At 39.7% G+C, this 57,671-nt stretch carries 40 protein-coding genes and 1 riboswitch (2 of these 41 cut by a window edge); of the genes, 10 read left to right on the top strand and 30 right to left on the bottom strand.

Annotated features, from left to right (window positions below; translation table 11 throughout):
- The 8 genes from cobA to ACYVM0_RS15755 form a co-directional block, all read right to left on the bottom strand.
- Positions 1-794, bottom strand: partial view of a uroporphyrinogen-III C-methyltransferase gene (cobA, locus tag ACYVM0_RS15790; RefSeq protein ID WP_460558396.1) — the 5' portion only. 7 nt of this gene lie to the left of the window's left edge; 794 of the gene's 801 nt are visible here — the first part of the coding sequence; the start codon lies at positions 792-794; its stop codon lies beyond the left edge, outside the window.
- Between the two features lie 18 nt (positions 795-812).
- A complete protein-coding gene (cysK, locus tag ACYVM0_RS15785; protein WP_460558394.1) occupies positions 813-1,724 on the bottom strand; it encodes a PLP-dependent cysteine synthase family protein in 912 nt (303 codons plus the stop codon).
- 9 nt (positions 1,725-1,733) lie between these two features.
- Positions 1,734-2,564: a serine O-acetyltransferase gene (locus tag ACYVM0_RS15780; RefSeq protein WP_460558392.1), complete on the bottom strand. Its 831-nt coding sequence runs from the start codon at positions 2,562-2,564 to the stop codon at positions 1,734-1,736.
- Between the two features lie 8 nt (positions 2,565-2,572).
- Positions 2,573-3,814, bottom strand: a complete 1,242-nt coding sequence (locus ACYVM0_RS15775; protein ID WP_460558390.1) for a sulfate adenylyltransferase subunit 1 — start codon at positions 3,812-3,814, stop codon at positions 2,573-2,575.
- A gap of 154 nt (positions 3,815-3,968) precedes the next feature.
- Positions 3,969-4,877, bottom strand: a complete 909-nt coding sequence (gene cysD / locus ACYVM0_RS15770; protein WP_460558388.1) for a sulfate adenylyltransferase subunit CysD — start codon at positions 4,875-4,877, stop codon at positions 3,969-3,971.
- A gap of 45 nt (positions 4,878-4,922) precedes the next feature.
- Positions 4,923-5,657 carry a phosphoadenosine phosphosulfate reductase family protein gene (locus tag ACYVM0_RS15765; RefSeq protein ID WP_460558386.1) on the bottom strand — a complete coding sequence of 245 codons (735 nt, stop codon included), beginning with the start codon at positions 5,655-5,657 and terminating at the stop codon, positions 4,923-4,925.
- 370 nt (positions 5,658-6,027) lie between these two features.
- On the bottom strand, positions 6,028-7,281 hold the full coding sequence (locus tag ACYVM0_RS15760) for a homoserine dehydrogenase (protein WP_460558384.1): 1,254 nt from the start codon (positions 7,279-7,281) through the stop codon (positions 6,028-6,030).
- A gap of 192 nt (positions 7,282-7,473) precedes the next feature.
- Positions 7,474-7,586: riboswitch (SAM riboswitch) on the bottom strand.
- 108 nt (positions 7,587-7,694) lie between these two features.
- Complete coding sequence (locus ACYVM0_RS15755; RefSeq protein WP_460558382.1) at positions 7,695-8,252, bottom strand: hypothetical protein; 558 nt, start codon at positions 8,250-8,252, stop codon at positions 7,695-7,697.
- Between the two features lie 125 nt (positions 8,253-8,377).
- Here ACYVM0_RS15755 and uvrA point away from each other — a divergent pair, with 125 nt between their 5' ends.
- Together uvrA and ACYVM0_RS15745 are read left to right on the top strand one after the other, a co-directional pair.
- Complete coding sequence (gene uvrA, locus ACYVM0_RS15750) at positions 8,378-11,248, top strand: excinuclease ABC subunit UvrA (protein WP_460558380.1); 2,871 nt, start codon at positions 8,378-8,380, stop codon at positions 11,246-11,248.
- 111 nt (positions 11,249-11,359) lie between these two features.
- Positions 11,360-11,917 (top strand): hypothetical protein, encoded by a 558-nt coding sequence (locus ACYVM0_RS15745; protein WP_460558378.1) that lies wholly within the window; start codon positions 11,360-11,362, stop codon positions 11,915-11,917.
- A 547-nt stretch (positions 11,918-12,464) separates the two neighbouring features.
- Here the strand turns inward: ACYVM0_RS15745 and ACYVM0_RS15740 are convergent.
- The 9 genes from ACYVM0_RS15740 to aspS form a co-directional block, all read right to left on the bottom strand.
- A complete protein-coding gene (locus ACYVM0_RS15740) occupies positions 12,465-13,463 on the bottom strand; it encodes a hypothetical protein (RefSeq protein WP_460558376.1) in 999 nt (332 codons plus the stop codon).
- A gap of 145 nt (positions 13,464-13,608) precedes the next feature.
- The gene (locus tag ACYVM0_RS15735) at positions 13,609-14,058 is read right to left on the bottom strand and encodes a GNAT family N-acetyltransferase (RefSeq protein WP_460558373.1); all 450 of its coding nucleotides are present in this window, start codon (positions 14,056-14,058) and stop codon (positions 13,609-13,611) included.
- Positions 14,059-14,127: 69 nt separating this feature from the next.
- Complete coding sequence (locus ACYVM0_RS15730; RefSeq protein WP_460558371.1) at positions 14,128-14,523, bottom strand: group III truncated hemoglobin; 396 nt, start codon at positions 14,521-14,523, stop codon at positions 14,128-14,130.
- A 66-nt stretch (positions 14,524-14,589) separates the two neighbouring features.
- Positions 14,590-15,939, bottom strand: coding sequence for a hypothetical protein (locus ACYVM0_RS15725; protein WP_460558369.1), 1,350 nt, complete (start codon positions 15,937-15,939; stop codon positions 14,590-14,592).
- Complete coding sequence (locus ACYVM0_RS15720; protein ID WP_460558367.1) at positions 15,915-17,174, bottom strand: replication-associated recombination protein A; 1,260 nt, start codon at positions 17,172-17,174, stop codon at positions 15,915-15,917. Before ACYVM0_RS15720 ends, ACYVM0_RS15725 begins: the two co-directional genes overlap by 25 nt.
- A 90-nt stretch (positions 17,175-17,264) precedes the next feature.
- Entirely contained in the window at positions 17,265-17,810 is a 546-nt protein-coding gene (locus ACYVM0_RS15715; protein ID WP_460558365.1) for a hypothetical protein, read from the bottom strand.
- A 10-nt stretch (positions 17,811-17,820) separates the two neighbouring features.
- A complete protein-coding gene (locus ACYVM0_RS15710; protein ID WP_460558363.1) occupies positions 17,821-18,726 on the bottom strand; it encodes an alpha/beta hydrolase fold domain-containing protein in 906 nt (301 codons plus the stop codon).
- A gap of 682 nt (positions 18,727-19,408) precedes the next feature.
- A complete protein-coding gene (locus ACYVM0_RS15705) occupies positions 19,409-19,813 on the bottom strand; it encodes a hypothetical protein (RefSeq protein WP_460558361.1) in 405 nt (134 codons plus the stop codon).
- Between the two features lie 222 nt (positions 19,814-20,035).
- A complete protein-coding gene (gene aspS, locus ACYVM0_RS15700; protein WP_460558359.1) occupies positions 20,036-21,865 on the bottom strand; it encodes an aspartate--tRNA ligase family protein in 1,830 nt (609 codons plus the stop codon).
- Positions 21,866-22,129: 264 nt separating this feature from the next.
- Between aspS and ACYVM0_RS15695 the strand changes: the two genes are divergently transcribed.
- From ACYVM0_RS15695 to ACYVM0_RS15675, 5 genes are all read left to right on the top strand, one after another.
- Complete coding sequence (locus tag ACYVM0_RS15695; RefSeq protein WP_460558357.1) at positions 22,130-24,358, top strand: tetratricopeptide repeat-containing sensor histidine kinase; 2,229 nt, start codon at positions 22,130-22,132, stop codon at positions 24,356-24,358.
- 48 nt (positions 24,359-24,406) lie between these two features.
- Complete coding sequence (locus ACYVM0_RS15690; protein WP_460558355.1) at positions 24,407-25,054, top strand: response regulator; 648 nt, start codon at positions 24,407-24,409, stop codon at positions 25,052-25,054.
- A gap of 71 nt (positions 25,055-25,125) precedes the next feature.
- Positions 25,126-25,641, top strand: coding sequence for a CARDB domain-containing protein (locus tag ACYVM0_RS15685; protein ID WP_460558353.1), 516 nt, complete (start codon positions 25,126-25,128; stop codon positions 25,639-25,641).
- A gap of 55 nt (positions 25,642-25,696) precedes the next feature.
- A complete protein-coding gene (locus tag ACYVM0_RS15680; protein WP_460558351.1) occupies positions 25,697-27,031 on the top strand; it encodes an OmpA family protein in 1,335 nt (444 codons plus the stop codon).
- A 33-nt stretch (positions 27,032-27,064) separates the two neighbouring features.
- A complete protein-coding gene (locus ACYVM0_RS15675) occupies positions 27,065-28,333 on the top strand; it encodes a hypothetical protein (protein WP_460558349.1) in 1,269 nt (422 codons plus the stop codon).
- 25 nt (positions 28,334-28,358) lie between these two features.
- Here the strand turns inward: ACYVM0_RS15675 and ACYVM0_RS15670 are convergent, their stop codons facing one another.
- Both ACYVM0_RS15670 and ACYVM0_RS15665 read right to left on the bottom strand, forming a co-directional pair.
- Positions 28,359-28,757, bottom strand: a complete 399-nt coding sequence (locus ACYVM0_RS15670) for a hypothetical protein (RefSeq protein ID WP_460558347.1) — start codon at positions 28,755-28,757, stop codon at positions 28,359-28,361.
- Between the two features lie 107 nt (positions 28,758-28,864).
- Positions 28,865-35,038, bottom strand: coding sequence for an alpha-2-macroglobulin family protein (locus ACYVM0_RS15665; protein ID WP_460558345.1), 6,174 nt, complete (start codon positions 35,036-35,038; stop codon positions 28,865-28,867).
- 387 nt (positions 35,039-35,425) lie between these two features.
- On the opposite strand from ACYVM0_RS15665, the gene ACYVM0_RS15660 reads away from it, so the two are divergent.
- The gene (locus tag ACYVM0_RS15660; RefSeq protein WP_460558343.1) at positions 35,426-35,923 is read left to right on the top strand and encodes a hypothetical protein; all 498 of its coding nucleotides are present in this window, start codon (positions 35,426-35,428) and stop codon (positions 35,921-35,923) included.
- A gap of 112 nt (positions 35,924-36,035) precedes the next feature.
- Here ACYVM0_RS15660 and sucD read toward each other — a convergent pair whose 3' ends face one another.
- Positions 36,036-36,911, bottom strand: coding sequence for a succinate--CoA ligase subunit alpha (sucD, locus tag ACYVM0_RS15655; protein WP_460558341.1), 876 nt, complete (start codon positions 36,909-36,911; stop codon positions 36,036-36,038).
- A gap of 248 nt (positions 36,912-37,159) precedes the next feature.
- Between sucD and ACYVM0_RS15650 the strand changes: the two genes are divergently transcribed.
- A complete protein-coding gene (locus ACYVM0_RS15650) occupies positions 37,160-37,708 on the top strand; it encodes a hypothetical protein (RefSeq protein WP_460558339.1) in 549 nt (182 codons plus the stop codon).
- 45 nt (positions 37,709-37,753) lie between these two features.
- Here ACYVM0_RS15650 and ACYVM0_RS15645 read toward each other — a convergent pair whose 3' ends face one another.
- From ACYVM0_RS15645 to ACYVM0_RS15635, 3 genes are all read right to left on the bottom strand, one after another.
- Positions 37,754-38,563 carry an ABC transporter ATP-binding protein gene (locus ACYVM0_RS15645; protein ID WP_460558338.1) on the bottom strand — a complete coding sequence of 270 codons (810 nt, stop codon included), beginning with the start codon at positions 38,561-38,563 and terminating at the stop codon, positions 37,754-37,756.
- A 218-nt stretch (positions 38,564-38,781) separates the two neighbouring features.
- Positions 38,782-39,519, bottom strand: coding sequence for an MlaE family ABC transporter permease (locus ACYVM0_RS15640; protein WP_460558336.1), 738 nt, complete (start codon positions 39,517-39,519; stop codon positions 38,782-38,784).
- Between the two features lie 89 nt (positions 39,520-39,608).
- Positions 39,609-41,954: an NADP-dependent malic enzyme gene (locus tag ACYVM0_RS15635; protein WP_460558335.1), complete on the bottom strand. Its 2,346-nt coding sequence runs from the start codon at positions 41,952-41,954 to the stop codon at positions 39,609-39,611.
- 303 nt (positions 41,955-42,257) lie between these two features.
- Here ACYVM0_RS15635 and ACYVM0_RS15630 point away from each other — a divergent pair, with 303 nt between their 5' ends.
- The gene (locus tag ACYVM0_RS15630) at positions 42,258-45,530 is read left to right on the top strand and encodes a S41 family peptidase (protein WP_460558333.1); all 3,273 of its coding nucleotides are present in this window, start codon (positions 42,258-42,260) and stop codon (positions 45,528-45,530) included.
- 107 nt (positions 45,531-45,637) lie between these two features.
- Here the strand turns inward: ACYVM0_RS15630 and ACYVM0_RS15625 are convergent, their stop codons facing one another.
- From ACYVM0_RS15625 to ACYVM0_RS15595, 7 genes are all read right to left on the bottom strand, one after another.
- Positions 45,638-46,129 carry a PaaI family thioesterase gene (locus tag ACYVM0_RS15625; RefSeq protein WP_460558331.1) on the bottom strand — a complete coding sequence of 164 codons (492 nt, stop codon included), beginning with the start codon at positions 46,127-46,129 and terminating at the stop codon, positions 45,638-45,640.
- Positions 46,130-46,156: 27 nt separating this feature from the next.
- On the bottom strand, positions 46,157-46,651 hold the full coding sequence (locus ACYVM0_RS15620) for a hypothetical protein (RefSeq protein WP_460558330.1): 495 nt from the start codon (positions 46,649-46,651) through the stop codon (positions 46,157-46,159).
- Between the two features lie 83 nt (positions 46,652-46,734).
- Entirely contained in the window at positions 46,735-47,223 is a 489-nt protein-coding gene (locus ACYVM0_RS15615; RefSeq protein ID WP_460558328.1) for a thioredoxin family protein, read from the bottom strand.
- 13 nt (positions 47,224-47,236) lie between these two features.
- On the bottom strand, positions 47,237-48,325 hold the full coding sequence (locus ACYVM0_RS15610) for a PDDEXK nuclease domain-containing protein (RefSeq protein ID WP_460558327.1): 1,089 nt from the start codon (positions 48,323-48,325) through the stop codon (positions 47,237-47,239).
- Positions 48,326-48,359: 34 nt separating this feature from the next.
- The gene (locus ACYVM0_RS15605) at positions 48,360-49,946 is read right to left on the bottom strand and encodes a C1 family peptidase (RefSeq protein WP_460558325.1); all 1,587 of its coding nucleotides are present in this window, start codon (positions 49,944-49,946) and stop codon (positions 48,360-48,362) included.
- Between the two features lie 109 nt (positions 49,947-50,055).
- Positions 50,056-52,473, bottom strand: a complete 2,418-nt coding sequence (gene pbpC, locus ACYVM0_RS15600) for a penicillin-binding protein 1C (protein ID WP_460558324.1) — start codon at positions 52,471-52,473, stop codon at positions 50,056-50,058.
- Positions 52,474-52,660: 187 nt separating this feature from the next.
- Positions 52,661-57,671: the 3' portion of an alpha-2-macroglobulin family protein gene (locus tag ACYVM0_RS15595; RefSeq protein ID WP_460558322.1), read on the bottom strand. The gene runs 599 nt beyond the window's last position; 5,011 of the gene's 5,610 nt are visible here — the last part of the coding sequence; the start codon falls outside the window, past its right edge; it ends in the stop codon at positions 52,661-52,663.

The following is a 57,671-nucleotide window of genomic DNA, read 5'->3' as shown; positions in this document are numbered from 1 at the left end:
ACAGGTTTAAAGTAAAGTTCATCAGTATGATTGCTTTTATGCCAGGCAAATTGCCGGTGCAATGCCACCACTTTTCCTATGACCACCAATGCAGGAGATGCAAATGTTTTCCCTTTTAAAGTGTTATCATAGTTATATAAATTACAAACAGAAACATTTTGCATAGGCGTAGTGCCTTGTTCAATTACCGCCAGTAGTTTAGCTGCATCAATTTTATGCGCTGTTAAATGGTGCACCACGTTATCAAGTGTTTCGCTACTCATATAAAAAACCAGGGTGTCTTTTGTCTCAGCCAGTTCTTTCCAGTATGCATCGGTTACAATTTCTTTTCTGTAAGAAGTAAGAAAGCGCACTGATGTAGCATAGCCTCTTGCCGTTAATGGTATACCTGCGTAAGATGCAGCACCTGATGCTGCAGTTACGCCGGGTATAATTTCAAAGGGAATATTATTCTCTGCTAAAATCTGCAGCTCATCCAGGATATTACTGAAGAAAGAAACATCGCCGCCTTTTAACCTTACCACAAATTTATTTTGCAAAGCATATTTTAAAAGCAGCTGGTTAATTTCCTGCTGCTGCACAGAAGCATCTTTATTATATTGCTTACCTACATAAATAATTTCTATACCGGGCTTAACGTATGTTTTTAAAATTTCTTCACTCACCAACCTGTCTGTTAAAACAATATCTGCCTGCTGTAAGTAGCGGGCTGCTTTTACAGTTATTAATTCAGGATCGCCGCAACCTGCAGCAGCTAAAATTACTTTGCCGGTATGGTGGTTAGTTTCTGTCATTTTTTAAGCGAAATATAATTAGTATAGTCCCTCAATACTCAAATATCTTTCCCCGGTATCATAATTAAACGTCAGCACTTTTGAGCCGGCAGGGATATCTTTTAGTTTTTTTGCAACAGCAGCTAAAGAAGCTCCGGTTGATACACCTACAAAAATCCCCTCTTCTTTTGCAATGCGTTGCGCATAGCTGTACGCTTCATCTTTGCCTACCTGTATAATACCATCTAAAATTTTAGTGTTTAATATAGAAGGCACAAATCCTGCACCAATACCTTGCAATGGATGCGGTGATGGTGCTCCGCCACTTAATACAGGCGATAATTCCGGTTCTACTGCAAACACTTTCAGGTTTGGCCATTTTGCTTTTAATACTTCTGCCACGCCGGTGATATGCCCGCCGGTACCAACTCCGGTGATGATATAATCCAAACCTCCGGGAAAATCATTTAATATTTCCAGGGCTGTTGTCTTGCGGTGTATCTCGCTGTTAGCCGGGTTATCAAATTGTTGTGGTACCCAGGCATTTTTATTTTCAGCCGCTAATTCATTGGCTTTTTCAATGGCACCTTTCATACCTTTTTCCCTTGGTGTTAAAACAAATTCAGCACCATACAAACTCATCAGTCGCCGCCTTTCGATACTCATGCTTTCGGGCATTACTAAAATTATTTTGTAACCTTTTACTGCTGCCACTAATGCCAGTCCAATTCCGGTATTGCCGCTGGTAGGTTCAATGATCACACTGTCTTTATTTAATAAGCCTTTTTGTTCTGCATCTTCAATCATGGCCAATGCAATACGGTCTTTAATGCTGGCACCGGGATTGTTTTTTTCTAATTTGATCCATACTTCGTGATTGTTGCCAAACAAGCGGTTGATCTTTACATGCGGTGTATTACCTATCGTTTCTAAAATACTATTTGCTTTCATGTGTTATGTTTAAATAAAATAATTATATGGTTCTGTAAATGTTTTTTTATCTCTTATGGTAATTTCCGATTGTTGAAAAACAATAGAGAAGGGTTGCACAGGTTCTGTTAACCAAACGTTTCCTCCAATCACACTATCATGACCCACAATTGTTTCGCCACCTAGTATGGTAGCATTGGAATAGATGACCACATTATCCTGTATAGTGGGATGCCTTTTTTCGCTGGCCTTTTCTTTTTGTACCGTTAATGCACCCAATGTAACACCCTGGAATATTTTTACGTGATTGCCGATTGTGGTGGTTTCGCCAATTACAATACCGGTACCATGATCAATAGAAAAAGATTCGCCAATGGTGGCCGCAGGATGAATATCGATGCCTGTTTTACTATGTGCATATTCACTGATGATACGTGGCAGCAAAGGAATTTTCTGCTGGTGCAACTGGTGGGCAATGCGATGTGCTGCTATGGCAAAAAAACCGGGATAGGCGATCAGTACTTCATCAATATTTTTTGCGGCCGGGTCAGCTTCAAAAATAGCTGTAGCATCCAGCAATAATTTTTGATAGAGCTGCGGTATGGTGGAAAAAAAAGTAGCGGTTTGCGTTTCGCTATTACTGCTGCTGTGCAATACCGGGAACAATAAGAATTGCAACTGGCTTTCCAGTTTTTTTAATTGCGACTGAATTTCAAATTCATTATTATCGGCTTCACTTTTACAGATGAATAAGGCCTCAAATAATTTATTTACAAAGATCTTTGCGCCTGAAGCATCAGGAAAAGAACAACCTTGTTGTTTTTTAAAATTGACTATCGATGTATAAAATTGTTGTTCCATAAAAATCATTATTGAAATAAAACCGCCGCTACAGTGGCATTGCTGGTTTCGTCAATTAATATGGCAGCGCCGTTGCTGCGGTTCTTTTTGTAACTGTCAAACACCAGTGGTGCTGCCGTTTTTATTGATGCTTTCACTATTTCATTCAGTTTTACCTGTTGTACATCTTCGATATGGTTTAAACTGTTCACATCTATTTTGTATTCCAGGTTTTTAATTACCGCTCTCACGCTGCGGTTGTTGTGCTGCAATAAATATTTATTGCCGTTTTGTAAAGGTTTATCGCCTAACCAGCAAAACAATACTTCTGCTTCGTTAGTTGCTTCAATGGCTTCAGATGTTTTAATGATGGCATCACCACGGCTGATGTCAATATCATCAGTTAATAAAAGTGTTACACTTTGCGGTGCAAATGCTTCTTCCACTTCTACGCCGGCAATTTCAATTTTATCGATGGTGGTTTCAATACCTGCAGGCAATACTTTTACTTTATCGCCTTTTTTATAAATACCACTCGTGATCTTTCCTGCATAACCCCTGTAATCATGCAATGCTTCTGTTTGCGGACGAATAACATATTGCACCTGGAACCTTGTATCGGTATGGTTCACCGCATTCTTTATTTCCACTTCTTCTAAAAATTCCAATAAGGGTTTGCCTTCGTACCAGGGCGTTTGTAATGATTTCTCTACAATATTATCTCCATTCAATGCGCTCAGGGGAAAGTAGGTTACATTTTCAATACCTAATTGCTGTGCCAGTTTGCTGTATTCAATTACTATGTTGTTGTACACATCCTGCGAATAATTTACGAGGTCAATTTTATTAACTGCAACCACCACATGCGGAATACCCAACAAAGAAGAGATGATACTATGGCGGCGTGTTTGTTCCACCACTCCATGCCTGGCATCAATTAATACGATAGCCAGTTCAACATTGCTTGCACCGGTGATCATGTTACGGGTGTATTGTACATGGCCGGGGGCATCAGCAATAATGAATTTTCTTTTATCGGTAGAAAAATAACGGTAAGCCACATCGATCGTTATGCCCTGCTCTCTTTCTGCTCTTAATCCATCGGTTAATAAAGCCAGGTCAATTTCACCATTCTCTTTGTTCTTGGTGCTCTTTTCAATCGCTTCCAGGTGATCAGCTAAAATGCTTTTGCTGTCGTATAATAAACGGCCAATTAATGTACTCTTGCCATCATCAACACTTCCTGCGGTTATAAATCTTAAAATATCCATCGCAATTTTATTTTTTTTGTTTCAGGCATTGTTGCCTTTAATTAGTTGTATTTTTTATTTTGGCTAAACTCTTATTTTTAACCGGGTGAGCCACTCTTTATGGAGTGACCCACCCTTGCACTCCATTCACGATTCACCACTCACGCCTCATGGTCTAAAAATACCCCCCTTTCTTCCTGTCTTCCATTGCTGCCTCAGTTACCTTATCATCAATTCTTGTTTCGCCTCTTTCGCTGATACGGGTAATTTTAATTTCATTCACCACTTCCTCTAAAGTAGCGGCCAAACTTTCTACGGCAGCAGTACAGGTCATATCACCAACGGTTCTGTAGCGTACTTGCTTTTTTACAATTACATCGGTGTCATCAATTCTGATGAATGGCGAAACAGCGATCAATTGGCCTTCGTGCTCAATCACTTCACGTTCGTGAGTAAAGTAAATAGAAGGTAAAGAAATTTCTTCGGCACGGATATAATTCCATACATCCAATTCAGTCCAGTTGCTGATGGGGAATACCCTTACGTTTTCTCCTTTGTGAATTTTACCATTGAAGATATTCCACAACTCAGGCCTTTGTAATTTTGGATCCCATTGGCCAAATTCATCTCTTACAGAAAATATTCTTTCTTTGGCCCTTGCTTTTTCTTCATCACGTCTTGCACCACCAATGCAGGCATCAAAACCAAACTCCTCAATGGTATCTAATAAAGTGTAAGTCTGCAACCAGTTACGGCTGGCAAATTTCCCTTTAGGTTCAGTTAAATTTTTTGCTTTAATGGTATCTTCTACTTTGCGTACAATTAATGTAGCGCCTACTTCATTGGCCAGCCAATCCCTGTAAGCCAATGCTTCGGGGAAATTATGCCCGGTATCTATATGTACTAACGGGAAAGGGATTTTTCCGGGAGCAAATGCTTTTTTTGCCAATTGTACTAAAGTGATAGAATCCTTACCACCACTGAACAATAAAGCCGGCCTTTCAAACTGCGCCGCCACTTCTCTGAAGATGTGGATACTCTCTGCTTCTAATTGCTCTAAATAATTTAATGTGTGTTTACTCATAATTTATTAGTCTATCGATTTAGTAGACTGCTGTTTAAAAAATTTTTAACTATTGATCTTTATTTCTTCATGCACATGCAGGCCGCATTCTTTTTTATCGGCATCTTCCCACCACCAGCGGCCCGCCCTGAAATCTTCGCCTGGCTTGATGGCTCTTGTACATGGAGCACAACCAATGCTTACAAAGCCTTTATCATGTAAAGGATTATAAGGGATATGATTTTTGCTGATATGCGCTTTTACTTCTTCTGTTGTCCAATGTAATATAGGATGGTATTTAATGATCTGGTTGGCCTCATCCCATTCAATGATGGGTAAATTGGTTCTGTCTGCTGAATGTTCGGCACGTAAACCGGTTATCCAGATGGCATTACCAGCCAAAGCCCTTTTCAATGGCTCTACTTTTCTTATAAAGCAGCATTGTTTCCTGTTGTCAACCGATTCATAAAACGAATTCGGCCCTTTGGCTGCTACAAATTCCTGTAAAGTATTTGCCTGTGGATAATAAGCCTGGATTTTAGTCTGGTATTTTTCATTAGTACTGTTCCATACAGAATAGGTTTCTGCAAATAAGCGGCCTGTATCTAAAGTGAAAATTTTTACCGGTAAATTATTGCTGAGTATTTCATGCGTCACCACCTGGTCCTCATAACTAAAACTGGAAGAAAAGGTTACCTGCCCCGGAAATTGCGCTGTAAGTAATTGAATGAATTCTGCCGTGCTTAGTCCACTAAGCTGGTAGAGTAATTGAGATATAATATTTTTTTGTGTAAGTGACATTTTCTAAAACATGATTAAAGTTGGCGTGATTGATTACAGTATGATTTAACAACGGTAAACCATTACAGTGCAACATTTGCACATACACATTATGTGAGGGATATAGAGCATAGCATTTAAAGTCTATATAATTGGTAGACAAAGATAATGGATAAGTTTTAAACTGATCGTAAAAATTTGCCTGCCACACTAATTTTAGAAAAATATTAATAAACAGTAGTAAAACTGTTGAAAATCCGTGAACATTATTTATGATAACGTTGCCAATTTAATAGTTTGTCGCCTAAAAATAAGCAAGCTATGCATTCCGGCCGGTGAATACACCGGCCGGGGAGGATCAACCTGGTTGGTGTATTCACCGAATGAAATATTATACCACACCCGCCAGTTCAAGGCTGCGTTTGCTTATTTTCCTATAATCAATATTTTCAATAATGGCATCGGGATAAAGGATCAGCGAAACACCTGGCTGTTTCCACCAATCGGTACTGAACAATTTATCTGCATGTATAATGCCGGTTAACCAACTGAAATTAAATTCATTGTGCCATTCCTCTATCCATTCAAACCCTTCTTTGTTCAGCCTGGCAATATCATCTACACTTACAAACACTTTTAGATAAAAATCATTGCTTAAAACAGTATCGGTCTGGTGGTGTATCTTTTTATATTCATATTTATAATCGTAACGCAACGCAGAAATATCGCTCAATACCGCAGAAGCTGTAGGAAAAGCACCGGCGCCTTTGCCCTTAAAGAAATGTTTATCAGAAAATGTACTTTCTGTTGTTACAGCATTAAATTCATTTTTTACATGGAATAAATCATCTGTTTCGGCAACAAATTGCGGTAATACAAATGCCGCCAGTTTGCCATTGGCTAATTTTTGTGCATTGGCTACTAATTTAATGGCGTAATGTTTTTCTTTGGCTACAACTGCATCATTTAATGAAATATTTTCGATGCCATTAAAAATAAATGCATTGGTTTTTGCCACCACCCCAAAGGAATGCGCTAACAGGATAGCTAATTTATTGGCGGCATCAAAACCACCGATGTCTAATTTAGGATTGCTTTCTGCAAAACCCAGTTGCTGAGCTAAAAGCAGGGCCGCATTGAATTCCAGTTGCTCATCAAAAATTTTACTCAGTATAAAATTAGTAGAGCCATTGATGATGCCTCTTATCGATTGCAACAGGTCGTTATCATAATACTCTTCCAGGTTGCGTATGATGGGCATACTGGCGCAGCAGGAAGCTTCGTACAAAAACGGGGTATTGTGTTTTTCCTGCAATGCCAATAGTTCTTCAAAATGTTCAGCGATCATTTTTTTATTGGCGCTTACTACAGCCTTGCCATTTTGCAATGCTGTCTTTACAATTTCAAATGCCGCATCTGCATCATCAATCAATTCCACAATTACATTGATGTTGGTATCATTCAATAGAACAGCTGCATCGGTGGTAAAATTTTCTGCAGCAATACTTCTTTTTTTACCGGCATTTTTAATGCAGATCCTTTTTATAGAAGATTGTAATGTTGGCGTGCTGTGTAGTACATCGTATAAACCTTTTCCTACCACGCCAAAGCCAAACAGGCCGATGTTTAATTGATTTGTTGACATACTTTCTTTGTTAATTAGTTTATTTGTTAACTGGTTAATTAGTTGATGAACACAATTGTCAAGAGAGTGGAGTTTTAGCAACCGCCGCCAGGGCTGATAGCCGCTGCCGGGGTTGCTAAAAACAAAAAAGCTCATCCGTAAATCAGATGAGCTTTTAATATTTTTTAATGAAGTATTTAAGGCTGTTAATCTGACTTATCTGTCCCGATGGTTATCGGGGTGGAATTGGCACCTTTTTCCCGCTATTGCGGGACTGGTTGTCAAGGCTTCATCGGGCCATTACCCTCTGCCTTTCTTGATAAGAGATGTTTAAAGAACTGGTGCAAAGATATAATCACAAGAATGAAACTTCCAAATAAAAAATGTAAAATAAATGTAAAGAAGCCTGAAATCCTTTGTGGTATTGGTTTTTATCAGGCCGGGTTTTTAAAATTACGATCCAGCCATTCTTCCTGCGAATTGGCCGGTTGCTCCAACGTAACTGCAGCAGCAATTTTTGCCTGCCCCTTGATGATAGATTTTGTAACCAGCGAATGCTCAATCACTTCGTCTTCCTTCATGCCCAGCAATTTCATCATCGGTATCATTTTTTCGCTGCCCAGGTGTTTAAACAAGGGCTCATCCATGGCGCTGTACACCACAATTTTTTGCAAAGGCCAATGTTCAACCAAAGCGATTTCTTTATTATGTAAAGGATAATGCTCTGTAAAAACCGGTGTTTTATTTTGCAGCAGGGCGCTGTGTATTTGCCTGGCATCAATCACTTTCGTTTCATCCAGGCCCTGTTGTACAAAAGCAGCCCTGAAATTTTTAAGCGTTTCGTTAAACCAGCAGATAAATAAAGTATCGGGTTGTGCTTTTGCCAATGCCATGCAGGCATTGATCTTTGCTGCAGTGGTCATGTAGGTCTTATCGGTAAAAATACTTTCCGGTGCGCTGTCGTCTTTCTTTCCAAATAAATTAAATAGCATGGGCTTGTGTTGAGGACGCAAATTATGCCAAAATGAAAAGAATATTTCACCGGCGAACTAATAAAACAAATATTGCAGAACTAAATACTTTAGTTTTTGTTTATCTTTACAACAAGTAAGTACAAATGGGTAAAGTAAAAAAGGCTTCCGCTACGGAAGCAATCAGCAACAACGATTTTATTGAAGTATTTGGAGCCAGGGAACACAACCTCAAGAATATTGATATTAAGATCCCTAAAAATCAACTGGTGGTTTTTACCGGCCTTAGTGGCAGCGGTAAATCATCATTGGCATTCGATACTATTTATAACGAAGGACAACGCCGGTATATGGAAAGCTTTGGCGCTTATGCCAGGCAATTTGTAGGCGATATGGAAAGGCCAGATGTGGATAAGATCACAGGCTTATCGCCGGTAATTTCCATTGAACAAAAAACCACCAACAAAAATCCACGCAGCACTGTTGGTACGGTTACTGAAATTTATGATTTCCTGCGCCTCTTATATGCAAGAGTGGGAGAGGCGTATAGTTACAACACCGGAAAAAAAATGGTGAAGTTTAGTGAAGAAGAAATTGTGACCGCCATTTTTGATCGTTATGAAAATAAAAAGATCAGTTTGCTGGCACCATTGGTAAGGGGCAGAAAAGGACATTACAGGGAATTGTTTGAAGAAGTAAGAAAAAAAGGATTTTTAAAAGTAAGGGTAGATGGAGAAGTAAAAGACCTGGTGCCTAAAATGCAGGTTGACCGTTATAAAATTCATGATATAGAATTAGTGGTGGACAGGTTGCCCGTGAATGATGATATGAGAGTACGGTTAAGCCAGAGTGTACAAAAAACCTTGCAGCTGGGTAAAGACCTGCTGTTTTTACTGGTAGAAGGCAATGATAAAATTGTACAGTTCAGTAAACAACTGATGTGTATCGATACCGGTATCAGTTACGAAGAGCCATCACCCAATGCATTTTCATTCAACAGTCCTTATGGTGCATGCCCAACCTGCAAAGGATTGGGTAATGTGTATACGATTGATATGGATGAAGTGTTGCCGGATAAAAGCAAAAGCGTAAAAGACGGTGCTATTGTTCCTTTGGGTGAAGAAAGAGAAGCCAGTGTATTTCAGCAGGTAGTTGCTTTTGCAAAAAAACATAAAATTAATTTAGAGAAACCTTTAAAAGACCTGCCGCAACCGCAGGTTGATCTGTTGTTGTACGGCGACCAGGGAATTAATGGTGACCTGAATCTCGACCTGAGTGATGATACAGTGCCATTGGAATATACCGGCAGTTATGAAGGTATTATACCAATGTTGAAACGTTGGTTCTCATCACCCAATAGCAACGAAGCATTAAGGGCATGGGTGGAAAAATATATGCAGTTATCAGACTGCACTACCTGTAATGGTACCCGTTTAAAAAAAGAAAGCCTTTGGTTTAAAATAGACGAAAGAAATATTGCAGAACTGAGTGCGATGAATTTAGATAACCTGGCAGCATGGTTCGACGGGCTTGAATTGCGGTTGAGTAAAAAACAAAACTCCATTGCAAAAGATGTATTGAAAGAAATAAGAGAGCGCTTACAATTTTTATTGGATGTGGGATTAACGTATCTCACTGTTGGCCGTCCTTCCAGAACACTGAGTGGTGGCGAAAGTCAGCGTATTCGTTTAGCTACTCAAATTGGCAGCCAGTTGCAGGGCATCACGTATATTTTAGATGAGCCGAGTATTGGTTTGCACCAGAGAGATAACCAACGATTAATTACAGCACTGCAGAATTTACGTGATATTGGTAACAGTGTTTTAGTGGTGGAGCATGATAAAGATATTATGCTGGCTGCAGATTATTTAGTAGACATTGGCCCCAAGGCCGGCAAGCATGGCGGAGAAATTGTTACAGAAGGCACACCTGCATTTGTTTTAAAATCTAACTCTGATACCGCACAATATTTAAATGGTAAAAAAAGTATTGCCGTACCAAAAGAAAGAAGAAACGGAAACGGAAAATTTATTGAGCTTACAGGCGTAAGTGGCAACAACCTGCAAAATGTTTCCGTGAAATTTCCCCTGGGAAAATTAATTGTGGTAACCGGTGTAAGCGGTAGTGGTAAATCAACATTGATCAATGAAACATTATACCCGCTGCTGAATAAATTTTGTTACAACAGCAAAGCCAATCCATTGCCCTATAAAAATATTAAAGGGATGGAGCAGATAGATAAAGTTATTGAAATTGACCAGTCGCCCATTGGCCGTACGCCAAGAAGTAATCCTGCAACCTACTGTGGTTTTTTTACTGATATCAGAACTTTATTTGCTGCCGTACCCGAAGCAAAGATCCGTGGTTATAATGCAGGCCGTTTTTCTTTTAATGTAAAAACAGGAAGATGCGATGTGTGTGAAGGCGGTGGCATGAGGGTGATAGAAATGAATTTTTTACCTGACGTATATGTGCATTGCGAAAAATGCAATGGCAGGAGGTACAACAGGGAAACATTAGAGATCCGTTACAAAGGAAAAAGCATCAGCGATGTGCTGGATATGACGGTGGATGAAGCTGTGGAATTTTTCCAGGCGGTGCCTTATATTTACCGCAAAATAAAAGTGTTGCAGGAAGTTGGCCTGGGTTATATCACATTAGGACAAAGTGCTGTAACATTAAGTGGAGGTGAAGCACAACGTGTAAAATTATCTACCGAGTTAGGAAAAAAAGATACCGGTAAAACATTTTATATTTTAGATGAACCTACAACGGGTTTACATTTCCAGGATATACAGCATTTATTAGTGGTGCTGTATAAATTGGTAGACAGGGGCAATACTGTGCTTGTAATAGAACATAATATGGATGTGATAAAAGTTGCCGATCATATTATTGATATCGGGCCCGAAGGTGGCGATGGCGGTGGAAGAGTATTGTTTGAAGGAGTGCCTGAAGGTTTGGTTAAAGTAAAAGAAAGTTTTACAGGAAAATTTTTACAGGCAGAATTAAAATAAAATTTCGTGAGGCTTTACAACCGCCGTCGGGCTTCACAACCGCCGTCAGGGTTTGCAACCGCTGACGGGGTTGTGAAAGAACTGCTGAGTGATCTCTAATTTATATTTATTATGAGCGATGAAAATATCGGGCGCTTCTTCAATTATCATGATGATGACTATGATAATGAAGATAAAAGCGAAAACTGGAAACCGGTAAAGCAGTACGGCAAAGAATTGTACAGGAAAAGTATTGACATCTTAAACCTGGCGCAAACAATGAGTGATATGTTGCCTGATGAAGATGATGATGACCCGGCTGCTACCAAACATCTTATAATGCAGAATGCGTACCTGGTGCCTGCAAAAATACAGGGCGCTATGGCAATGGAATATTACAGTTTGATGATGGAGAATGCCGTGATCATTAAAGTGAATATGTGCCAGTTAAGAGAGCAACTCTGGGCCTGTAAGGAATTTCATGGAATAGAGCAGCAATATATTGATGTCATAAGAAATGAAATAGAAGCTTTCAGAAAAATATTTATTAACTGGGTAAATTCTATTGATAAGGAAAAAGACCTGCCTGATGAATGGCACTTGTTTAATGACCCTTCCACATTTGCCGAGGATGATGAGCCATTTAACCCCAATGATCTCTTTTCTAATTTTGATCCGGAAGATGAGTAAATCACGGATGAAAAAGATAAGCAGGATTTTAAATGATTTCCTTTTGGGCTCAGCAGCTTATACCACTAAATAATTCACGCTGCAAATGGATAGCCCCGATAATGCTGTTTTGCAAAACACTCAATTGCCGAAGTAATTCAGTTTATTCAGCAAAGCAGCATAAACAATCCGTAACCATCCGTTCAACCTGTGTTATCAGTGTTCCTGTAAAATAAAAAATTCACCCTGCAAAGGATGAATCTTTTATAAGAAACTGCTTACAAACACAGACAAATTAGTTCAAAGGATAGTAACGAAATCGTAAGATTGTGGTTTCAGGGGTAGCAAGGCACTTAAATAAGTTCCTCGGTTCCTCGGGGGTTGACTTCTGTTGTATCACTTTGTACTACATAATCGTTAATGGGTTAAAATTTTATATAGTGTAAAATCAAAAACATACAGGTGGCTAATACAAATGCCGCTTTTAATGTTACCGGGTTGATGTGTAGATTGTTGTTCATAATATTGGTTTTTATGGATATTGATAAACTAAACTAAACTATTACTATTAATAAACTGACGGACACCTTGTTTGTCTTGCAGCCCTTCTTGCAAAAGAACTTTCGTAAATAGGGCCCAGTCTGAATCCTACTTTAAATACTACTGAAAAATAAGTATCTGCATTTTTCAGGTCACCACGCTGTGTTCCCTCAGGGTATCTTGTCATACCGGGATAAATGATACCGATGGCTTTATCACTTAATTTGGTAGCTAAAGAAGCTGTTTGTGATGGTAAGTATTTAGCAAAGTTCTTGGGATCAATATATTTCTTGCTCACATCATCAAGATAATCTGTAAATGTTTTGCGGTACAAAAATTCAGCACCAATATTTACCCGGTCAGATAAATAATATTTTAAACCGCCACCGTATAAAACATTCAGTTGAGTTAAACTGTAAGGCTTGCTGTAAGGATACTCAGCCATGCCTTCACCTTCGGTGCGCAAAGGATGTAGATAGTACCAGGTTTTATCACCATTAGATGCTTTAATAGAACCTTGCGGATTAAAATGATATACACCGGCTCCTATTAAACCATAAGGCCTTAACCTTGGTTCGTTATCGGGATCAGCAGCAAACATCATGGTGGGGAAAACTTCAATAGAACCATTTACTTCAGTTACATTGGTTCTGAAATCGAGGTTACGTTGTTTACGCCATAGTTCATTAATACCGTTGGTGTTAATGGTAGCATCGTCACCTTCAAGATAAGTAAGGCTGGCGGCTAATCTTAAGCCTACCCATTTATTCGGATACATGGTGATGTATGCACCCTTCATTAATTTAGTAAATTCGAAGTTGAGATCTTTCAGGTTGTTGGTACCCTTTCCGGCATTACCACCTAAATCGCCAAGGAAGAAACTGGGGCCAAAATTTACGCCTACTTCCCATTTAATTTTTTCGTTGCCAAAAATAAATGCCTGGGCGTTTGATTTGCTTATGAGAGAAAAGCAGACCATAAAAAGCAGCAAGGCTTTACCAGCAAATTTGGGTAAACTTGGTTTCATCAGATATTCAGATTTAGTGTTTTCTACAGAAATTGGATAATAATTGCAGTGTGTAAGTCAGCTACAAACCCTGGTCACAAATTAAAAATTACGGCACTACTCAACATAAACGGAAGGTTTTGTTAAATATTGTTTTTGGTAAAAATTATTTTGATAACAACATCTCAATATGGGGAATATTATCTTCAAGATATTGCCCGCTGCATTGTACAAAGCCAAGGTCTTCGTAAAATTTTTTTAAGTACAGCTGGGCGCCGATCTTTATCCGGGTGCAGTTGAATTGTTTCAATGTATGCTGTATGCTCAATTCCATCAATTGTTTGCCGGCACCGCTGCCACGGTATCCCGGGCTCGTAACAACACGTCCGATACTGGCTTCGGTATAGGAAATTCCCTGCGGAATTATACGTGTATAGGCTGCAAGGGTGTTACCATCCCAGCCCATAAAGTGTAAACTTTCCTGGTCCTTATTATCGGCATCCTGGTAAGGGCAGTTTTGTTCTACTACAAATACCTCGTTGCGTAATTGTAAAATAGCGTAAAGCTCTCTATTACTGAGCGCCTCAAATTTTTTCAGCTTCCACTCTAATTCCATAGTTCAAATTCGCCTTTGGCAATATTTATTTTTTCCCCTGGCTGGTGTCTTGTACGGCCAGGACTGCATTTATAATATAGAATGATTGTTATTCGCATTACTCATTTTAAACAACATTACACCTGCAATGGATTGGGCCCTTACTTTTGCTGCTGTTGCAATTTTACCTTCAAATAATTCATCTATTGTAGCTGCAAACAATTGCATCCAGCTTTCAAAATGTTCTTTTTGCAGGGGGATTTTTTTATTGAGGTCGTAATGCATTTCCATCGCATTCTTTTTATACACCGGGTTATCTAATAAAATGCTTTCCCAAAAATCAACGATCACCGGAATATGATGTGCCCAATCAATTTTCACTACATCGGTAAAAATAAAACCAATAGTTGCATCCTGTTTTACTTTTTCATAAAAGGAAATTATCAATGTTTCAATATCCGCTCTTGATGCAATATCTTTTTTCATTTTCGTGGTTTTATATAAGGCAGATAAAAGGAAGTGAGATTTTAAAAACCTGGCTTCCTTGCAGCATCATTGCCTGGCTTTTAAATAGGGCAACACTTCATTTATACTCACCGGCTTTTGCTGGTCATCAATTTCAAATACAATTATATAACCATCGGCGCCACCGGCTTTTTTAATGGCATCCACTAATTTCTGCTGATCACTTATTGTTCGTTTGCCATCAATGGCACTCCATATTTCTTTGGTGGCTAAACATCCTGCTGTGGGTGTATAAGGATAATAAGTTTGTCCTTTGTAATACTCCGGATCTACCGTTGTGCCGTGTGCAATGATTTCGGTACGGCCAATGGCACTGGCATAAAACGTTCCGAAGATGGGATGATATTTTTTTAAACCGGCAGGTAGCAGCCGTTCATATAATTCAGGTGTCCATACTGTATCCGTAATTGAACTGTCTTTTAAAAAATGCTGTACTGTAGTTTCAAAAGGCATGGTAAGTTGCAGGTTTTCTGTCGGGCCCAGTGCCGGACTTTTACTCACTGCAAATCCATACATGCGAAATATACCTTGTGGTGTATTGCCATTGGTTAAATAGCCGGGCATATTGGTAATGCTTCTTGCTAATTGCGGTACAGAAAAAATAATCCCTGTATCATCACGGATGAATTTTCCATTCTTGTCTCTAACCACAACCAGTCCCGGGTAATTCCGGTTTTTCCTCTGTATGCTGTACACCACAATATTATTTTTCAAAAAATTATTATTCAGTAATACTGCCGGCTTTAATTTTATTTTACTACTTTCCTTTTCTGCCAGTTGCATAATGGGCCATAATATTTCAAATTGAATTTCCGACGCCATTTCTGCATTATCAAAATCTTCCGGATTTTTATTGTACACAATTGATGCGATGCTCTCAATATTATTTCTTGACTTATCAGCCCGCAGTAAATATTCTGTACACATGGCAAATACTTTTGCATAGGTGGTTTTTGAGAATAAGGAATTTATATTGCTTTTAAATTCGGTAGTGTAATTGGTATATACCAATTCCATTAATGCCCTTTGAAACTCTGCACTCCTTTTTTCTATTCCAGTAAATGCTGTTTTAATTTTCTCATTCACCCAGGGTTGCCTGTAATTAATTAATTCCATTGCAGAAAAAGCATCTTCCCAATCTGCTTCGGTACTATCAGATAATGGTAAAGATAAATTTTGGGTGATAGAATTTTTGATGATGCTATTATACAATTTCTCCCGGTTGGCTTTAATTGCACCTTTAAATACAGGCACAGCATCGGTTTGTGCCACGGTGTGCAGGGCGGGCAACAACAAAAGGAAAATAAACAGGATCTTTACATGCTTCATCGGCACAAAGTAAGTGTATTGCATTAATAGCCGTATTTGTTTTTCCATAAAGTTTTTAAAAACTTTCTTAGTTCGTCTTCACGGGCATTGGCACCGGGATTATAAAAAGCCGTGCCTTTTATTTCATCAGGCAAATATTCCTGCGGCGAAAAATTATTGTCGTAATTATGGGCATATTCATAGCCTTTTCCATACCCTTCTTTCTTCATCAGTTGGGTAGGCGCATTGCGGATGTGCAGGGGAACAGAAAGATCACCCTGTTGTTGTACAGCCGCCATGGCAGCGCCAATGGCAACAGTGGCAGAATTACTTTTGGCACTTGACGCCAGGTAAATGGCACATTGCGCCAATATCAACTGGCTTTCGGGATAACCAATTTTGTTTACCGCATCAAATGTGGCATTGGCCAACAGTAAGGCATTGGCGTTGGCATTGCCAATATCTTCACTCGCCAATATCAGCATGCGGCGTGCAATGAATTTTACATCTTCTCCTCCTGCAATCATTCTTGCTAAATAATATACCGCAGCATTAGGGTCACTGCCACGAATAGATTTTATAAAAGCCGAAATGATATCATAGTGCTGCTCACCTTTTTTATCATACAAGGCAATGCGCTGCTGTGCAATTTCCATTACCGCATCGTCAGTAATTATTGCATTGTCACCTAAAGTATCGGTAACTAATTCTAAAAGATTTAATAATTTTCTTGCATCGCCACCGGAAATATTGATGAGTGCTTCCGTTTCTTTCAGCTCAATTTTTTTTGTTTTTAAAATTGTATCTTCTGTAATGGCATGATGCAATAAGGCAACGAGGTCTTTTTCATCCAGTGCTTTTAAAATATACACTTGTGTTCTGCTGAGCAATGCGCTGTTCACTTCAAAAGAAGGGTTTTCTGTGGTTGCGCCAATAAGAGTGATAATACCTTTTTCAACTGCACCTAATAATGCATCCTGCTGGCCTTTATTAAAACGATGGATCTCATCAATGAATAAAATTACACTGTTTTGTTTTTTTGCCAGTTCAATTACTTCACGTACTTCTTTTACACCGCTGCTGATAGCGCTCAATGTATAAAACGGCACCTGTAATGTGTTGGCAATAATATTGGCAATAGTGGTTTTGCCCACACCCGGTGGCCCCCATAAAATCATGCTGGGCACTTTGCCAGCTTCAATAGCTTTTCGCAAAATGCTTCCCTTGCCGGTAAGGTGTTGTTGTCCGGTTAATTCATCCAGTGATGTGGGGCGCAAACGTTCGGCGAGGGGAGGAAGATTCATAAAACAAATTTACCATAAAAACGGGTGACTATTTTTATGTAACAGATCATTTGCACCGGAAGTTTTTACCGGGTTCGGATGCCGGCACATTTACCAGTTGGAGCCGTTATTGCTAAATTGAATGACAATTAAAGAATCGGTATCATCTTTCCGTATTATTTGCCTTCCCTGGTATAGCGTAGATACGGTATCGCCACAAAAATTCTCCAGCGTTACAAAGGAATAGGTAATAGTAGCTGTTGGTTTGAATGTTTTTTTCTCCCTGTGGTACCATCGTTGGCAGGCAAAGCTGCAATCTACCTTAATTGGGCTTGCATTGCCAAAGAAACACCTTGCATATAAACTGGCCTCGCTTTCTGTAAGATCCCTGTAATAACTATTATTAATTTTCCAGCAAAACCTGTTGCCATCTGATATATAATAATTACAGTTGGTAATACTGCTGCCGTTAAAATAACTGCCACAGGTATTATTTTTTACACAGTCCAGCAGCTCTGCTTCAGTTTTGTCGCAAACTGCATTAAGGTCGTTGCCATTTGAGTCTATCAGTTGCCAGCAATGTCTCTCAGCTGTTTCTTTTTTACAACCTGTAAAAAAAGCGATGCAAAGGAATACGGTAGGGAATAATTTTTTCATGAAAAATATTTTATGGCACATTTGCAATAATAAAAGCCTGTATCTTATTAAACGCATCTTTATAAACAGCATCACCCCAATCATCGCCATGGCCTTTGCCGGGATATAATACATATTGATTGGCTACACCAGCAGTAGTTAATTTGGTTTGCACTGCTACAGATTGCGAAGGGTTTACCAACGGGTCGTTGCTGCCATGCAGTAAAATTGTAGGCGGTGAACCTGCACCAATAAAATTCACAGGGCTGGAACTGGTATACAAGGCCGCATTGGTGGTAGGCGTTGCCCCGATTGTTTGTGCCAAAACCAATTGTGCTAAGGTAGGGTTGGGGCCAACAGGATTGTTATACATGTCGGTTAAATCGCTGGGGCCGAATAAAGATACAATGGCTTTGGGTTTTAAAGGCGTATTGTATTTATAACCCTGTAACATGCCCAGGTGTGCGCCGGCACTTTCACCAATAAAAACATATTTATTACTGATGAAATAATCTGCAGCATGATCGTAAATAAATTGCACCGCAGCCTTTATATCATTTTCCTGCGACGGAAAAAGATTGGTGGTGCCGGTAGATAAACGATAGTTGATATTGAATATGGCATAACCAGGAAAACGTGTTTTTAATGTATCGGTGATCACCATACCAAATTGCAAAGTGCTGTAATCTTTTTTATCACCACCACTCCAGGCGCCGCCGTGTATCAGGATAATTACTTTGGTGTTGGCCACACTCCGGTTGGCGGGCAGGTACACATCCATTTTTTGCGCAGCATCTGTACCATAGGTTACATCTAAAAAAGTTTGCGCTGTAGTGGGGCTGGTTCCGCCTCCTCCTGTATTACCGTCATCAGATTTTTTACAGGAAATAAAAAACGAAATGAATACAACAAACAACAGCAGTTTATGGAATTTCATAATTCAGTTTTTTTGATTGCGAAAAGATAGTAAGAATAGTGTTATGAAAGTACAAAAACTATACTGAATTCCGGTGCAGGAAGGCTGATAGTATTAAGGTTTGAATTTTTCAGGTTCCCCGATTTCGTTTACTAAGGACTCCAGCCGGGATTTTGAATTCCTTTTTACCAAAAAGAAAAAATAGAATTGATAAAAGCTGATATAGATTCCATTTAAAACCTCGGTGAATAAAAAAATGTTTCTCACTTTAAATGGAAAAGAAATTGTAAACCCTTTCTCAGCATATTCTGTATAAGAGATATAACTTTTGTAGGCTGCGAATACCAGGAGTGCAGTTAAAGCAATAAAAAGAGTATAAAGAAGCCAGAAAAATATTTTTCCGCCCAGGCTCATTGATTCCTTATGTGAATGTTTTTGGATCAGTTTAATATTACTGATACAATTGACAACAATTAATAAGGGTATTAAAACAACAGCCATAAAAGCAGGCGTATCGGTATAAGGGATGGGATTATAATAAAAGGTATAGCTGAATAGGACTACAGTAGCAGCAATATGAACAAAATTAAGTATCCTGAATATTTTCATTTGCAAATTTAATTTTCGGCTGTATTGCCTGATGCTGATACCATTTTTATTATATGAGCTTTAAACTTTCTTTTTATGATCCGGTAGCTGATGCTTAAATAAATTGCAGTGACCATAAAGAAAAAATATAACAGATAAAAAATATTTCCCTGGAGGTGGTGCTAAACCTGTATTTAAAATAATTGTTGACCAGGTCAATAGCTTCTATTATCAGGAAAAATGATAAAATGTTGAAAAATATACAGCAAACTGTTCCGGAAATACCTGCTCTTTTTAAAAATTGCAGGCCAGTTTTAACCACTTTGTTTAAAGTGTAACAGGCAAAACTAAATGCTGCAACAATTAATATGAAAAACAAACCCGGGAATACGTAAATAAATAAAAACTCATCAGCATTATAGTTTGAATTAAGATTCACAAATATTCCATATCCGGCAAAAGTTAAAAGTAAAGCACAGTTGAAAACATAATTCAGTTCAAATAGTTTCCTGCTTTTCATTTTTAAAGTTCAATTTTTTGATAATGAAAAGATAAGAAGAAATCGATTAAGTGAAGCCTGGTGTTTCTTTGTTTTCAGTGATTAAGGCAACTTAGTAAATACCTGGAGAAATTAAAAGTGCCATGCCGGTGTAGCATAGCACTTTATGAATTGGTAACAATATTCGGTTTGTATTTTACATACAAAAGCTGTGTTTATCCATTAAATCCAGTCATCCGTGTTCTACGCTTTCAAATCCAGCTTTATCTGTAACTCTTCAAATTGTTTGGCATCAATAGTACTCGGTGCATCAATCATTACATCACGGCCGCTGTTATTTTTAGGGAAGGCAATAAAATCACGGATGCTTTCGCTGCCGCCTAAAATAGAACACAACCTGTCGAAGCCAAAGGCAATACCCCCATGCGGCGGAGCGCCATATTCAAATGCGCCGAGTAAGAATCCAAATTTATGTTGTTGCTCCGCTGCGTCCATTCCTAATGCAGCAAACATTTTTTCCTGCAATTCTCTCTGGAAGATACGGATAGAACCACCGCCAATTTCATTGCCGTTCAACACCATATCATAAGCATTGGCCTTGATATTGGCATACGGATGCTTTAAATATTCAGCTGCATTTTCAATTACAGGATTGTTGTTGATCATCTCTGCAATCTGTGTTGGCTTAGGAGAAGTGAACGGATGGTGACGGGCAACCCAGCGGTTTCCTTCTTCATCATATTCAAACAGCGGAAAGTCTAATACCCATAATAATTTAAAATCGGTTGGTTTGCGCAATCCCAGTTTATCAGCCATGTACATTCTCAGGTCACTGATGGCTTTTCTTGTTCTCTCTTCTGCACCTGCTAAAATTAAAACCAGGTCGCCTGCTTTTGCATTGGCAGCAGCAGCAATAGCTTTTAGTTTTTCCTCGGTATAAAATTTATCTACGCTGCTCTTAAAAGTACCATCTGCATTACATTTAATAAACACCAAACCCTTCATGCCAATCTGAGGTCGTTTAACCCACTCCGTTAGCTCATCGGTTTGCTTGCGGGTGTATTCGCTGCAACCAGGTACAGCAATAGTCACCACCGTTTCAGCATCATCAAATACACCAAAGCCGGCACCATCAATTAATGCAGATTGGCTTACTTTGGTTGGAAAAGTATGCGCAGGGAATTTTAAATTGCAGATAGAAATATCAAAACGGATATCCGGTTTATCATTACCGTAATTCCACATTGCTTCTTCCCAGGTCATGCGTTGTATCGTTTCGGTATAATCGATATTCTTTACATCTTTAAAAATGCGTTTTACCAAACCTTCAAAAGTCTGCAGTATGTCTTCCTGTTCTACAAAACACATTTCACAATCTATTTGTGTAAACTCCGGTTGCCTGTCGGCACGTAAGTCTTCATCACGGAAACATTTTACGATCTGGTAGTAACGATCGTACCCGCTCACCATTAATAATTGTTTAAAAGTTTGTGGCGATTGGGGTAGTGCATAAAACTGACCGCTGTTCATCCTTGACGGCACCACAAAATCCCTTGCGCCTTCAGGCGTACTTTTAATTAAGAAAGGCGTTTCAATATCCAGGAAATTATTTTCGTGCAGATAATTCCTGGCACTGCGGCCTACAGCATAACGCAGTTCTAAATTTTTCTTTACAATATTTCTTCTCAGGTCAAGAAAACGATATTTCATCCTTAGTTCATCACCACCATCGGTATCATCCTGGATGGAAAATGGCGGTACAGCCGATTTATTCAATATTTTAAAAGAAACCACGTTGATCTCAATATCACCGGTTGGGATATTGGCGTTTTTACTGCTGCGTTCATTCACGGTACCATTTACCTGCAATACAAATTCCCTACCCAACGGATTGGCATCCAGCTCGCCGTTCAGCGCTTCAGAAAATAACAATTGGGTAATGCCGTAACGGTCTCTCAGGTCCACAAAAGTGATGCTGCCGAATTTTCTTACGGTTTGCACCCATCCGGCCAGGGTTACGGTTGTTTTTACGTCGGTGAGCCTTAATTCGCCACAGGTATGAGTTCTGTACATTATTTTGGTATTATAATTTATGTGAATTGGCGGCAAATATACGTCCTATCCGGGTTTTTGTAAAATGATTGGTTTTGAGTGCCATTTCACCAAACAGGCACATTGAAAATCCAAATGCCCTGGTAGCAAACCATAAATGTCTCAAATGTCTATATGTTGAAAGTTCCGGATTCCTGCAATTAATCACGTGAGGAAAACATGGTTTCTCTGCCATCATTAAATTTTGTATTTTTCTGTTCTGATCAAATTTGTAAAGCTGCCGTAATGATATCCGGGAAAAACATAGCATACATCGTCGTTTTTTATACCGTATTTTTTTTATGTCCGGGTATTGCCGCAGCGCAATATAGCAAAGCCGATTCCGTAACAGTTTTTACTACTATTGATAAGGCAGAAGAATTCTTTACCAGCAGCAATTACGATTCTGCGCTTTTTTATTGCAGCAAAGCAGAAGAATACAGCAAGCTACACAATTTTAAAAAAGGACAGGCCTATGCACAGATAGAAGCCACCGATATTTATATTGATAAAGATGACCTGGGTAAAGCAGATATTACAGCAGCTGCAGTAAATAAGCTGGGCCTGCAAATGAAAGACTCCCTTATTACAGCAGTATCGTGGATGCAGATGGCACAAATAAAAATGTACAGCGATAAATTTGATGCCGCCGTGCCGCTGTTTGAAAAAAGCCTGCAATATTACCTGGAAAAATATCCTACCAAATATTCTGCACTGGCGTATAACGACCTTGGTTATACCTGGGGCAGAAAAGGAGAGTTGAGTAAACAGGCAGATGCATTGCTGAAATCCATCCGTATTTATGAAAATTATTTTCCGGACAGGCATGGCGAACTGGCGATTGCATTAAGTAATCTTTCCACTGTTTATTATGGGTTGAATCAAAAAGATAAAGCCATTGAGTATGCAAAAAAATCGTTGGTGTACAGGGAGAAGAGTGGTGATATAGCGAGGCTGTCGTTAGGCTGTTGCAATATCAGCCAGTACTATATCGGTATTAACAATGATGAAGCAGAAAAATATTTACAGCAATGTGTAAAATATGCGTTGCAAAGTAAACAGGAAGCCCGTATCGTTCACTCTTATGTTACTGCTGCCTATTTATACAATACCAATCATAAGCCGGAACAGGCATTGGAATATGAAATGAAAGCCATTGCCATGATGGAGAAAAGTAGAAAAGATTCTGTGATGCTGGCGAGGCGGTATATGTCGGCCGGCGCTATTTGTCAGCAGTTGAAAAAAGATACAGCCACTACAATGGAATACTACAATAAGTCGCTGGCTATCTTAAAATTATTGCCCGATAAATTTAACCTGAGGGATTTCTATCTGCAATTATCGAATTATTATAAAGAAATAAAAAATTACGCTGCAGCTTATAACAGTTACAAACAATACGTGTTGTATAAGGACAGTATTGTATCTGCCAATACCCAATCTTCTATTGCAGAGATAGCCACCAAATATGAAACAGAAAAAAAAGATAACGAGATCAGTAAGCTGCAGATCAATCAGCGGATAAGGCAATTGGAAATTGAAAAGCAAAAAGCCATCATTGCAGGTAATTTATCAGAGGCAAAACAAAAGCAAAATGAGATCACTTTATTATCTCAGCAAAAAGAGTTGCAGGATGCAAGAATAAAGCAACAGGGCGAATTGCTGGAAAAACAGCAACTGGTTTCAAAAAACGATCAGCAGCAATTAAAATTATCCCTGCAGGAAAGAGAACTGAAAGAAAAAGAATTACAGGTGCAAAAACAATTGCGGAATATTATTATCGGTAGCGGTATCGCAATTTTAATTTTGGGCGGATTTATATTTAACCGCTACCAGTTAAAAAGGAAACTGCAGCAGCAAAATGAATTACTCTCGGTTCGCAATAATATTGCCCGTGACCTGCACGACGAGATCGGCTCCACACTTACCAGTATAAAAATTCTTTCTGAAGTGTCACGGAATAATATTGATAAGGATAGCAAAAAATCTTCGCAGCTATTATCGCAGATAACGGAACAATCAGCACAAATGCAGCAGGGTATGAGCGATATTATCTGGGCTATAAAACCCGATAACGATAAGCTGGAAAACATACTGTCACGGATGCGTGAGTACACCAATTATGCACTGGAGCATAAGAATATTGGGGTTGCATTTAGCGTGGATGAAAAACTGCTTGCAGAAAGCATCAGCATGCAGCAGCGAAGGGATTTATTTTTGATCTTTAAAGAAGCGGTGAATAATGCCGCAAAATATTCTGCTGCAACAAAAGTAGATATTGTACTGCAGAAAGAAAATGAGAATATCATATTGCAGGTAAAAGATAATGGCAAGGGTTTTACAGAAGTAAGCAAACCGGGAACAAACGGGCTTATTAATATCAGGTCGAGAGCGGTGGCCCTGGGTGGTGTGGCAGAAATTATTGCTGCACCTGGTGAAGGCACAACTGTGGCCGTAAAAATTCCTGCTACATGATGATGTGGTGCGGCGCAAATTTTTTCCGCAGTAAATTTGAAATTGATTATGGCTATTAAAGTACTGGTATACGATGATAATGTGGCCCTGCGTAACAGCATGCAGGTGTTGCTGAATGATATTGATGATTTTGAAGTGGTGGCAGCAATGCCCAATGCAGAAACCGTTGCAACTGACCTGCAAACATTTACGCCCGATGTAGTGCTGATGGATATTGATATGCCTGCGGTAAATGGTGTGCAGGCGGTAAAAAATATCCGTAAAATAAATGATCAGTTACCCGTGATCATGCTCACCGTATTTGATGACAATGAAAATATTTTTAAAGCTATTTGTGCAGGGGCTTCCGGGTATATTTTAAAAAGATATGCTACAGAAGAAATTCCCGCAGCCATACGTAATGTACTTACGGGCGGCGCACCTATGACAGGTTCTGTAGCAAGAAAAGTATTGCAGATGGTACCACAGGCAAAAAATGAGCAACAGGAAAAGGCCGACCTCTCCAAAAAGGAAACTGACATATTGCAATTGCTGGTTAATGGCTATAGTTATAAAATGATCGCTACCGAAATTGGCATCAGCATCGATACGGTTCGTTTTCACATCAAAAAGATATACGACAAACTACACGTACATTCTGCAACAGAAGCCGTTTCCAGGGCACTGAAAGATAAGTTGCTTTCCTTTTTCATTTAAATCACCACATGATGATGTAGTTGTATAAAGCTGCATGCATGGGTATTTTTGGTTATTAAAATTAACCGGAAATGAAAACACCATTTCAATTCGCCTTACCTGTATTCTTTGCAATGCTGTGCTATACTGCAACAGCACAAACGCCTGTTATCCCAAAAGGTACCACACCGGGTAAAATAAATTTACCTGCGCCGAAAATTGCTTTACTGAAACCCGACCTGCAGTTTGTAAGTTCTGATGTCATAGCGGTGGAAGAATTAACCGCACAGCATCTTATACGAATCAAACTTTCCATCACTTATAAAAATGCAGGCGCTGCAAACGCCGATAAAGATTTTAGTCTTGACCTGCAGGGATTTTTTGACGACCGCGGTGGCACCAACCATTTACCGATAGGCAGCAATTGTACACTGCATCCGCTGGCAGCCGGGCAATCACGTACGGAGGAATGGTGGTTTTTAAAAGATGTGACTGCATTGGGCAGAGGCCATCATCAATGTGTGGTACGTATTGATTGTACCAACAGGATTGCGGAATCGGATGAAAGCAATAATAATTCTCCACAGTTTGATATTAACGTACAATAAACTGCCGCAACATATTTTAACCCGGAACACCTGACAAAAACATAAAAATAAAAACATGAAACCTCAGATCATTTTTCTTGCGGTAGCTGTACTCAGCTGTAGCGAAACAAACGCACAAACTATTGGCAAAAGAGTAAAAGACAGGGCCGCTACCAATGCCAGTAATAAAGTAGATCAGAAAGTAGATAACGCAGTGGATAGTGCGTTTAATAAAACGGGCAATGCGATCAATAATATTTTTAAAAAGAAAAATAAAAGCAAGACCGATAAAACAACAGAAGGCAATACAGCGGCCACTGATAAATCTGCTGCATCTTCAGGCAATAACAATTCAAACAGTTCTACTCCGGCAACAGGTGGTGGCGCAAAAAACAGTGTCAGTTCTTTTTTAGATTTTGTGCCGGGCAACAACGTAATATTTGAAGATGATTTTTCTAAAGATGCCCTGGGAGATTTTCCAGCCAAATGGAATACCAATGGCAGTGGTAAAATAGTTACCATCGACGGGCAGCAGGGAAGGTGGCTGGAAGTAGTGCATAATTCTATTATTAATCCTGTGATGGATAAAGCGTTGCCCGAAAATTGTACTATCCAGTTTGACCTCTTCCTGCAAGCCGACGGACAACATACCACGCCATTCATTCAGTTTGGTTTAACCAATGTTCGTGATATCTTAAAAGAAGATATGTTTTATAAAGACCGGTTCTTTATGAATATTAACCGCTATACCGAAGTGGATGGCAAGGCAGTTGAGTACGGCCTTAAAAATGATGTGGTAGGAAACAAAAGTGATTTTCCGGTTACCTCTTACGCAAATAAAGTGTTGCACGTGGCGATGTCGGTGAATAAAACACGTATCCGTATTTATCTTGATGAAAAAAAATTAATTGATTTACCAAGGGCACTTACTCCTGAAATGCGTAATAATTTCTTTTTAAATAATAACTACATCATTCCTGCATCCGAACTGGGTATGCTGGTGGGCAATGTGCGTATAGCCAGTGCTGATGTGGATGCCCGTAGTTTGCTTATTAAACAATTAATGGAAGAAGGCCGTGCGGTAACCAATGATATTTTGTTTGATGTGAACAGTGATGTGATCAAAAGTGAATCATTTGCACTCATCAACCAGTTTGGTGATGCGATGAAAAATAATCCCTCTCTTAAAATAAAAATAACAGGCCATACCGATAGCGATGGTAATGCTGCTGCCAATACAGAACTTTCTAAAAAGCGGGCCGCAGCAGTAAAAAAATATTTAGCTGCCAACTATGGTATTGCAGACGACAGGGTACAAACAGATGGTAAAGGTGCTATGCAACCGGTAGCTGATAATTCAACCGCTGCAGGCAAAGCAAAAAACCGCAGGGTAGAATTTGTTAAGCTGTAAAAATCATCACACTTTTCTTTATAAAATACTATAATGAAGTTTATAACACTATTTACGGTTTGTTTACTGGCATGCTGCATTGCTGTAAAAGCGCAACCGCCACGGGATTCTGTAAGGCATGATACCACCCTTTTTGGATGGGATCAAACACGTGCCCAACTCATTAATGCGCCCATACTCAGGGGCAATTCGGAAGGAACGACCATTGTGCCTGTGCGGCAACAGTTTTGTTTTGATATGACGATGGAAATAGAATTATTTTATGGCGGCAGAAGAAGCATGCAAACCTGTTTGTTCATCAATACCGTTGATGGTTATATGGGATATACGCAACCATCAATGGGAGGGGCGATAAATGTGTTAATGCCCGAAGTGGAAAGTTTCAGGTTTACTGTGGTGAGTTTTAAACTGGGTAATATCTTTACTTATCATAACCGCAAAGGCAACAACAATATTTTGCAGCACCTGGTAAGCACTTCCAATACTGATACGCATGAATACCAGATGAATAATTTGCTTACTGCATCGCCTTTAAGCCGCAAAAGCGAACATCGTATGTATTGCGATGGAAAAGCTGACGCATTGGCCTATAAACGCTCTGATGAACCTACCACATGGTTTATATACGGTGATCGTTACCCGGCAACATTGCAGGCGCAAAAATTTTTGGGAGGCTTTGGTGTGGGTGTGGTACGTACAGATGCAGGTGTGTACATAGTAATGGAAAGACAATCGGGAACCAGCTACACGGTGATAAAACGCATAGAAAGAACAAGGGTTTGTTTTGATCCCGCCGGCTACAAAATGGAAGAAGCCGATTTTTTTACCAAACGTACTGCTGATCTTGTAAGAGAAAGAGAAAAGCTTGACAGGGATGAAGCTGCTGCACAAAGTTCAGGAAGATGTGTGCCGGAAAAAATGGCGGTGATCAATTTCAGAAGAGAACAGTTGCAGGTACAGGAAGATAACCTGCGCAAAAGCCAGGCCGGCAATCTGATACAGGACAGGACTGCACAAAAGGGAATGATTGATATGATGGACCCGGTTGTATCTGTGCAAACAGGGATTTTACAGGCCAAAGTGGGCATCTGTAATGCTCAGGAAGATATGAGCCGTAATCCTTCTCATGCCGCAGGCGCACAACAAAAAATTGATTGCCTCAATCACCAGATCAGTGTATTAATGCAGGCAGAAAATGACATGCGTGCAGCAGAAAGAAGGTATGCTGCTAACCCGGGGCAAGCCTTTGCAGAAAAATCAAAAATATATATGACCGCTATGCGGACGGCAGGGTGTAATTAATGAAAGAGGCAATTGAAATTAAACATTACATTGTTTCTGTAGCACTCTTATGCCTGGGCCTCCAGATAAGATAATAGTACATTAAGAAGAGTAAGCCCATACAAAATGGTATCATCGCCGTTTGCTTCCCTGTTAAACCAAACAATAATATCTTTTCATCAAACTTAAAGAACTCACTGATCATCCAGAAACTGTTAGCGCTTATCCAGAATACGATAGCAAAGTTGTGGCAGACCTCACTTACAAAACTTTTATTTTTAAAAGCGATCCAGATCGCAATCACCAATGTAGGAATGATCATGATAATGCCTAGTGGCCGCCACACCATACACCAGCTGATATCTTTAAACAACCAGAATACGATATGCAGGTTTTCCATTTTTCTGAAACGAAGTGGTATAGCGTAGTTTTGCTCATCAGCCATGGCTCAATAATTTTCTGAATGCACAAAATACAGGAATTGTTTTAAAACAAAAACACGAATTAGTGACTAAACTAATTCGTGTGATTCGTTGTAATCCGTGTTTTATCTTACTCCACACTTACCCTTATTCCCTCGCTATGGCTGGTAAACTCCGGTGCATACATACACTGTATACTTGTAATGCCATTGCTGAAATTACCGGTATGCGTAACAAACATGGGGTATTCAAAAACATAAGTGCCTTTGCTGATGCGGCTGAAAAAGAAATTGGTGCTGGCATCTTTGGTACTCTCATAGTAACCTAATCCGCCCTGGTATTTATATTCACTCAATGCATTTACCGGTTCCATGCAGGCGGCTCTCATATCTTTCATGTGAACGTATTCCATCTCTCTGTCTGCACGTAATTCAATACGTACTTTTATTTTGTCACCCACTTTTAATACAGCGCCATCTGCCAGTGCTTCCAATACGGGGCCTTTATCAGTATTTCTTTCAATGAACAATTGCTTTTTCAATTTCAATGGAGTTTCTGAAGGAGTGATCTTATCTAAGTCTTCAAAGTATTGCCAGTATACACTTCCCCAGCTTGTGGTGCTTTGGTTTAATGGTTTAGAGTTTGAGGAGTTCAGGGTTACCGAAATATTTCCCATTTCCGCTTTTACTTTTTCACCAGCAATTCTTTTTTTGAAATAGCCCGTGCCTGCTTCTGTAGCATCATCGCTGCTTTTAATAACAGTGTTACCTAAATTGATCACCACTTCCTTTTCTTCGCTCAGCCAGTTGCTGCCACCCAACAATAAAGCATAACAGGCTTCCGCAGTAGCCTTGGTGGTTTTCCAGTTTTGTGTTTGTTTTTGTTTCAGCAGCCAGGTTTTTAAATCATCAACAGTAGCAGTGTTCTTTTCAATATCACCAAATGCCTCTACCATCATCGCCTGTGATTCTATTGGTGCCTGCTGCCAGTAATAGCCGCCTGTTGTCCATTCTTTCCAGTACATGCCCATCTCTTCTTTAATGATAGCATTTTCTTTTAATGATTTAAGAATGGCTTTTGGTGTTACCTCATCTTTTGTGCGGTATAAGGCCAAAGCGATCATGGCTTGCGTATACTTGCCATTGCTTAACCAGTATTTCTGTGCCTGGCCCCGATAATAATTGTAAGCGGTTATTGAAGCATCCGCAATTTTATATTCTGAAAAGAAACTACGCATGTACAAATACTGCACCTGGATATCGCTTAAATTATTGCTGCTTAATTTTGCTTTATAACGGATTAAATTATCGTAATCTTCTTTTATTTTTTTATCGAGATATACAATGCCTTTATCAACGATCGCTTTTACTTTTTGATAATTATCGCCGCTTAATGCATTCAGTTTTCTTAAATGGCCAATGCCGGTGATGATGTATTGGGTAATGTAACGATCATCAGGACCGCCTTTAAACCATACAAAACCACCATTGCTGCTTTGCATGACTTTTAGTTTATTGAATGCTTTATCCATTTCGCTGCTCATCTTTACCATATCAAACAACAGCGCTATATTTTTCTTTTGCTGGTTCTCATTCTGTGCATCCAATACCCATGGTGTTTCCTGCAATAAAGCTGATTTTAATTCCTCATTTTTTTGCAGGTTAGAAAGTAAGGCAGCCGTATCAGCAGTTTTCCATTTTTCAAAAACAGCTTTAATTTTTGGCATACTGTTGCTCACATAGGTAGCTAATGCATTAGCATAATAGCGATTGAAAGTTTGCTCCGCACATTCGTAAGGATATTCCATTAAATAAGGCAATGCCTGTACTGCATACCATGCCGGATTGCTGGTATACTCTACCGTAAGTGCATGGTTGCTGATGGTGGTACTGCTACCACTGTTCAATAATTTATCAAACTTAAAATTCTTTGTGGTTTGATTACGCAGGTTGATGGGCATTGATTCTGTAACCAATGTACGGTTGGTTAAAACAGGTATGGCCATTTCTTCACCATCGCTGGCATTTTTTGTTTTTGCAATAATGCGGTAGGTCATGGCACTATTAAAATTAAACGGCACTTCCATCGGGAATTTTACTGCAAAACTCTGCCCGGCTGCAATGGTAAAATATTGATTAGGAAAAACATTTTTAAACCAGCCATCTATAGGTTTGTTGGTAGCCGCATCCAGTAATTCTAATTGAGCGGTGCCCGTTACTTCACTATCACTCATGTTCACAATTTTTGCGCTGAACTCCATGGCATCACCTTCACGTAAAAAACGGGGTGCGTTAGGCTGTACCATTAATGGTTTTTGAGTAACCGTTGTTTTTTCGCTGTAACCACTGGCAAGATCTTTAGTGTGTGCCAGCGTCATCAGTTTCCATTTGGTTAATGCTTCAGGAATAGTAAACTCAAAACTGATATTACCATCGGCATCTGTTTTAAGGTCCGGAAAGAAGAAAGCAGTTTCGTTAAAATTCTTGCGTACCTGAACCGCATCATTTGGTGAAGTCGGGTCTTCCCCAAGTTTTTTAATTTTTTCTCCATAAACAAACATCTCTTCCTGTTTTGAAACTACTTTCCCACCTTCTTTTCGTTTGCTTGTACTTGAAACATCGCCATAGCCAATAACTACTACATCCGATTTGTCCACTCCTATAGCTGGAGCTGCCATTGAAGCCTGCCCTCTTAAAACTACACCGGCATTATATCTCACATTAGGATTCAGGTCATGTTGAAAATTATCATAATAGGTTCCTGTATTAAAATCTCCATAAGCAGCACCACCGAAATAGGCAAGCCTGTCATAAACTTTGTTATAGTACTGCTCATTGTACTCAGGTAATTTGTTGTACTCTTCACTTTCTACTTTAGTAAAACCTTTCTCTTGCCAGTTTACAGTATTGTATAAACTAGGCCAGATGTTTAACCTGTTCCAGCTATGCGGCTTAAACTGGTCTAACGAAGCATCATACATACCTGCCAACATTTCTGCAGCTACCTGTTCGCCCTTATGCCCGGTAATTTTTACGGTCCATTTTTCATTGGCACCGGGTAATAATTTATCCCTGAAAGTGGAGTAAGTAATGTTCAGTTCTTTATTGCTCCAGGGAATAGCAAAACTTTCGCCGCCTTTGTAAATGCGGTTGTGTTGTACAAAAGCATAACTCATGGCCATACCTCCGCGGTCGGGTTCTCCCGCAGATTCCGCAAATGACGCCGCTTTATTTTTTGTTATGGATTGATAAGTGGTGTTGGTTGTTTTATCCATTTTTGTCAACGTATGAATCAACCAGATATTATCAAAGCCGGTAGCAATATTGTATTCAATTTTTTCGCCGGGTTCAACGGATTGTTTTTTTACATCAACAGCAATGGGTTCGTTAATTTGTCTATTAGTTGAGGAGTTAATTAGTTGAATGTATTTTTCTGCTTTTACTGCTTCGCCATATTTATCTTTTGTTGTTGCTACAACTTTATACCACCCGGCATCAAATTGACCATTTACCATGGCCCATTCGCCATTTTCTTTGGTAGTATCGGTTTTATCAAGTGCTTTATCACCTAAAGGCCATTTGCTTTTCTGGTCTTCATCTTTATACACGTCGTAAGGAAAGTAGCCTTTATATTCGTCCTTACTCATTGTAAACTGGTCAGGCATATCCCAATAGCGTTCACGGTAAATTGTATTAGGCGATTTTACTTTGGTGATAGTAAGATTTACATTGGCTTTTTCAAAGATGTCATTCAGGTTGGTACTGGTGATCTTTATATTTTTCAAACTGTTGGCAATAATTTTTTCAGGCATATCAATACTCAGTTGCAGCATTTGATAGGCTACAGCAACAGAAGTATTGCCACTTCTCGTTTCACCATTGATATCGGTAACATCAGCACTTACTTCATAATAAAATACAGGCTGGCTTTTTTTATCAACGCTTTCATCGGGCAATGCTTTAAAAGTTATTTTAAATTCACCTTTGGCATCAGTAACTACTTCGCCATTGGTGATTTCATTTTCTTCGCTTCTGCCATAAATCGGGCTGATCTTGCGCCTGCTGGTAAAGCCCCATTCCCACCAGATAGGATAACGTACTTTACGCACCACACGATATTTTACATTGGCACCGTCTACATTATTGCCGGCATAAGCTTTTGCGTTGCCGGTAATTTTTATGCTGTCGTTTAAACGGTAGGTGCCTTTAGGTTTTTCTACTTCTACAAAAAACTTAGGGCGCTTATATTCTTCTACATTAAAACGCTGCATAGAATTTGTAGTGCTGTCAAACAAACTGAACTGGCCGTTTAACACACCTTCGGGTAATTTAAAAGAACCTTTATAGCTGCCGTATTCATTGGTAGTTACAACAAGTTCTGTAACTTTTTGATAATTGGCGTCACGTAATAAAATTTTTGTTTTAAAATCAGGGACCACAGCGGTAGCACCCGATTTTTTTTCACTTTTTATAACAATGCCCTTAAAGTAAACTGTTTGCCCGGGGCGGTAAATGCTGCGATCGGTAAATAAAAATGTTACGGGTTTCAGTTCGGGTATATCAAGGCTGTTGTAGGTATTGTAGCCTTCGTTTTCATCCATAAAGAATTCATCATTGTTGTATTTCAGTTGCAGTAAAAAATTACGGTAGTCTTTACTGGCTTTCATTTTAAACATACCGTTTTTATCCGTGGTATATTTTTCTGCTTTTATTTCATCCGGGCTATTGGTTTGATAATTGTATTTGCTTTCCCACACCTGTACCTGTGCATTGGGCAGCGGCTGGCCATTGTTCCTGTGCAATACATAATACTCATTGCTATTATTATGGATGTAGCTGATATTGCTTACATACACCGTTTGTTTGGCTATAATGTTTTTGGCAAGAGAAAAATTTTCGGTAAGGCTGGCAAGAATAAAATACACGCCATTATCGAGCCCGTCTATTTTAATTTCTGTTCCATGCTCCTGGTAATCTGAAGGGTCGGGTAAGGTAACGCTCCAGCTTTTAACGGCTTTAAGATTCACATAATAACTCCATAATTTTTCATAATCCCTGCGGTCAAGTTTTTTTATTTCTTCTTTGGATGTTTTAACAATACGGAAATAAACCTTGGGCACATTCTTATATACTACCAATGTGCGGAAAGGATCGTTGATGGTATTTACTTTTTCTGTTTCAATATTCAGCGCAGGTTGTATAATAGTTCCTATTAGGTTCTGGCTGTAAATGCCGCCTTCACTTTTTGGGAATTTTTTAGCAATAGCTTCACATAATTCTTTCGCTCTTTTTTTCTCAAATTGATTGTCTGTTTTGCCATTGGCTTCAAATTGTTCGCCACGGTCGTAATATATCTTTGCCCTTAAATAAGCAGCTTCTGCAGTTGCCGGGTTATCGGGATATTTATTTTCTATACTTCTTAATGCAGCCTCATATAATTTTTCCTTGTCTTCAATAGTGTTGTACTGGTTTACAAAATTTAATCGTATCAGGTCAGCATCAATTAACGCATCGGGCCTGGCATCGGTTAAATGAAATTTTAAAATATCCTGCAGTAATAAAATGGCTTTGTGCTGCAGTGATGCGGTATCTTTTGTTTTAAAAGACGCCGTAACGAATTCTGCTGCAGGCGCAAATACTTTGGCATCATTTATTTTAAATTCGTAAGCAGGTTTGGTTAATTGATTCTCATCCGTCATAAAGTACGCCAGGGCACGGTGCGCTAAAAAATCATAGAGCGTGGGCCTTAGCTGCCCGGTGTTTTTGCCTTTTATAATGATGGGTGCAAAAGCATCCAGTTTGGTTGTTTTTAAAAGAGACTCATTTTGTAATGATGCTTTAAATAATTTAGAGATTACACTGTGTATCTTATCGATGCTCCATGTAGTGATGTCTTTATTTTTGTCTTCCTTTAATTTGGTACGGTCGTAAAATTTCCAACGATTATTTTGCAGGTATTGCCAGAACATTTCTGCCTGCATACTTTGTAAGATATTTTTGGCAGGTCCTTTTGCTTTATCAATTAATGTGTCTGCAAAAAAAATATTATTCTCATTGCTTTCTTCTTCCACCATATTTCTATACCTGATCTGGTACATGCTGCTTTTTATCTGCTGGGCATCGTTGTTATCTTTTATGGCAAGTGTGTAGATCGTCATCACTTCTGCCAATGCAGATTTGGTAAGGCCTTTCTTTTCCAGGTCTTCTACCTTCTTCCAGTTTTTTAAATAGTCGTTGTTTGTTTGTGCCATGGTGCTAAATGCGAAGCCGGTAAAAATTACCAGCAGGATTTTCTTTAAAAACATAAGGAACTTATTTTAATTACAAGATACAATTTGTTATTGAGCGGTTATGCATGAATGATTTAAAATACTTTTAAACTACAGCGTAATTTAAGTTGCCGCGGATTATACAGATTTGCACGGATAAATACAATAAAATAAACTGCGAAAATCTGTGCAATCTATGCTAAACCCAATTCGCGTTGCGGATTAAAATTTAGCTGCGAAAATTTTTATTGCAGCAGTAAACAGATGTGTAAGCTGCATCATTTTCATAAATAAGTAAGATTTTTTTCTTTAACGTTTTATTAAGTGTTTGTTTGTCATGCGGCACAACGTTTGAATATTCAATAGTAAGCAGTAAAAAAATAAAACTGCGAATTGTATTTTTCACTTTTAAATTTTACTACAATGAAAAAGATTTTTACATTTTTAGCCGTAATGGCCATTTTCTCATCCGGCTTTGCTCAATGGCGGGGCGGTAACGACAGGGGACCACAATATGATAACCGTAACAACAGTTATAATAGCAGCTCCTTAGTTATTAATGCTTTTACTGAAAAACGTTTTACAGTAATGATTGATAACATGCAATACCAGTTGAATGACAATTATCGTAACACAAGACGTGATAACAGTATTGCTGTAGGTGCCATGAGCCCTGGCCGACATACCGTTACTGTATACGAATACAGGAGCAGCTTCTGGGGTAAACAAAAACAAAAAGTAATGTACAGTTCTGTATTGTTCTTTAAACCTGGTGTTGAAACCGCTTTAAACATCAACAATTACGGGCAGGTAAACATTACCGAGAAACAAGGCTATCAGAATAATGGTTATGGCCGTGATGACAGGAGAAGAGATGATGACAGAAGGCATGATAATGACCATGACGGATGGCGCCACTAAGACTCCTTTGGATTCTGCATACAAAAACAAAGCCCCGGAAATTTTCGGGGCTCTTGTTATTTATGAATTCAGTAAGACTGGCTCAAGCCCAGTCTCACAAACAATGTCGTAATTATTTTTTTAAAGCTTCAGCCATTGTTTTACCAATATCTGCAGGGCTTGCAGCCACATGAATGCCACATGCAGCCATAATTTTCATTTTAGCAGCAGCAGTATCATCAGCTCCACCAACAATAGCACCTGCATGGCCCATACGGCGGCCTGCCGGGGCAGTCTGGCCTGCGATGAAACCAACTACAGGTTTTTTATTACCGGTACTTTTAATGTACTCAGCTGCTTCAGCTTCCATACCACCACCAATTTCACCGATCATTACAATTGCATCGGTTTCAGGGTCATTCATAAACAATTCCACTGCTTCTTTGGTAGTAGTACCAATAATGGGATCGCCGCCAATACCAATAGCTGTAGAAATGCCCAAACCTGCTTTGGCCACCTGGTCGGCCGCTTCGTAAGTTAAAGTACCCGATTTTGACACAATACCGATCCTTCCTTTTTTAAAGATAAAGCCCGGCATAATACCCACTTTACATTCTTCGGCAGTGATCACCCCCGGGCAGTTTGGCCCTATTAAACGGGTGGTTTTACCCAATAAATAATTCTTCACTTTTACCATATCCTGTACCGGGATACCTTCTGTAATACACACTACCAGTGCAATTCCGGCGTCAGCAGCTTCCATAATAGCATCGGCAGCAAAAGCCGGTGGTACAAAAATGATGCTTACATCAGCGCCGGTGGTTTTTACCGCATCCGCTACTGTATTAAAAACAGGCTTATCAAGATGAGTGGTGCCGCCTTTACCGGGTGTAACGCCACCCACTAAATCGGTGCCGTATTCAATCATTTGTGTGGCATGAAATGTACCTTCTGTACCGGTAAAACCCTGTACAATTATTTTGGAACTTTTGTTAACGAGAACTGACATGGTTCGATGAAGAATTTTATGTTAATAATTTAAAAACCTGCCTGCCGGCAGGCAGGTGCGGCGCAAAGATAGGACAGATGGGTTATTATAGAAAGGGATATTTTGGAGACGGGTAATTAAACGCTGATGGGGCTGTATTGGCCACGAAAGCTTTTGGCTCCGGTTGAAAGGTATATCCCTGATTCGGCTTTTATTGAAACAGAAATATGGAGTAGAACTTATGTATATTTAATCGCTCAATTGTACACATGAAAATTTTTATCCGCATACTTCTTTTACTGCTGATCATATGTTTTGGTGTTATGGGTATTATATCAGAGTTTGGGGGCAACGAGATCGGGTTTATGTCTTTTTTAAAGTATTTGAGTACACTTTGTTTGCTTAGTACAGGTATTATTACATTTTTTACAGAATGGAATAATTACAGAAAGCATAAAAAACTGTTGGAGTTTTCTGTTACCTGTATTGCTTTGTTATTTTGTGCGGTTATTTTTTATGCGGTTGCTAAAAGAGCATTTATAGAAAATACAACCACTTTGATAAAAGTTTCCAACCTACCCGGTGCAAGTAACAGGATGACTTTTGAATTCAGGGCGTACCATAATTTAAAATTGATCGAATATGGCGGGTCAATAATGACAGTGTATTACGGCAAGTACAATAGAAAAGGGGATACAATGACAATAAAAGAATCTAATTATAGTGGCTATGCAAAAAAACTTCCGGAATTTGGCGTGATAAGAAATGATACGATGTTCTGGAATACATTTGATACGATGCTGGTGAATAAGCCATAAATTATTGAAGTTAGAAAAATAAGCCCACAGCAGCAGTATGAAAAATTACTTCAACAGGTCATCCATATTCCTGTTGTTATCAATCTTTCCTTTAGCTTCCAGCATACGCATATCTTTTGCATCCTGTAAAAATTCGGATGCAAAAATGAAACTGTTAAGGCGTTCGCTTTTAGAAAAAATAATTTCCTTGTTATTGCCACTCCATTCTTTTTGGCCCTGGTACATGTATAAAATATTTTCACCAATTTCCATTACACTGTTCATATCATGGGTATTGATAACGGTGGTCATGTTAAACTCCTTGGTGATCTCGTAGATCAGTTTATCAATCACCATACTGGTTTGAGGATCGAGGCCGGAGTTAGGCTCATCGCAGAATAAATATTTTGGATTGAGCACAATAGCCCGTGCAATGCCCACACGTTTTTTCATGCCACCACTGATCTCTGCTGGGTATTTTTTATTGGCATCTATCAGGTTTACCTTGGCTAAAACCTCGTCTACTCTTTTTTGTTTATCGTGGTGGCCCAGGTTAGAAAACATATCCAGCGGAAACATCACGTTCTGCTCAACGGTCATACTGTCAAACAAAGCACTGCCCTGGAAAAGCATGCCTATCTGCTGGCGCAATTCTTTGCGGTTCTCTTCCGTCATATCAGTGAAACTTACGCCATCATAAATAATTTCACCTTCATCGGGGTCAAATAAACCTACCAGGCATTTTTGTAAAACTGTTTTCCCGCTACCACTGGTGCCAATAATAAGGTTGCACATGCCCGTTTGCATTACATGACTCACATCATCAAGTACTACTTTATCACCAAAAGATTTTTTTATGTTTTTAAATTCAATCATAAGAGGCTTCAAGGGGAGTAGCTTCAAGGGCGAAGCCTGGTTATTGTACTCCGTTTAATTTAAAAAGCTAAGATAAGGGAAAAAGCTGCAAGGGAAGAAGGAGTAAAGGTAAAAGCTTCAAGGGGAATTGCTTCAAGGGAGTAGCAAAAGATTTTATAAGCGTTAAAAAAAACAGAAGAGCTTAAGTGCACGGACCTTGAAGCTTTTCTTTAAGGGTGCTACAGGAAAATCGCTGCCAAAATATAATCGGCAAATAAGATCATAATACAACTCACTACCACACTCTTTGTACTGCTTCTTCCAATTTCCAAAGCGCCACCTTTTACATAGTAGCCATAATATGCAGGAATGCTGCTGATGATAAACGCAAACGTAACGGCTTTGTACATGGCAAAACGAACGTTAAAAGGCATAAAATTTTCAATCAGTCCCCTGTCGTAGGTATCAGTAGATAAAATACCAGATGCTGTGCCTGCTAATCTTCCGCCCCAGATACCTAAGGCCATGGCCAGGATTACCAATAAAGGAATAGTGATTAAAGCGGCCACAATTTTTGGCATGATCAGGTAAGCCCTTGTATTGATACCCATTATTTCTAATGCATCAATTTGTTCACTCACCCTCATATTGCCCAGTTCGCTGGCAATCTTGCTGCCTATTACACCTGCCAGTACAATACATACCAGTGTAGGAGCAAATTCTAAAATCACCGTATCCCTTACAATTTGTGCAATAGTTGATTTGGGAATGATGGGACTCACCAATTGGTAGGCAGTTTGTACCGCACTTACCGCACCCATAAACACAGAGATGATCACCACAATGCCTAAAGCGCCAATGCCTATTTCAACGCATTGGTGCATAAATTCTTTCCAGTACATCTTCATGTTCTCGGGCTTGCTGAACATGCCCTTTAACATTAACAGGTAACGGCCGAAGTGGGTGAAAAAAGTCATTTAGTTTTATTGGCAATTGGGGATTTTAGATTTTGACCCGACTGCAGCTATTGCAGGCAAATCTAAAATCTAAAATCCGAAATCCGAAATTATAAATCGTGGCTGGTTTTACGGAACTTTTTCCACCATTTACTTTTTTTAACTTCTTCCCGGGTATTGGTCTTGCATTTCAGCTGTGCATCTACCACGGCAATTAATACCATATTGAATATAGAACGGATAGAACTCCCTAATTGCAATACATGCACCGGTTTATTTAAACCTAATAAAACAGGTCCTATTGAATCAGCACCGCCAACTTCCTGCAATAAATTATAGGCAATATTGCCTGCCGCAAGATTAGGGAAGATGAGCGTATTGGTTTCTCCGTTTACTAATTCACTGAAGGGATAATTCTCTTTTAAAATTTCTTTATTAAAAGCCATGATGCCCTGTACTTCACCATCGCATACCAGCTCCGGATCTTTTTGTTTTACAATTTCTCTTGCCCTGCGAACCAGTTTAGCTTCCTCGCCTTCGCTGCTGCCAAAGTTAGAGTAGGAGAGCATGGCAATACGTGGTTTAATATTGAATTGTTTTACTTCCTTAGCTACTAACAAGGTGATCTCTGCCAGTTCTTCGGCAGTAGGATTAAAATTGATAGTGGTATCCGCTAAAAACAAAGGCCCACGCTTGGTGAACATGATGTACATGCCTGCGATCTTTTTCACGCCTTCTTCGGTACCAATTACCTGCAATGCCGGTTTAATGGTATCAGGATAATTTCTGCTTAAGCCACTGATCATACAATCTGCTTCACCGGTTTCTACCAGCATGCAACCAAAATAATTGCGGTCCTTCATTGCTTTATAAGCCTCATACCTATTTACACCACGGCGCTGGCGTTTGGCAAAAAACTGGTCACCCATTTTTTTACGTAACTCTTCCTGGTCATCGGCTTTAGGATTGATGATGGGCATGCCTTCCAGGTCAATACCATTATCTTCTGCCAGTTTTAAAATGCGTTGCTCATCGCCCAATAAAATAGGGTAGGCCACACCTTCTTCCTGTGCCAGCTGTGCTACTTTTAATATCTTTAAGTTTTCTGCATCTGCAAACACCACTCTCTTCGGATCTTTTCTTGCTTTATTGCCAATAACACGGCTCAGCTGATTATCTAATCCCAATCTTTGATTGAGTTGTAATTCATAAGCATCCCAATCGGTAATAGGGTTTTTTGCCACGCCACTCTCCATTGCGGCTTTAGCCACAGCCGGTGCAACGGTGGCTAATAATCTTGGGTCCACCGGTTTTGGAATAATATAGTCAGGGCCAAAGGTGATTGTCTTTTCGTTGTAAGCCATGTTTACAATATCGGGTACCGGTGTTTTGGCCAGTTCTGCCAAAGCTTTTACTGCAGCCAGTTTCATGGCTTCATTAATGGTAGTGGCCCTTACGTCCAAAGCCCCTCTGAAAATATAAGGGAAACCTAATACATTGTTGACCTGGTTAGGATAATCACTTCTTCCTGTAGCCATGATCACATCCTTACGGGCATCAGTAGCCGCTTCGTAAGTAATTTCCGGATCGGGATTGGCCATGGCAAAAATGATCGGGTTTTTGGCCATCGATTTCACCATTTCTGCGGTAACCACATTGCCTTTACTTAAGCCAATAAATACATCTGCATCTCTCATGCCTTCTTCCAGCATATAAGCTTTGGATGCAGAGATGAATTCTTTTTTAATGTCATCAAGATCGTTGCGCCCCGCATGTATCAATCCTTTACTGTCGTAAACACTTATATTTTCCCTGCTGGCACCCAGGCTGATATACAACTTCATACAGGATATAGCAGCGGCTCCGGCACCATTCACTACGATCTTTACTTTACTGAGCTTCTTTTTTTGTAACTCCACGGCATTCAATAATGCAGCCGCAGATATGATGGCCGTACCATGCTGGTCATCATGCATGATCGGTATCTTACAACGTTTTTTCAACTCCTGTTCAATATAAAAACACTCAGGAGCTTTAATATCTTCCAGGTTAATACCACCAAAAGTGGGTTCCAGTGCCTGAACGATCTGTACAAATTTTTCCGGGTCCGTTTCATTGATCTCGATATCAAAAACATCAATGTCGGCAAATATTTTAAAGAGTACACCCTTCCCTTCCATTACGGGTTTACCGGCTTCGGGGCCAATATTACCTAATCCTAAAACCGCAGTACCGTTACTGATAACACCTACTAAATTTCCTTTAGCGGTGTATTTATACACATCTTCAGGATTGGCGAATATTTCCATGCAAGGTGCTGCAACGCCGGGAGAGTAGGCTAAGGAAAGATCTCTTTGTGTTTTGGCTTCTTTGGTAGGTATTACTTCTATTTTACCGGGCCTGCCTTTGGCATGATATTCTAAGGCCTGTTGCTTACGTAGTTCTTCTTTTTGCATAAAAAGTGGTTAATGGTTCATAGTACACCGGAATTTTATTCCGGTACTTGTGTTTTTAACTGCCACCATTTTGTTTTATTACTACAACGATGGGGCTATTGAACTTTGAGGGTGCAATTTAGGTAAATATAGGGAGAGAAGCAGCTATTCTGATAGCGGAAGCTTTTGTTAAATATTACACCGGGTAAAGTAACACATTGCTGCACCAGTCAAATAACCTGTGTACGCTAAATCAAATTTTGGATTCTCATTTTTTGTCTCTAATATTATAATCCTGATTTTCCTCACACTTAACCAAAAACTATGCAACGCTGTAAACAATTCTATTGCTTTATGCTGTTCTGTATTTCGGGTTTTATCACACCGGTTTTTGCAATTGATAACACCGATACCAGGATGCTTTCTCAACCTGCTGCAAGCGCAAATAATATTGCCTTTATTTATGCAGAAGATCTATGGGTAGCCAGGGCCGACGGATCGCAACCCAGGAGGTTAACAATCGACCGGGGTGTTGAATCGAGCCCCGTATTTTCTCCCGATGGAAAAGCAATTGCGTTTAGCGCACAGTACGATGGCAATACAGATGTATTTATAATACCGGTAGAAGGCGGTGTGCCTAAACGCCTTACCTGGCATCCTTCACCGGATATTGTAAGAGGGTTTACACCTGATGGAAAAGCTGTACTCTTTGCGTCGCAAAGAAATGTATTTACCGGCCGCTATGCTCAATTATTTACAGTTGCCGTTACGGGTGGCATGGCTACACAGTTAGAAATACCCAACGCATACTGGGCAACCTATTCGCCCGATGGAAAACAAATGGCCTATACACCTTTAAGCGATGCATTCAGGCAATGGAAACATTACAGGGGCGGTACAATATCGGTTATACATATTTTTTCTTTTGCTGATAAAAGTGTTGTAAAAATTCCGCAACCCGCCGAAGGATGCAATGATGTAAGCCCGATGTGGGTTGGTAATACCGTATATTTCAGAAGCGACCGAAATGGAGAATTTAATTTATTTGCCTACAATACGGCTACAAAAAAAATTGACCAGTTGACCAGGTATAAAGATTTTCCGGTGCTGAATGCCAGCGCCGCAAATGGTAATATTGTTTTTGAGCAGGCCGGCTATTTAAATACCTATACAATAAACGGGGCTACTGCAACAAAATTAAAAATTGGTATTGCAGCAGATTTACTGGAACTGAGAGGCCGCTTTGTAAAAGGTGGCGATTATATCCGTGGCGGAGATATTTCTCCCACAGGTGCAAGAGTAGTTTTTGATAGTCGTGGTGAAATTATTACTGCGCCTGCAGAAAAAGGAGATTACAGGAATATTACACAAACCCCCGGGGCGCATGAAAAATATCCTTCATGGTCGCCTGATGGAAAAACGATCGCCTACTTTTCTGATGCAGGCGGCGAATACCAGTTGTATTTAAAACCACAGGATGGAAAAGGCGAAGCAAAAGTTTTTAAGCTTACCGGTACAGGATTTTATGCCTATCCCGAATGGGCTCCCGACAGTAAAAAAATAAATTTTACCGATAATGGCAGAAATTTTTATGTGTTGGATATAGCATCAGCAACCATAATAAAAATAGATGCCGATGAATTATATACACCCGGCCCGTTCCGTTACATGAATGGCAGCTGGTCATCCGATTCTAAATGGATCGCCTACACTAAAATAACCGAAACGCAATTCAAACGGGTGTACCTTTACTCCATAGAACAGAAAAAATCATTTGCGCTAACAGATGGCTTAAGTGATGCATCAGACCCTAAGTTTGATAAAAGCGGCAAGTACCTTTACTTTTTTGCATCCACTGATGCAGGGCCGGTTATCAATTGGTTCGATCAGTCGAATGCTGATATGCGCTCTACCAATTCCATTTACCTGGTTACCCTGCAAAAAGAAACCATTTCTCCTTTTGCAAAAGAAAATGACGAAGAAACTGTAAAACCCGATACTGCAGCGGCGGTAAAACCAGCGGATAAAAAAACAGCAGCAACTGATAAAAAAGATGACCAGCTGCGTATTGACTGGGATGGTATTGAAAACAGGATCGTTGATCTGCCCATTGCCGCTGATAATTACGGGCAATTGGGTGCAGGAAAGGAAGGCGAATTATATTATGTTGTATATCCTGCCGGAGGCCAGGGTAGTGGCATGTTACATAAATACGATTTAAAAGCACGGAAGGATGCCGAGATTACTGCAATGGATGGATATATACTTTCTGCAGACGGTAAAAGAATGTTGTATAGCATTGGTAACAGTTGGGTGGTAACAGATGCAGGCAGTAAACCGGCACCTGGCAAAGGCAATATTAATACAGGTGCTATCCTGATTAAAATTGACCCTGCAACTGAATGGAAAAATATTTTTGAAGAAGCATGGCGTGTAAACAGGGATTATTTTTACGACCCCGGCATGCATGGAGCTAACTGGGCCGCAGTTAAAAAGAAGTATGAAGTTTTTTTACCCGACCTGACATGCAGGAGCGATCTCAATCTTTTGATACAATGGATGTGCAGCGAGCTGGGGGTTGGTCACCACCGTATTTCAAACCCGGGAGACCAGATGTACACACCACAAAGAGTGAGCGGCGGTTTACTGGGTGCAGATTATACTGTAAACAATAACCGTTATCAAATCAAAAAAATATATGGCGGATTAAACTGGAACCCCAATTTAAAATCGCCTTTAACCGAACCTGGTGTAAATGTAAAAGCAGGCGATTACATCATAGCTGTAAATGGTAACGATATTACTGCTTCTGAAGACCTCTATCGTTATTTTGAAAATACCGCGGGCAAAATAACAGAGCTTACAATCAGCAGCAATGCCGATGGCGCTGCATCCAGAACGGTAAAAGTAGTTCCGGTGGAAAGTGAATCGGCTCTGCGTAACCGTGACTGGGTAGAGGGTAATTTGAAAAAAGTAACTGAAGCCACCAACGGGCAGGTAGCGTATGTGTATGTACCCAATACTGCCGAACTGGGGCATGATTATTTTAAAAGATATTTTTATCCGCAGGCTAACAGAAAAGCCATCATTGTAGACGAAAGGTTTAATGGGGGCGGCAGCCTTGCAGACTATTACATCAATTTATTATTAAATCCGCAACAGGCTTACTGGAATATGCGGTATGGTAAAGACCTTAAAACACCAAGTGCATCTATACAGGGGCCTAAAGTAATGTTGATTGATGAAACTGCAGGTTCAGGGGGTGATATGTTGCCCTGGATGTTCAGGAAGTTTAAAGTAGGTACTTTAGTGGGTAAACGCACATGGGGTGGCCTTGTAGGTATTTTAGGATTTCCTGAATTTATTGATGGCGGTTCGGTAACAGCACCTAATGTGGCCATCTGGACAAAAGATGGTTTTATTGTAGAGAATGTTGGTGTGGCTCCGGATGTTGAAGTGGAGCAAACTCCTTCTGAAGTAATAAAAGGTAATGACCCGCAATTACAAAAAGCAATTGAAGTGGCCTTAAAAGAACTGGAAAAAAATCCGCAGGTTACACCTGCCAGGCCACCATACCCGGTAAGAGGCAATAACTAAAGCCGGGCATATTATTTTTATAAGAGGTTCGTTTTAACGAACCTCTTATTGTTTAAAACAAGTCGGTGTTCGAACTGTGCCCCTAACGGCTTTAATTTTGCACACTGCTATTTCAGGTGCTTCGCTTTAAAACTCCAGGTAATTAAAAATTCAGCTACCACCTCTCCATCGGCATTGGTGCCGGTACTTTTTGCGGTTACAGTTTTACCTTGCCCGCCTGTAATAGCATCTTCAATGGTTTGTTTTATTAAAAGGCCATCGGTACAGGTAAAAGTAGTTTTGCCTGTTGCTTTTTTAAAAAAACTGCCGCTGATATTTACCACTAACATGCTTACTGCAGGATGGCGTTTATAAATATGTGCCAGGCCCAAAACACCGGTGGTCATTTCTGCGGCCATGCTCAGGCAGGCAAAATAAGTACTCTTAAAAGGGTTTTGGCTCAGCCATTTAAATGGAACTGTGGCAACACATTTATTTTCGTCGGCATATTGTACCCGTACACCGCAAAAAAATGCGCTGGGTAATTTTGATAATAAAAACAGGTTGAACTTAAACCGGTTATTGATCAGTTGAAAAAAAATGCTGTTATTATCACCCATAATTTTAAGTGTAAACTTTATAAATGATCAATCAAAAAGTTCATCAGTGATCTCAAGTAAATTGTTATTCCTGAAATCACTCAAAGTGCCTTTTTTACTTTTATTATTACCAGCAATATTGGTTGTTTTATTTGTTTTTAGATCAATTATTTTGATACCTGTTTTAAAACTGTTGCCTCTTGCAAAATAAGTATTGTACACAACATAACGGAAGTTGTTATTATCGAAATATAGATAATCGAGATCCATTGCTTCGTTTGCTAAACCTCCGCCTCTCAAATAGTAGGAGTATTTAAAATTTTTCCAGCTTGTTTTACTATTGTATGGGAATTCAAATTCTATTTTAGCAGCAGAACCATACCTGTATACAAGGTAAGCATTAGCAGTATCTTTAGCAATTACTACCTGTTTGCCTGTTTTTGTTTTAAATGAAAATACATTGACTTCATTAGCAAGTAAAAAATTCTGCGCCCTTATAGAAGTGGAACAAAAAAAGGAAGCTAAAAAAAATAGGACTCTCAAAATGCTGTTGTTTATTTTAATTGCAGATTTCAGATTGCCTTTAGTGGCCAGAGAATTGATAAACCTAAAATCCGAAATCGGTTTTAGTCGCCATACATCTTCGGATTCACCGCATTCGGGCTCCACATTTCTAAAAAAGCCTGCACTTTATTTTTGTCGTAACTTTTTTTGCCATCTTCCAAATACTCACTGTTTTGTGTGTGAATACGTTTGCCCTCACCATCTAAAATAATGAATACCGGAAAGCCGAAACGTTGAGGGTATCCATATTTAGCAAACAGTTTTTTGTTTTCATTTTCTTTGCTCCAGTTAAAATGATACCATACATAGGAAGCATTGATAACAGAATCAATTTTTTGATCGGCTTTACAAAACCTGGCAAACTCAATACACCAGCTGCACCAGTTGCCACCGCCCTGCAATAAAACATATTTATTTTCGGCTTTGGCTTTTTTAATGGCCGCAGCAATATCTTTTTCTGCGTCGGCAGCAGGGTTGTAGAGTTTGGTTTCCTGTGCTTTTGTTTGTATCACCATTGCAATACAAAAAAGAAGATTGAATAGTAATTTCATAATTGGAGAAGATTTATAATAATTCCTTTAATTTTTTTTGTAACATTTTTTTCTCTGGCAAATACAATTGGTATTTTGATACAAAAATTTTATTACTGATACCTCTTAAAGCATATTCAACGGTAATATCATCTTTTTGTTTTGTGAGAATGATTCCTATCGGGGGATTGTCTCCTTCAACATTTTGTTCTGTTTCAAAATAATTTAAATAAAGATTCATTTGCCCCACATCCTGATGCTTAAGATCTTTTACTTTTAAATCAATGAGTACAAAACATTTTAATATACGGTGATAAAATACCAGGTCAATATAGTAGTGTTTATTGTTTAGCGTAACACGATATTGTCTGCCAATAAAAGCAAACCCTTTGCCTAATTCTAAAATAAAATGCTGCAGGTTATCAATTATTTTTTGTTCCAGGAAGCGTTCGCTTACCTTATAGTTCTCCGGTATGTTTAAAAACTCAAGTATGTACGGGCTCTTAATTAAGTCGGTATTCTGCTTAATAGCTTTGCCATTTTTTGCAAGATGTAAAACTTCTTTTGCGTTTTTGCTTAATGCTATTCTTTCAAATAATGCAGTATCTATCTGCCTTCGTAATTCCCTTACAGACCAGTTTTCTTTTATAGCTGTTTGTTGATAAAAACTGATTTCCAATTCGGTACCGCATTTTAACAATTCGTAATAATGCGACCAGCTAAGCAAAGGTGATACCTTAAGGCTCATTTTTTTGCTTCGTCCAGACACTGTCAGGACAGCTTTTTTTGAGGCAGAAATTTTCTGTCCTGACACTGTCAGGACATTCTTAAATGCTTTGCTATCTAAAGCAAAGTGTAAGTAAAAACTCCGCATTGCAAACAGGTTAGAACGTGAAAATCCTTTGCCTAATTCAATGCTTAAATGCTTTGACATTTCTAAAATAAACGGACTTAACGAGGCTTCATTCATTTTGTCACTGCGCTCTCTACGCACTAGTAAATTTCCAATTTGCCAATAAGTATATAATAACTGCGTATTAATATTGGTGGCAACAAAATTCCGGGCTTCTGTTACCAAAGCTTTTATCTCAGTAATTAATTGATCAGGTTTTCTCTTCTGCATTTAAAAATAATCTTGCTGATAATACACCATAGCTTTACTGTTTATCAATTTCCACCACACATCCCACTACATTCTTTTGTTCCGATGCATCAGCTTTAAAATAAATATTGCCCGTACTGCTGTTACTGAATTTTACATTACTGATAGCCATGCCGCTGATGGCTTCATTTAATTTACCGGCATAAGTAGACTGCGTGCTTTTGTTGATGGCGGCATTTAATGCAGCATAATCCAAAGGTTGTTTACTTACCACAATCGCCATAAAATCTTTATTGCCGATACTATCCGCCATTAATGCTTCTTTACGGGGAAATAAACGATAACCCGTTACACCAAAATAAGGTGAGTGAATCGGTTTATATGGAAACAAAACATAACTGCTGTTATCAGTTTCCATACCAAAAATATAAGCGTAACATTCTAAAGCATTCTTAAGCTCTATCCTGAATTTAGTGCCTTTTTTTATTGGAGTTGTAGTGGTAAAAACATTACCTGAACCTGCCCGTAAAGCAATGTATTGTTTTGTAGCTCCATTTACCAAACCAATATTACATTCAAAATCTACTTTTAATGCAGCGCCGGTTTTTGGTAAGGGATCAATACCATAAGCTTCCCTTACAAATTTTCTGAAATCGCCATAACGTATATAGCCAATTCCTTTTTCGCCCCATTCAGGCCCCCAGCTATTCATGATCTGGAAAGCACCATCTTCAATGCGGTCATCATAGCCAATCACACACATCGCATGGCCGCCAAATCCCTGCATGGTATAATCGTCCTGTGTTGGGTGCCATACTTTCTGGCCCATCATATCCTGCATAAAACTTCCGCCTACCATCATACCAATTACCACCGGTGCATCTTTTGCCAAATGTTCTTTAATAGCACGGAAATTTAAAACACTTACACCGTCATCATCTGTTAAGCGGTTAAAACCATGGATTTTATTATTGGCGGCCACACCTAGTAACGAATGGCCCTGGTCGCTGCAACTCTGGTCGGTATAAGGAAATTGCTGTAATGGTACCGCACCTTTCTGCTGCATAAATTCCATGGCTTTAATAATGTAAGAACCCTCACATCCGTCAAGCCCGATATTATTATATAAAAAAGAAGGGCTGTAGGCAATTTGATTGGCATCTTCATGGGTACTGGTAGCCTGCAGAATGGTACGTGCTGCATAAGCGCTGCTCCAGGCAACACAACTACCCTGGTGCCCCTGGTTTAAACGATCGGGCGCATAGCGTGCTAATGAAACAGCTTCTGGTAAAGGGTTCTTTCCGTTATCATCTGTAAGGCCTTCATACACACTGGCTTTCTTAAATTCATTGGGGTCTAATTTACCACCTGTGGCAAATTGAGCAACAGCATTACTTACCAGGCCGGAGCAGGATTGATTGCGCATTAAAAAAAAAGCAGCTGCGGCAATCACCAAAAGAAAAATTATTTTTTTACCACCCCCTCCGCCGCCTCTGAACAGGCCGAGTATCAGGGGTAAAAAATTAAGGAGTCCGCCACCGCCTCCGCCGGTATTAAATCCTCCGCGGCCACCACCGGAATTGTCATTTTGTTCATTATAGTTATCCTGGTTTTCCTGGTCATCAACCATTCTTATTGGCATAGTAGTAAAATTTAAGTCATTAAAAATAAGCAGAATTTTTATAAACTGCTTTGTGTTTATCAGTTTGTACCAATAGATAGCTGCAGGAGTAATTTGGTTGCAGGAAAGCTTATGGCTTTTCTTTTTCCAGTATCTCAAACTGGCGGCTTACACTCAGGCCATTTTCATCTACCAATGTAATAATATGAATACCCGGCGATGGGTTGAGCGCCATCTGGTGAAAGTTTTGTGTGGTACCGATAAAATTATCGTCCAGGCTCCAGAAAATTTTTGCGCTGCTGCGGCGGTGTGCGGCAGTAAAAACAGTATTGCCTCTTTGGCCACTCACCTCCAGCGGTACATAAATTTTTGCATCGGGTTGCGGGTAGATGATCTCCATTACTTTGCCTGTTTCAGCAAATTCGCAACCGGCTTTAAAAGGCGGCAATATTTTATAGTCGGCATTTTTTTGTTTGTAGTAATATTCCATTGCAGGTGTAAGGATGAACCAGCTTTTGTGCTGCATGGCCGAAGGGCTTTCACATTGTTCTGTTACACGAAAGTTACCGGTAGCATCTAAGTGGATCATTTTATGATATACACATTGCGGCACTTTGGTTCCGTTGGGGGGCATAAATAAAGTATCTACATCGGGGCAATCAATATTGGCACGGTAACCGCTTTGCCTGCATACCGGCACAAATGAATAGTTGTATTTTGGTTTTTCAAACCAACCTGCCTGCCCGGCAGGCATATTAACGTTTGGCAGTACACGAAAAATATCAAACAGGATTGGTGCAGCGGTTTGTACGCCAATTAATCCGGGTCTTCCTTCGCCATCTGTATTGCCTACCCACACCGCCACTACATTTTTTGGTGTAACACCAATGGCCCATCCATCCCTGAAGCCAAAACTGGTGCCGGTTTTCCAGGCAATTTTTTGAGAAGAAGTGAATTGTTGCCACAAACCTTCTTCGCCGGGCCGCATTACTTCCTGCATGGCCTGGAAGGTGAAGTAAATGGAAGTTGCATCCAAAGGCAGGTTGGTAGTTGATAGTTGCTGTTGGCCGGGCGTTTGTTTAGCAATATAATTAGGCGGATGAAAATCATCCGGGTCGGGCTTGCCATGATTTTTGGTTTGATGGTTGAGTGTACGTGCCATGCTTGCATACACACCTGCAATATCCCATGCGGTTACTTCGCAGCCACCGAGAATTAAGCTTAATCCGTAAGTATCCGCATTCCTGTTTAATGTAGTGATGCCACATTGCTGCAGTGTTTCGTAAAAGCGCTGGTACTTGTATTGCTGCAATAATTTTACGGCAGGGATATTTAAACTTCTGGCCAATGCCCTGTTGGCGGGCACAGCGCCATCATAACCCAGGTCAAAATTTTGCGGCGCATAGCTGCCTATTTGTGTGGGAATATCAGGAATGATGGAGTTGGGCAATATCAGTCCATCACTCAACATGGCCGCATACAAAATCGGTTTTAAGGCACTGCCAGGGCTTCGTGGTGCTGCAATAACATCCACATCACTTTCCATTTCTTTATTTAGCGGATCGTAAATATTGCCAACATAGGCTAAGGTATTTCCAGTTTCCACATCTAATACCAACGCACAGGCATTATTGATGCCATTGCCTTTTAAAACCGCCTGGTGTTGTTGTACAATAGCAGCTACATTTTTTTGCAGGGCACCATCTAATGTTGTTTTAATTTTTGTGGTAGTGCTTAAATTTTTATTGTCTTTAATAAAACGTTGCAGCAGGTGGGGAGAATATTGAGGTAATGGTAAAGGATTACCCGGCAAAGATTCCAGCTTGGCTAATGTGCAACTGCTGGCATCAATTTTACCTGCATCTGATAATTTATCTAGGAGAGCATTTCTTTTTTTTAATAATACATCCCTGTTTTTTCCCGGATGTACTAATGCCGGTGCGTTGGGTAAAACTGCCAATGTTGCCATTTCGCCCCAGCTTAATTTATCCGGGCTTCTGCCATAGTAACGCCATGCGGCAGCATCCAGCCCAACTACATTGCTGCCGAATGGGGCATTGCTGGCATACAATGCTAAAATCTCTTTTTTGGAATAAGACATTTCTAAACGCACTGCTAAAATGCTTTCTTTTAATTTATTCCAGATGCTTCGTTTATCATCTTGTTTGGATAGCCGTATCACCTGCATCGTTAATGTACTGCCGCCCTGCACCACGCCTTTGTTTTTTATATTCTTTACCACCGCTCTGCCAATGGATACAGGATCTACACCGGGATGTTTAAAAAAACGTTTGTCTTCAAATGTGGTAATGCAATCAATGAATTTTTGTGGCACATTTTTATTGTAAGGAAAGCGCCATTGGCCATCGGCAGCGATAGTGGCATTGAGTAAGTTGCCATCTTTATCTTCAATTACATAACTGGTAGGAGCGTTGAATAATGTTTTTGGAAGAGAAAAATAAAACCAAATCAATAAACCTGCCACCATCAACAGTTTAATTTTGGTTGCTGTGCGGAGAGATTTTATCCGGGAGAAAATATTTTTCAATGTATATGCAAAACGCAATTAAAGTTCAATAAAGGTATGACGCAGAAGTGAAATTGATTTTTCCTTTTACTAAAAGAAAAAATAAACAGAACAGGTTCACAATGATGTAAGATAACATTACCGGGCTGGTCCAAAAAAATACAACCGCCGGCAGGGTTTGTAACCGCTGCCGGCGGTTGTATAAAAATTATTGGTTTACTACTTCCACCCATTTACCATTCACACCTGCACTGATCGTATTGTCATACATTGCTTCGCAGAAAGTACCGGGAAGAAAATATCTTCCGAGATACGAAGCATTTAATTGCACGTAATAGGTCAATGTTTCGTTAGGGTTGATGTTGAAATAAGTGTACACCCGGTCATCACGAATATCCTGGTAGGTAGAAAAAGATGATTTGAATGCACCTTCGCCACCCAGCATTCTTGCATTTAAGATTTCCCAGCCACTCGGGAAGATTTGTGATAATGCCATTTGAGAATAGTAACCACGGCCTCCGGGATTTTTCAAAATCACTTTGGCCACAAAGTCGCTCCCCTGTGTAAGTTTGTTGATGTCAATGGCTTTACCGTCCTGCGACATATAACTCACGCTCATAGCCAGCACCGCCGGGTTGTTGTTTACTTTTAAGCTATCGCCTGCCAGTGGTTGCCCTTTAGTGATCATTCTTACATACAAAGTATTGCTGCCTTTATTGGTGATGACCACATTACTTGTATTCTGATTTTTAAATACCACAGGTAACTGGCGGATATAGGTCGCCGCATTGATGTCTGTTTGTTTGCCATCAATGCTTGCAGAAGAAATGATCTTGGCACCGCTTGGATTTTTACCGCAGAATTTTGCAATGGCAATTAAACTGTACGCCGTGGTTTGTGTGCTATACCAATAATCCTGCGATAATTTTGCTGCAATTGAACGTAAGAGCTCCTCTGCTTTTGCTTTTTTGCCGAGCAAGGTTAAGGTTTCTAAAACCATGGCTTCATCTCTTGTGTTAGAACCATAAGTATAACCCGGACTGCTTCGCACATCAAATGTTGCAGACAAACCGCTGATGAGATCTAAAGCAGTATTGCTTTGTCCTGCTAATTGATAAGCAGCCGCCAGGCGCCATTTGGCTTCAGGAGACAAATATTTAAATTCTTTTAAACGGTTCATTGCACCAAGTTCAGGCGCTTTTGCTAACGCTAATGTATACAAGCGATAGGATTGTGTAAGATCGCCACCATAAAAATTACTGGTGCTGGGTACCCAGCTGTTGGCTTTGCCACGCTGGTAATTTTTCCACTGCTGTAACATATAATCACTTACAAAATAGCCGTTGGCTTGTGCCTCTACCAAAAAGTGTCCGGCATAATTGCTGCCCCACTCATCGCTTTCGCTGCCACCGGGCCAGTAACTAAAACCACCATCGGGGCGCTGAAAGTTTTGCAGTTTTCCAATACCGGCTTTTACATTTTTATCTACCTGCGATTTTTTGTAGTCATCTAAATCAGTTAATTGATTTAATACCAGCTGCGGAAAAACTGATGAGGTAGTTTGTTCTATACAGCCATGCGGATATTCAATTAAATAATCCAAACGCTTTTGCAAATTCATTGACGGTACGCTGGAAATTTCAATGGTAGCTGAACTTGTTGCTGCCACACCAATTGGTGCTGCGGTGGTTTTCCATTGCTGCCCTGGTGCTAATGTAATTTCACTGATGCTGGTTACCGGGGGATTTGGATTGCGTATATCTAATTCCACTTCGTAATCCGCTTTTTCTCCCCCCGACGAAGCCAGCAATTTTACTTTGCCAATACCGGTATTGGGTTTTACCCTTACATCAAAATAAGCCATTTGCTCACCGGGTTGTGTAAAACTTATGGTTTGTGTGCTGCCGCCTGCCACTTCTAAAAACGGATTGGATTGCAAAGAAAGAGTTACATTTTTAATATTATTCTCCATCGCAAAAACAGTAACGGGTAATTTGATGGTTTCGCCCGGGCCAAGTACTCTTGGCATAGTAGCTAATAACATCAGTGGTTTTTTTACAGCTACTGCTTTTTCTGCAAAGCCATAACTGCCTTCGTGTGCAGCCACTACCATAGCTCTTACCGAACCAATATAAGAGGGTAATGTGAAGGATTGTTTTTGCGTTTGCCCGCTGCTTAAATGAAATGGCCCGAGATATTTTACCACCGGTTTAAAACGGTTGGCAGTTTTTTGCTTACCACCTGTAGCATCAGCATCACCACCAATAGTTAATATTCTTTCTAAGTCGCCACCCCATGCGCCGATCACATAATCAAACATATCAAAACTTTTTACACCTAATGCTTCTCTTGCATAAAATGCTTCATGGGGATCGGGAGTTTTAAATCTTGTAAGGTCTAATAAACCTTCATCAACTATAGCAACACAATAGGTCATTTCTTTTCCTTTCTCTTCACTCACCGTAAATGAAACGTTTTGTTCCGGACGTATGCTGCTGGGAATAGTAATGATCGGCTTTAATATCGTATTCTTATCTTCCACAAAAATGGGAATGGAGCCATACATTCTTATAGGCAGGTCATTAATGGTTTGTGAATGTGGTTGCAATAAACTCACCGTAGCATACACATTTGGCGCCATGGTTTTATCGGCTTTAAATTTCACTACGGTTTGCCCTTGTATCGTTTCCTGGAAGAAAGATTGTAATACTTTGCTTCCGTTTTCAATACTTACTAAAACCCTGCCGCCTTTACTGCTGGGAATATTTAACGCAACTTCATCGCCTACATTGTATTTTTCTTTACTGGCTTTAAAAGAAAGCATTGATGCCGCCGTCTGGTCTCCATCACCGCCACGGCTTTGCCAGCCGGGTTCATCAATGTATAAAGTAGAGCCGGAAGTGTGTCCGCTCTTCAGATCTTTTACTAAGATCAAATAACGTCCCCATTCATTTTCTGAAGTGCCAAATGTCCACTGCCCACGACCGTTAGTTAAGTGTACGGTTTCTTTTTTCAGCAACTTGTTGTATTCATTTTGCGTAAAATTGCTGAGGTTGTCGCCATTATTATCCCACCACCAGCGCCACTGAATGCGGTAGAATTCCACTTCCACATCATTATTGCCGCCAATTAAATTTCCTTTGCTATCCACATTCACAATTTGTGAAGTATGTTTTTTCCCGGTCAGTAAATAATCAAAAGGTTTTTCACCATCAGGTAATTTTAAACCCACATAACTGCTGTACGGGCTATAAGGAATACTCATATTATCAATACTGAATGTACCACCCGGCTCAAAAACTTTTACCACTAGGTTAGCCGTTAACATACCCGGTGCAGTTTCATCGATCTGAAAATCGGGTTTTAATGTGGCATTGCCTTCCGCATCTAATGTGCCATCATAAATTGTTTTTTGTTGGGTAGAATAATTAGCAGTCGGGTTATCAAAATCAAAACCTGCAAATTTGGGGAAGGAAGTTGTTTTGGCATACAGCGAAGCATCGATCTTGGCTTTTAAATTTTTACCCACTGCACCAAATAACCATTTGGCATTGATGGCACCTGCAGTAGTGTTGCCCTGGCCAAGCACCGCATCTTTTCCAAAATCAACATTTATTTTAAGGCGGTTAGGCATTACCGTTTCTACCTTTACTCTTTTTTCAAAAGTGGCGCCGCCTACTTTAATTTTTGCCAGCCAGTTTCCTGTAGGTGAAGCTGCATCAGTATTGGTTTTAAAAAGATAAAAACCATCATCCGCATTATTCTGCACCACATGTTTATACAATTGACCGGTAGGGGTGAAGAGGCTGAATTCAACCGGGTGGTCTTTAGGTAATTTACCTTCCTTATCTTCTACAATAAAATTAATGTACATAGTGTCGCCCGGGCGCCATACACCACGTTCGCCAAAGATGAAACCTTTGATGCCATTCTTTACTTCTTCGCCACTTACATCAAAGCGGCTCAGGGCTAAAGAATTACCATCGTCCAATTTTAAATAACCTCTTTCTTCACCTTTTTTTGCAATGAGCAAATAAGGTTTTCTTTTCAGGTCAATATCTGCAAATCCGTCGCTACCGCTTTTTACTTTGCTGATAATGGTTTGCTGGTAATCCATAATTTCCAGTTCAACATCACCCATTGGTTCAGTAGTAAGAATATTGGTAACAGCAATTTTTATACTGTTATCATTACCACGCTTAGCGGTAAGGCCAATATTGCTGGCAAGAATATTCCTGGTTGCCCAGCGGTCTTTGTTATAATAAGATTTGCTGGTGGGGTCGTCTCTTCTTTCCCAGTTATACCCGTAAGGATAATATTGATCGTAACGGTCCCAGAATTCATCATCGTCATCTACACCATTTCTATTGTATTCACCATAGCCTTCGTCATAGCCTTCTTCCTCGCTGTCTTCAGCTTTGCCTTTTGTTGTATCTGCTGATTGTGATTGATACATCGAATACTCCGGCCTGAAGCCAATGGTTACACGATAAATAGCCCCTTGCTCTGTTTTCAAAAACTTATCAATGTCTAAAGAGAAATGTTGTTTTTTATGCAGGTCCAATGTTTTATCATCATCTAAACGCAATGTTTTTTGAACAATAGGTTTTGCCACTCTTCTTAATTCGCTGTTGCCGCTCAGGTCATTTTCCTGTAAAAACTGTGGTACGTTATTCTCATAAATTTTAATGATGCTGATATCCACCGCATTCAGATTGATGGATTCAAAAGGCAATACCAATCTGCCGCTATTAGGCAAGATATTCCCTTTACCATGAATTTTTACCGAGGGCATCCTGTTCTGGAAATTAATGTTGGCGGTAAATCCTTTATCTAACACATCGCCCCAGGTATTTTTGATGCCTGAATTAATATTTACAGTATAGTTGCCATCTAATTTTCCATTACCAAAAACTTTTACTTCACTGCCATTGATGGTATAGGAAATATCCGATTGTCCGCTGATATTGATCAGGCCAGTTAATTCCTGTCCCACAGCAATCGGGTCGCTGAATTGTACAGATGCATATTGCTGTGCATCATTAATAGCCGTTACATTTAACACTTTAAAATCACCCACTGCCGGAACAGCCACTGCACTATTGCCCTTTACATCCATACTCATCGGGCTGCCATCCCAGTGTATATCAACATTACTTACAGATGACGTTCTTTCAATATTATCAATAGTATAGCTGTGCGTTTTAGTGGCATCGTTA

It is taken from the genome of Ferruginibacter profundus (assembly GCF_054783275.1).
Note: the sequence above shows the minus strand (reverse complement) of the source record. Positions and strands in the feature narration are given on the sequence as shown.

Coding starts and splice junctions, on each gene's coding strand:
- cysK (WP_460558394.1), bottom strand. CDS start 1,724: ATGAAAGCAAATAGTATTTTAGAAACGATAGGTAATACACCGCATGTA.
- ACYVM0_RS15780 (WP_460558392.1), bottom strand. CDS start 2,564: ATGGAACAACAATTTTATACATCGATAGTCAATTTTAAAAAACAACAA.
- ACYVM0_RS15775 (WP_460558390.1), bottom strand. CDS start 3,814: ATGGATATTTTAAGATTTATAACCGCAGGAAGTGTTGATGATGGCAAG.
- cysD (WP_460558388.1), bottom strand. CDS start 4,877: ATGAGTAAACACACATTAAATTATTTAGAGCAATTAGAAGCAGAGAGT.
- ACYVM0_RS15765 (WP_460558386.1), bottom strand. CDS start 5,657: ATGTCACTTACACAAAAAAATATTATATCTCAATTACTCTACCAGCTT.
- ACYVM0_RS15760 (WP_460558384.1), bottom strand. CDS start 7,281: ATGTCAACAAATCAATTAAACATCGGCCTGTTTGGCTTTGGCGTGGTA.
- ACYVM0_RS15755 (WP_460558382.1), bottom strand. CDS start 8,252: ATGCTATTTAATTTATTTGGAAAGAAAGACGACAGCGCACCGGAAAGT.
- uvrA (WP_460558380.1), top strand. CDS start 8,378: ATGGGTAAAGTAAAAAAGGCTTCCGCTACGGAAGCAATCAGCAACAAC.
- ACYVM0_RS15745 (WP_460558378.1), top strand. CDS start 11,360: ATGAGCGATGAAAATATCGGGCGCTTCTTCAATTATCATGATGATGAC.
- ACYVM0_RS15740 (WP_460558376.1), bottom strand. CDS start 13,463: ATGAAACCAAGTTTACCCAAATTTGCTGGTAAAGCCTTGCTGCTTTTT.
- ACYVM0_RS15735 (WP_460558373.1), bottom strand. CDS start 14,058: ATGGAATTAGAGTGGAAGCTGAAAAAATTTGAGGCGCTCAGTAATAGA.
- ACYVM0_RS15730 (WP_460558371.1), bottom strand. CDS start 14,523: ATGAAAAAAGATATTGCATCAAGAGCGGATATTGAAACATTGATAATT.
- ACYVM0_RS15725 (WP_460558369.1), bottom strand. CDS start 15,939: ATGGAAAAACAAATACGGCTATTAATGCAATACACTTACTTTGTGCCG.
- ACYVM0_RS15720 (WP_460558367.1), bottom strand. CDS start 17,174: ATGAATCTTCCTCCCCTCGCCGAACGTTTGCGCCCCACATCACTGGAT.
- ACYVM0_RS15715 (WP_460558365.1), bottom strand. CDS start 17,810: ATGAAAAAATTATTCCCTACCGTATTCCTTTGCATCGCTTTTTTTACA.
- ACYVM0_RS15710 (WP_460558363.1), bottom strand. CDS start 18,726: ATGAAATTCCATAAACTGCTGTTGTTTGTTGTATTCATTTCGTTTTTT.
- ACYVM0_RS15705 (WP_460558361.1), bottom strand. CDS start 19,813: ATGAAAAGCAGGAAACTATTTGAACTGAATTATGTTTTCAACTGTGCT.
- aspS (WP_460558359.1), bottom strand. CDS start 21,865: ATGTACAGAACTCATACCTGTGGCGAATTAAGGCTCACCGACGTAAAA.
- ACYVM0_RS15695 (WP_460558357.1), top strand. CDS start 22,130: ATGATATCCGGGAAAAACATAGCATACATCGTCGTTTTTTATACCGTA.
- ACYVM0_RS15690 (WP_460558355.1), top strand. CDS start 24,407: ATGGCTATTAAAGTACTGGTATACGATGATAATGTGGCCCTGCGTAAC.
- ACYVM0_RS15685 (WP_460558353.1), top strand. CDS start 25,126: ATGAAAACACCATTTCAATTCGCCTTACCTGTATTCTTTGCAATGCTG.
- ACYVM0_RS15680 (WP_460558351.1), top strand. CDS start 25,697: ATGAAACCTCAGATCATTTTTCTTGCGGTAGCTGTACTCAGCTGTAGC.
- ACYVM0_RS15675 (WP_460558349.1), top strand. CDS start 27,065: ATGAAGTTTATAACACTATTTACGGTTTGTTTACTGGCATGCTGCATT.
- ACYVM0_RS15670 (WP_460558347.1), bottom strand. CDS start 28,757: ATGGCTGATGAGCAAAACTACGCTATACCACTTCGTTTCAGAAAAATG.
- ACYVM0_RS15665 (WP_460558345.1), bottom strand. CDS start 35,038: ATGTTTTTAAAGAAAATCCTGCTGGTAATTTTTACCGGCTTCGCATTT.
- ACYVM0_RS15660 (WP_460558343.1), top strand. CDS start 35,426: ATGAAAAAGATTTTTACATTTTTAGCCGTAATGGCCATTTTCTCATCC.
- sucD (WP_460558341.1), bottom strand. CDS start 36,911: ATGTCAGTTCTCGTTAACAAAAGTTCCAAAATAATTGTACAGGGTTTT.
- ACYVM0_RS15650 (WP_460558339.1), top strand. CDS start 37,160: ATGAAAATTTTTATCCGCATACTTCTTTTACTGCTGATCATATGTTTT.
- ACYVM0_RS15645 (WP_460558338.1), bottom strand. CDS start 38,563: ATGATTGAATTTAAAAACATAAAAAAATCTTTTGGTGATAAAGTAGTA.
- ACYVM0_RS15640 (WP_460558336.1), bottom strand. CDS start 39,519: ATGACTTTTTTCACCCACTTCGGCCGTTACCTGTTAATGTTAAAGGGC.
- ACYVM0_RS15635 (WP_460558335.1), bottom strand. CDS start 41,954: ATGCAAAAAGAAGAACTACGTAAGCAACAGGCCTTAGAATATCATGCC.
- ACYVM0_RS15630 (WP_460558333.1), top strand. CDS start 42,258: ATGCAACGCTGTAAACAATTCTATTGCTTTATGCTGTTCTGTATTTCG.
- ACYVM0_RS15625 (WP_460558331.1), bottom strand. CDS start 46,129: ATGGGTGATAATAACAGCATTTTTTTTCAACTGATCAATAACCGGTTT.
- ACYVM0_RS15615 (WP_460558328.1), bottom strand. CDS start 47,223: ATGAAATTACTATTCAATCTTCTTTTTTGTATTGCAATGGTGATACAA.
- ACYVM0_RS15610 (WP_460558327.1), bottom strand. CDS start 48,325: ATGCAGAAGAGAAAACCTGATCAATTAATTACTGAGATAAAAGCTTTG.
- ACYVM0_RS15605 (WP_460558325.1), bottom strand. CDS start 49,946: ATGCCAATAAGAATGGTTGATGACCAGGAAAACCAGGATAACTATAAT.